This is a genomic window from Citrobacter sp. (assembly GCF_050252275.1).
Taxonomy (GTDB): domain Bacteria; phylum Pseudomonadota; class Gammaproteobacteria; order Enterobacterales; family Enterobacteriaceae; genus Citrobacter_A; species Citrobacter_A amalonaticus.
In genome coordinates, this window is sequence record NZ_JBFWLF010000002.1 from 1 (window position 1) to 45,082 (window position 45,082).

At 54.8% G+C, this 45,082-nt stretch carries 40 protein-coding genes; 22 read left to right on the top strand and 18 right to left on the bottom strand.

Going from position 1 to position 45,082, the window contains the following annotated elements; all coding sequences use genetic code 11:
* Nucleotides 1-56 precede the first annotated feature (56 nt).
* The 11 genes from cpxP to AB7E14_RS00310 all read left to right on the top strand — a co-directional run bounded on the left by cpxP (nucleotide 57) and on the right by AB7E14_RS00310 (nucleotide 12,185).
* Nucleotides 57-557 (top strand): cell-envelope stress modulator CpxP, encoded by a 501-nt coding sequence (gene cpxP, locus AB7E14_RS00260; RefSeq protein WP_043001792.1) that lies wholly within the window; start codon nucleotides 57-59, stop codon nucleotides 555-557.
* Nucleotides 558-705: 148 nt separating this feature from the next.
* On the top strand, nucleotides 706-1,608 hold the full coding sequence (gene fieF / locus AB7E14_RS00265; RefSeq protein WP_042998907.1) for a CDF family cation-efflux transporter FieF: 903 nt from the start codon (nucleotides 706-708) through the stop codon (nucleotides 1,606-1,608).
* Between the two features lie 184 nt (nucleotides 1,609-1,792).
* On the top strand, nucleotides 1,793-2,755 hold the full coding sequence (gene pfkA, locus AB7E14_RS00270; RefSeq protein WP_042998908.1) for a 6-phosphofructokinase: 963 nt from the start codon (nucleotides 1,793-1,795) through the stop codon (nucleotides 2,753-2,755).
* Between the two features lie 202 nt (nucleotides 2,756-2,957).
* A complete protein-coding gene (sbp, locus tag AB7E14_RS00275) occupies nucleotides 2,958-3,947 on the top strand; it encodes a sulfate/thiosulfate ABC transporter substrate-binding protein Sbp (protein WP_316962766.1) in 990 nt (329 codons plus the stop codon).
* Nucleotides 3,948-4,049: 102 nt separating this feature from the next.
* Nucleotides 4,050-4,805 (top strand): CDP-diacylglycerol diphosphatase, encoded by a 756-nt coding sequence (locus tag AB7E14_RS00280; protein WP_044328953.1) that lies wholly within the window; start codon nucleotides 4,050-4,052, stop codon nucleotides 4,803-4,805.
* 265 nt (nucleotides 4,806-5,070) lie between these two features.
* Entirely contained in the window at nucleotides 5,071-6,405 is a 1,335-nt protein-coding gene (locus AB7E14_RS00285) for an MFS transporter (RefSeq protein ID WP_316962765.1), read from the top strand.
* A 10-nt stretch (nucleotides 6,406-6,415) separates the two neighbouring features.
* Complete coding sequence (locus tag AB7E14_RS00290; protein ID WP_046401643.1) at nucleotides 6,416-7,366, top strand: aminoimidazole riboside kinase; 951 nt, start codon at nucleotides 6,416-6,418, stop codon at nucleotides 7,364-7,366.
* Nucleotides 7,367-7,384: 18 nt separating this feature from the next.
* A complete protein-coding gene (locus AB7E14_RS00295; RefSeq protein ID WP_316962764.1) occupies nucleotides 7,385-8,425 on the top strand; it encodes an ADP-ribosylglycohydrolase family protein in 1,041 nt (346 codons plus the stop codon).
* A 62-nt stretch (nucleotides 8,426-8,487) separates the two neighbouring features.
* Entirely contained in the window at nucleotides 8,488-9,210 is a 723-nt protein-coding gene (locus AB7E14_RS00300; protein WP_043001793.1) for a GntR family transcriptional regulator, read from the top strand.
* An 85-nt stretch (nucleotides 9,211-9,295) separates the two neighbouring features.
* Nucleotides 9,296-10,600 carry an SLC13 family permease gene (locus AB7E14_RS00305; RefSeq protein WP_216082038.1) on the top strand — a complete coding sequence of 435 codons (1,305 nt, stop codon included), beginning with the start codon at nucleotides 9,296-9,298 and terminating at the stop codon, nucleotides 10,598-10,600.
* Between the two features lie 112 nt (nucleotides 10,601-10,712).
* Entirely contained in the window at nucleotides 10,713-12,185 is a 1,473-nt protein-coding gene (locus AB7E14_RS00310; RefSeq protein WP_090050662.1) for a DASS family sodium-coupled anion symporter, read from the top strand.
* Nucleotides 12,186-12,228: 43 nt separating this feature from the next.
* On the opposite strand, the gene tpiA is transcribed toward AB7E14_RS00310, so the two are convergent.
* Together tpiA and AB7E14_RS00320 are read right to left on the bottom strand one after the other, a co-directional pair.
* Entirely contained in the window at nucleotides 12,229-12,996 is a 768-nt protein-coding gene (tpiA, locus tag AB7E14_RS00315; protein WP_042325562.1) for a triose-phosphate isomerase, read from the bottom strand.
* A 112-nt stretch (nucleotides 12,997-13,108) separates the two neighbouring features.
* Nucleotides 13,109-13,705, bottom strand: coding sequence for a YiiQ family protein (locus AB7E14_RS00320; RefSeq protein WP_316962763.1), 597 nt, complete (start codon nucleotides 13,703-13,705; stop codon nucleotides 13,109-13,111).
* A 100-nt stretch (nucleotides 13,706-13,805) separates the two neighbouring features.
* On the opposite strand from AB7E14_RS00320, the gene AB7E14_RS00325 reads away from it, so the two are divergent.
* Nucleotides 13,806-14,234: a DUF805 domain-containing protein gene (locus AB7E14_RS00325; protein ID WP_042998919.1), complete on the top strand. Its 429-nt coding sequence runs from the start codon at nucleotides 13,806-13,808 to the stop codon at nucleotides 14,232-14,234.
* A 6-nt stretch (nucleotides 14,235-14,240) separates the two neighbouring features.
* On the opposite strand, the gene fpr is transcribed toward AB7E14_RS00325, so the two are convergent.
* The 4 genes from fpr to glpF form a co-directional block, all read right to left on the bottom strand.
* Nucleotides 14,241-14,987 (bottom strand): ferredoxin--NADP(+) reductase, encoded by a 747-nt coding sequence (gene fpr / locus AB7E14_RS00330; protein WP_044257466.1) that lies wholly within the window; start codon nucleotides 14,985-14,987, stop codon nucleotides 14,241-14,243.
* A 96-nt stretch (nucleotides 14,988-15,083) separates the two neighbouring features.
* Nucleotides 15,084-16,094 (bottom strand): class II fructose-bisphosphatase, encoded by a 1,011-nt coding sequence (gene glpX, locus AB7E14_RS00335; protein ID WP_042998921.1) that lies wholly within the window; start codon nucleotides 16,092-16,094, stop codon nucleotides 15,084-15,086.
* Between the two features lie 158 nt (nucleotides 16,095-16,252).
* A complete protein-coding gene (gene glpK / locus AB7E14_RS00340; protein ID WP_044257467.1) occupies nucleotides 16,253-17,761 on the bottom strand; it encodes a glycerol kinase GlpK in 1,509 nt (502 codons plus the stop codon).
* A 22-nt stretch (nucleotides 17,762-17,783) separates the two neighbouring features.
* The gene (gene glpF, locus AB7E14_RS00345) at nucleotides 17,784-18,629 is read right to left on the bottom strand and encodes a glycerol uptake facilitator protein GlpF (RefSeq protein WP_042998923.1); all 846 of its coding nucleotides are present in this window, start codon (nucleotides 18,627-18,629) and stop codon (nucleotides 17,784-17,786) included.
* 388 nt (nucleotides 18,630-19,017) lie between these two features.
* Here glpF and zapB point away from each other — a divergent pair, with 388 nt between their 5' ends.
* Nucleotides 19,018-19,263 carry a septal ring assembly protein ZapB gene (gene zapB, locus AB7E14_RS00350; protein ID WP_090050665.1) on the top strand — a complete coding sequence of 82 codons (246 nt, stop codon included), beginning with the start codon at nucleotides 19,018-19,020 and terminating at the stop codon, nucleotides 19,261-19,263.
* Between the two features lie 221 nt (nucleotides 19,264-19,484).
* On the opposite strand, the gene rraA is transcribed toward zapB, so the two are convergent.
* The 7 genes from rraA to priA form a co-directional block, all read right to left on the bottom strand.
* Nucleotides 19,485-19,970 carry a ribonuclease E activity regulator RraA gene (rraA, locus tag AB7E14_RS00355; protein ID WP_042998924.1) on the bottom strand — a complete coding sequence of 162 codons (486 nt, stop codon included), beginning with the start codon at nucleotides 19,968-19,970 and terminating at the stop codon, nucleotides 19,485-19,487.
* A gap of 92 nt (nucleotides 19,971-20,062) precedes the next feature.
* Nucleotides 20,063-20,992 (bottom strand): 1,4-dihydroxy-2-naphthoate polyprenyltransferase, encoded by a 930-nt coding sequence (gene menA, locus AB7E14_RS00360; protein ID WP_042998925.1) that lies wholly within the window; start codon nucleotides 20,990-20,992, stop codon nucleotides 20,063-20,065.
* 66 nt (nucleotides 20,993-21,058) lie between these two features.
* A complete protein-coding gene (gene hslU, locus AB7E14_RS00365; RefSeq protein ID WP_044257468.1) occupies nucleotides 21,059-22,390 on the bottom strand; it encodes an HslU--HslV peptidase ATPase subunit in 1,332 nt (443 codons plus the stop codon).
* A 9-nt stretch (nucleotides 22,391-22,399) separates the two neighbouring features.
* The gene (hslV, locus tag AB7E14_RS00370) at nucleotides 22,400-22,930 is read right to left on the bottom strand and encodes an ATP-dependent protease subunit HslV (RefSeq protein WP_044257469.1); all 531 of its coding nucleotides are present in this window, start codon (nucleotides 22,928-22,930) and stop codon (nucleotides 22,400-22,402) included.
* Between the two features lie 91 nt (nucleotides 22,931-23,021).
* Nucleotides 23,022-24,002, bottom strand: a complete 981-nt coding sequence (gene ftsN / locus AB7E14_RS00375) for a cell division protein FtsN (RefSeq protein WP_042998927.1) — start codon at nucleotides 24,000-24,002, stop codon at nucleotides 23,022-23,024.
* 85 nt (nucleotides 24,003-24,087) lie between these two features.
* Complete coding sequence (gene cytR, locus AB7E14_RS00380) at nucleotides 24,088-25,113, bottom strand: DNA-binding transcriptional regulator CytR (protein ID WP_428169281.1); 1,026 nt, start codon at nucleotides 25,111-25,113, stop codon at nucleotides 24,088-24,090.
* 157 nt (nucleotides 25,114-25,270) lie between these two features.
* Nucleotides 25,271-27,472, bottom strand: coding sequence for a primosomal protein N' (gene priA, locus AB7E14_RS00385; protein ID WP_316962762.1), 2,202 nt, complete (start codon nucleotides 27,470-27,472; stop codon nucleotides 25,271-25,273).
* Between the two features lie 202 nt (nucleotides 27,473-27,674).
* On the opposite strand from priA, the gene rpmE reads away from it, so the two are divergent.
* From rpmE to AB7E14_RS00400, 3 genes are all read left to right on the top strand, one after another.
* Nucleotides 27,675-27,887, top strand: a complete 213-nt coding sequence (rpmE, locus tag AB7E14_RS00390) for a 50S ribosomal protein L31 (RefSeq protein ID WP_042325590.1) — start codon at nucleotides 27,675-27,677, stop codon at nucleotides 27,885-27,887.
* 346 nt (nucleotides 27,888-28,233) lie between these two features.
* Nucleotides 28,234-28,914: an oligogalacturonate-specific porin KdgM family protein gene (locus AB7E14_RS00395; protein WP_042998930.1), complete on the top strand. Its 681-nt coding sequence runs from the start codon at nucleotides 28,234-28,236 to the stop codon at nucleotides 28,912-28,914.
* A gap of 89 nt (nucleotides 28,915-29,003) precedes the next feature.
* On the top strand, nucleotides 29,004-30,536 hold the full coding sequence (locus AB7E14_RS00400; protein WP_316962761.1) for an MFS transporter: 1,533 nt from the start codon (nucleotides 29,004-29,006) through the stop codon (nucleotides 30,534-30,536).
* Nucleotides 30,537-30,603: 67 nt separating this feature from the next.
* Here AB7E14_RS00400 and metJ read toward each other — a convergent pair whose 3' ends face one another.
* Nucleotides 30,604-30,921 (bottom strand): met regulon transcriptional regulator MetJ, encoded by a 318-nt coding sequence (metJ, locus tag AB7E14_RS00405; protein WP_042325599.1) that lies wholly within the window; start codon nucleotides 30,919-30,921, stop codon nucleotides 30,604-30,606.
* Between the two features lie 277 nt (nucleotides 30,922-31,198).
* On the opposite strand from metJ, the gene metB reads away from it, so the two are divergent.
* Together metB and metL are read left to right on the top strand one after the other, a co-directional pair.
* Nucleotides 31,199-32,359, top strand: coding sequence for a cystathionine gamma-synthase (metB, locus tag AB7E14_RS00410; protein ID WP_316962760.1), 1,161 nt, complete (start codon nucleotides 31,199-31,201; stop codon nucleotides 32,357-32,359).
* Between the two features lie 2 nt (nucleotides 32,360-32,361).
* Nucleotides 32,362-34,794 (top strand): bifunctional aspartate kinase/homoserine dehydrogenase II, encoded by a 2,433-nt coding sequence (gene metL / locus AB7E14_RS00415; RefSeq protein WP_042998933.1) that lies wholly within the window; start codon nucleotides 32,362-32,364, stop codon nucleotides 34,792-34,794.
* Nucleotides 34,795-34,885: 91 nt separating this feature from the next.
* Here metL and AB7E14_RS00420 read toward each other — a convergent pair whose 3' ends face one another.
* On the bottom strand, nucleotides 34,886-35,257 hold the full coding sequence (locus AB7E14_RS00420; RefSeq protein ID WP_316962759.1) for a carboxymuconolactone decarboxylase family protein: 372 nt from the start codon (nucleotides 35,255-35,257) through the stop codon (nucleotides 34,886-34,888).
* A gap of 87 nt (nucleotides 35,258-35,344) precedes the next feature.
* Here AB7E14_RS00420 and AB7E14_RS00425 point away from each other — a divergent pair, with 87 nt between their 5' ends.
* The 4 genes from AB7E14_RS00425 (at nucleotide 35,345) to AB7E14_RS00440 (ending at nucleotide 40,658) form a co-directional block, all read left to right on the top strand.
* The gene (locus tag AB7E14_RS00425) at nucleotides 35,345-36,250 is read left to right on the top strand and encodes a LysR family transcriptional regulator (protein ID WP_316962758.1); all 906 of its coding nucleotides are present in this window, start codon (nucleotides 35,345-35,347) and stop codon (nucleotides 36,248-36,250) included.
* Between the two features lie 157 nt (nucleotides 36,251-36,407).
* Nucleotides 36,408-37,298, top strand: a complete 891-nt coding sequence (gene metF / locus AB7E14_RS00430; RefSeq protein ID WP_042998936.1) for a methylenetetrahydrofolate reductase — start codon at nucleotides 36,408-36,410, stop codon at nucleotides 37,296-37,298.
* A 165-nt stretch (nucleotides 37,299-37,463) separates the two neighbouring features.
* Nucleotides 37,464-39,644 (top strand): catalase/peroxidase HPI, encoded by a 2,181-nt coding sequence (katG, locus tag AB7E14_RS00435; protein ID WP_042998937.1) that lies wholly within the window; start codon nucleotides 37,464-37,466, stop codon nucleotides 39,642-39,644.
* 108 nt (nucleotides 39,645-39,752) lie between these two features.
* Nucleotides 39,753-40,658 carry a DMT family transporter gene (locus AB7E14_RS00440; protein ID WP_042998938.1) on the top strand — a complete coding sequence of 302 codons (906 nt, stop codon included), beginning with the start codon at nucleotides 39,753-39,755 and terminating at the stop codon, nucleotides 40,656-40,658.
* Nucleotides 40,659-40,702: 44 nt separating this feature from the next.
* On the opposite strand, the gene gldA is transcribed toward AB7E14_RS00440, so the two are convergent.
* From gldA to ptsP, 3 genes are read right to left on the bottom strand one after another with little or no spacing between them, the layout of a single operon-like run.
* A complete protein-coding gene (gene gldA / locus AB7E14_RS00445; protein WP_054176975.1) occupies nucleotides 40,703-41,806 on the bottom strand; it encodes a bifunctional L-1,2-propanediol dehydrogenase/glycerol dehydrogenase in 1,104 nt (367 codons plus the stop codon).
* Nucleotides 41,807-41,818: 12 nt separating this feature from the next.
* The gene (gene fsa, locus AB7E14_RS00450; RefSeq protein WP_042998940.1) at nucleotides 41,819-42,481 is read right to left on the bottom strand and encodes a fructose-6-phosphate aldolase; all 663 of its coding nucleotides are present in this window, start codon (nucleotides 42,479-42,481) and stop codon (nucleotides 41,819-41,821) included.
* Nucleotides 42,482-42,492: 11 nt separating this feature from the next.
* Complete coding sequence (gene ptsP, locus AB7E14_RS00455) at nucleotides 42,493-44,994, bottom strand: phosphoenolpyruvate--protein phosphotransferase (RefSeq protein ID WP_316962756.1); 2,502 nt, start codon at nucleotides 44,992-44,994, stop codon at nucleotides 42,493-42,495.
* Nucleotides 44,995-45,082: the final 88 nt, after the last annotated feature.

Sequence of the window (45,082 nt, forward strand, 5' to 3'; positions counted from 1 at the left end):
CGAATCGTAAACTGTCTCTCGTTGAATCGCGACAGAAAAGATTTTGGGAGCAAATGATGCGCAAAGTTACCGCTGCCGTCATGGCCTCAACGCTGGCACTCAGTACGGTTAGCCATGCAGCTGAAGTCGTTACAGGCGATAACTGGCACCCGGGAGAATCCTCTGCGCCGCGCACTGTACAGAGCCATATGTTTGACGGCATAAGTTTAACCGAACATCAACGTCAACAGATGAGAGATCTGATGCAACAGGCCCGCCATGAGCAGCCGCCTGTTAATGTTAGCGAAATGGAGACGATGCATCGTCTTATTACTGCAGAAAATTTTGATGAAACCGCTGTGCGCGCTCAGGCAGAAAAAATGGCGCAGGCACAGGTTGCCAGACAGGTCGAAATGGCCCGCGTTCGCAACCAGATGTATCGCCTGCTTACCCCCGAGCAGCAAGCGGTTTTAAACGAGAAGCACCAACAAAGAATGGAGCAATTGCGCGACGTGACGCACTGGCAAAAAAGTTCTTCGTTGAAGTTATTGAGTAGTAGCAACTCACGTTCCCAGTAGTAAACCCTGTTTTCCTTGCCATAGACACCATCCCTGTCTTCCCCCACATGATGTGGGGGTTTTTTTTGCCTGTAAATTGTCATCGTCATAATCACTGATTGTCTTACACCATCCGTTATACTACCGGCATGAAATGGCAGGAGTGTTTATGAATCAATCCTATGGGCGGTTAGTCAGTCGGGCGGCCATTGCCGCGACAGTGATGGCATCGCTGTTACTTTTGATCAAAATTTTTGCGTGGTGGTACACCGGGTCGGTGAGTATTCTGGCGGCACTGGTCGACTCGCTGGTGGATATTGCCGCGTCGCTCACTAACCTGTTAGTGGTGCGCTATTCGCTGCAGCCCGCGGATGATGAACATACCTTTGGTCATGGCAAAGCGGAATCACTGGCTGCGCTGGCGCAAAGCATGTTTATTTCCGGTTCGGCGTTGTTTTTATTTTTAACGGGTATCCAGCATCTGATTACCCCCACGCCGATGAACGAACCCGGCGTGGGGGTTGTGGTTACCATTATCGCCCTGATATGTACTGTGGTGCTGGTCTCGTTTCAGCGCTGGGTGGTGAAGCGGACGCAAAGCCAGGCAGTACGGGCGGATATGCTTCATTATCAGTCTGATGTTATGATGAACGGCGCGATTCTCGTGGCGCTCGGTCTGGCCTGGTACGGCTGGCATCGTGCAGACGCGTTGTTTGCTTTGGGGATTGGCATCTATATTTTATATAGCGCGTTACGCATGGGTTATGATGCCGTGCAGTCGTTACTGGATCGCGCATTACCCGATGAAGAACGTCAGGAAATTTTTGACATCGTGACATCATGGCCGGGCGTCAGTGGTGCTCACGATCTCCGTACGCGGCAGTCAGGGCCGACCCGCTTTATTCAGATTCATTTGGAAATGGAAGATAATCTGCCGCTCGTTCAGGCGCATGTTGTGGCTGAACAGGTAGAGCAGGCGATTTTACGGCGTTTTCCGGGCTCCGATGTCATTATCCATCAGGACCCGTGTTCCGTCGTTCCCAGGGAAGGCAAAAGGTTTGAGCTTTCGTAAGTGAGCGTAAAAAAGAGAGCCAGGCCCGCATTTTGTGTATAAATTACCGCCATTTGGCCTGACCTGAATCAATTCAGCAGGACGTGATTGTTATACTATTTGCATATTCGTTGGATCGTCTCGCTATGCAGGATCGACTTCCGGCAACAGACTTCATTTTGCATTCCAAAGTTCAGAGGTAGTCATGATTAAGAAAATCGGTGTGTTGACAAGCGGCGGTGATGCGCCGGGCATGAACGCAGCAATCCGTGGTGTGGTGCGCGCAGCACTGACGGAAGGACTGGAAGTCATGGGGATTTATGATGGCTACCTGGGTCTGTATGAAGACCGTATGGTGCAGCTTGACCGTTATAGCGTGTCCGACATGATTAACCGCGGTGGTACCTTCCTGGGTTCCGCTCGTTTCCCGGAGTTCCGTGACGAAAACGTCCGCGCTGTGGCTATCGAAAACCTGAAAAAACGTGGGATCGACGCGCTGGTGGTGATCGGCGGTGACGGTTCTTACATGGGTGCGAAACGCCTGACTGAAATGGGCTTCCCGTGCATCGGCTTGCCTGGCACTATCGATAACGATATCAAAGGCACTGACTACACCATCGGTTACTTTACGGCGCTGGGCACCGTGGTTGAAGCGATTGACCGTCTGCGCGACACCTCGTCTTCTCACCAGCGTATCTCTATCGTTGAAGTGATGGGGCGTTACTGTGGCGACCTGACGCTGGCGGCAGCGATTGCCGGTGGCTGTGAGTTCGTTGTGGTACCGGAAGTGGAATTCAGCCGTGACGATCTGGTTGCTGAAATCAAAGCGGGTATTGCGAAGGGTAAGAAACACGCTATCGTGGCAATCACTGAGCACATGTGCGATGTCGACGAACTGGCGCATTACATTGAGAAAGAGACGGGCCGTGAAACCCGCTCGACCGTACTGGGTCACATCCAGCGCGGCGGTTCTCCAGTGCCTTATGACCGCATCCTGGCTTCCCGTATGGGTTCTTACGCCATTGAACTGCTGCTGGAAGGTCACGGTGGTCGTTGCGTCGGTATTCAGAACGAAAAACTGGTTCACCATGACATCATCGATGCTATCGAAAACATGAAGCGTCCGTTCAAAGGTGACTGGCTGGATTGCGCGAAGAAACTGTACTGATTCTTCTCTGCGCCTGATGGCGCTACGCTTACCCGGCCTACAGATCGCAAGACTTGTAGGCCGGATAAGGCGTCAGCCGCCATCCGGTATACACCCTCCATATATTCCCTCACGTTATAGCCAATCTTTTTTTATTCTTTAATGTTTGGATACCTTTCTGGCACGCTTTGCTCATCACAACACAACATAAGAGAGTTGGGCGATGAACAAATGGGGCGTGGGGTTAACTTTGCTGCTGGCATCCAGCGGCGTTCTGGCAAAGGATATTCAATTACTGAACGTGTCTTACGATCCAACGCGTGAGCTGTACGAGCAGTACAACAAAGCGTTTAGCGCACACTGGAAGCAAGAAACGGGCGATAACGTGGTGATTCGTCAGTCACACGGCGGGTCAGGCAAACAGGCGACCTCGGTGATTAACGGCATTGAGGCGGATGTGGTGACGCTGGCACTGGCCTATGATGTGGATGCGATTGCCGAGCGTGGTCGTATTGATAAAAACTGGATCAAACGCCTGCCGGACAACTCTGCGCCTTACACCTCCACCATTGTGTTCCTGGTGCGTAAAGGCAACCCGAAGCAAATTCATGACTGGAACGATCTGGTTAAGCCTGGCATTTCGGTGATCACGCCTAACCCGAAAAGCTCCGGCGGCGCACGCTGGAACTATCTGGCTGCCTGGGGTTATGCGCTGCACCACAACAATAACGATCAGGCAAAAGCGCAGGACTTTGTGAAGGCGCTGTTTAAGAATGTCGAAGTGCTGGACTCTGGCGCACGCGGTGCGACCAATACCTTTGTCGAACGCGGCATCGGCGACGTGCTGATCGCCTGGGAGAACGAAGCGCTGCTGGCGACCAATGAGCTGGGCAAAGATAAATTTGAAATCGTGACGCCGAGCGAATCCATTCTGGCTGAACCGACGGTCTCCGTTGTGGATAAAGTGACCGAGAAGAAAGGCACTCAGGCCGTGGCGGAAGCCTATCTGAAGTATCTCTACTCACCGGAAGGTCAGGAGATTGCGGCGAAAAACTACTACCGTCCGCGTGATGCAGAGGTGGCGAAGAAATACGAAAATGTGTTTCCGAAGCTGAAACTCTTTACCATTGATGAAACGTTCGGCGGCTGGACGAAAGCGCAGAAAGAACACTTCTCGAATGGCGGAACGTTCGATCAAATCAGCAAGCGTTAAGAGCTGGCAGGAGAAGAAGCCCGGGGTATTTGCCGCCGGGCTTTTTTATTTGTCATCATTTTGCGTTACTCTTGCAGGCCGTTGAGATACAGGGAACGCGTTATGAAAAAAACAGGCTATGGACTACTGGCCGTTGTCGTTATTGCCGCTGCGGCAGGTTTTGGCTACTGGACGCTGGCCGGAAACCCGGATGCGTTGCGTAAGATTGTGCTTGAGCAATGCCTGCCCAACCAGTTGCAGCATCAAAACCCTGCGCCATGTGTCGAAGTGAAGCCCGATGCCGGATATGTGGTCTTTAAAGATCGCAATGGTCCGCTGCAATATCTGCTGATGCCGACTTATCGCATTAATGGCACCGAGAGTCCGTTGCTGGTGGAACAATACACGCCGAATTTCTTCTGGCTGGCCTGGCAGGCGCGCGATTTCATGAGCCAAAAGTATGGCAAGGATATTCCGGACAGCGTCGTGTCGCTGGCAATCAATTCGCGCAGCGGACGGACGCAAAACCATTTCCACATCCATATCTCCTGCCTTCGTCCTGATGTCAGAGCGCAACTGGACGCTAACCAGACCAAAATCAGCACCCGCTGGTTACCGCTGCCGGGCGGACTGCGCGGGCATGAGTATCTCGCCCGTCGCGTGACAGAAAGCGAACTGGCGCAGCGCAGCCCGTTTATGATGCTGGCCGAAGAGGTGCCGGAAGCGCGTGAGCGCATGGGCAGCTATGCGCTGGCGCTGGCGCGTCAAAGCGATGACGCTTTTGTTCTGTTGGCCACGCAGCGCAACATGCTGGCGTTTAACCGGGCGTCGGCGGAAGAAATTCAGGATCACGACTGTAAGCTCCTGACTCAGCCCTGATCGCCACGCCGACGGTTGTCGGCGTTTTTTTGCACAATCTCCCACTTCAGCCCAGCGAAGATGTATCGTTGGTTAAAATAATGTGAATTCGATCAAAAGATATAAAGGTATACCTTTATATCTTTTATGGTTCCATTACACTCCCTCATAACGCCTGATCCTGGTTTTCTGGGTCATGCGTTAATCATAAAAGCTTTTATTTCACGTAGTTACGTCATCCTTTTTTCGACATTCTTGCGCTGAACGGCGCAAAAGGAATACCGATATGAAATTGTCTATCGTGGAAAAAATAGGTTTCGGCGCCGGGGATATGGCGATCAACGTAGTGATTATTGCCATGCAGCTTCTGCTGGCATATTTCTACACGGATATTTACGGTTTACGGGCAGCGGATGTGGGTGTGCTGCTGGTGGTGGTGCGGATGATCGATGCCATTATCGATCCGGCAATGGGAATGCTGACCGACAAAGTGTCGACCCGCTGGGGACGCTATCGTCCATGGTTGTTATGGTTTGCCATTCCATTTGGTTTTGCCGTCTATCTGATGTTTATCACGCCGGATATGGCGTATATGGCGAAGCTGGCATGGGCCTATTTCACTTACATTCTGATGACGCTGGTTTATACGGCGATCACTATCCCTTATATCTCTCTGATTGGTGTCATCACGAACGATCCGGGCGAGCGTCTGAGCGCCAACGGGTATCGTTTTGTGATGACCAAAATCGCCGCGTTTCTGGTGACGATTGTGGTTCCCATGCTGGCGGTCTGGCTGGGACAGGGCAATAAAGCGCTGGGTTATCAGCTCTCTATGGGCCTGATGGGGGCGATGGGCGCCGTGCTGTTTATCTTCTGCTTTATGACCACCCGTGAACGCAGCGAGCCTGAATTGCCGTCACTGTCCGTCAAGCAGCAGTTCGCGAATCTGCTGCGTAACGACCAGTGGCTGATTCTGGGCGTGGTGATTATGTTGCTGATGTGCGGCTACGTGATCCGCGGTTCGGTCGCGGCCTATTACGCCAAATATTATCTGAATGGCGGTGACAGCCTGATTTCACCGTTCCTGACCGTCGGCGTGGTGGCGTCTATTCTGGCGATGATTGCGACCACGTGGGTGACTAAGTTCTGGGACAAAATAAAAATGTTCCGCTACACCCAACTGATGACCTTCGCGCTGAGTATCGGCATGTATCTTTGCGTCGGGCAGCAGAACCTGATCCTCGCCTTTGTCTTTTACTTTCTCATCAACTTCTTCTGCGACATGCAAATGCCGGTGTTCTGGTCTTCCATCGCGGAGGCCGTCGATTACGGCGAGAAGAAAACCGGGCTGCGCGTTTCCGGACTGGCTTTCGGCGGCATTTTGTTTTTTCAGAAATTCGGGATGGGGATTGCCGGCGGCGTCCTTGGCTTCCTGCTGAGCCACTTCGGCTATCAGGCGGATGTCCAGCAGAGTGCAAGCTCGCTGACCGGGATTGCGCTGATGATGACGCTCATCCCCGCCGTCTTCCATCTGGTGGTTGGCGTGGTGATGAAAAAGTATCTGATCAACAACGATTATTACCGCGATATCCAGAGTGAACTGGCGCAGCGTCAGGCGTGAGGAGGAGCAGATGAGTCATCTCAAAAAAGTCTGGGTGATTGGCGACGCATCCGTGGATCTGGTGCCGGAAGGCGCGGACACCTACCTGAAATGTCCGGGTGGTGCATCGGCTAACGTCGCCGTTTGCATCGCGCGACTGGGTGGCGACTGTGAATTTATCGGCTGTCTTGGGGAGGATGACGCCGGACGTTTTCTCCGCCAGACGCTGGCAGAAAACGGGGTAGGTGTGGGGTCATTGCGCCTCGACCCACAGCAAACCAGCGCGGTACTGATCGTCAATCTGACGCCAGAAGGCGAGCGCAGTTTTACCTATCTGGTACATCCCGGCGCGGACACTTTTGTCTCGGTGCAGGATTTACCGACTTTCAGCGCCAACGAGTGGTTTTACTTCAGCTCGATTGGCCTGACCGACAGTCCGGCGCGTGAGGCGTGTCTGGAAGGCGCCAGACGCATGAAGACGGCGGGAGGGCACGTCATGTTCGACGTTAACCTGCGCGTCAGCATGTGGCGGGATACCCAGGAAATCGTCCCCTTACTCGCACAATCTATTGCGCTGGCCTCCATCTGCAAGGTCTCTGCGGATGAGCTGTGTTGGCTGGGTAAGGTCGAACGCTGGCAGGACGCACGCTATCTGATGCGTGAACTTGGCTGTGAAACCACCGTTATCTCATTGGGCGATGCAGGGGCGTACCTGGTGACGCCAGAGGGCGAATGCGCGTTCCCGGCCGCGAAAATTTCCGTGGTGGACACCACCGGAGCGGGCGATGCCTTTGTCGGCGGGCTGCTTTATACCCTTTCACAGGCCGCTTCCTGGGACAGTCACTTGCTTGCACAGGCGATCGGTACAGCCAATGCCTGCGGCGCGATGGTGGTCACGGCAAAAGGGGCGATGACCGCGCTGCCTTATCCTGAACAGCTCGCGGCTTTTCGCGCCAGTCATCCACTGGAAAAAATATGCTAAACCGTTAAGGAGTCATTCATGCACGTTGAAATTAACAAAATACTGGGCTGCCTGATTGGTGCCGCTGCGGCGGACGCGATGGGCGCAGCGACCGAAGTGCGTACTCAGCAACAAATTCGCGAATACTTTGGTGGCTGGGTGACCGGTTTTGAGAAACCGCCCGCCGATACGTTTGGTCGCTGTAACGAAGCCGGAATGTGTACCGATGACTTTATTCAGGCGAAGTACATCATGGACGCCCTGCTACAGCACCATCGTCAGGTGAGCGATGAAGCAATGCGTGAAGCCTTCCAGCGCTGGCTGGCCTATCCGCACTACGCCAATTTTACCGGGCCAACCACCCGAGCCGCGATGAAAGCCATCTTTAACGATAATCGCGTGTCCCTGCAGGGGGAACTGGAAGGTGAGAAACAGTCGGTACAGATTATCAATAAGGGGAATGCGGAAGCCACCAACGGCGCGGCAATGAAGATTTGGCCTGCCGCTGTACTGCATCCTGGCGACATAGAAAAAGCGATTCAGACTGCGCTGGATATCTGCCGCTTTACCCACAATAACGTACTGGCGATGTCTGGCGCAGCGGCGATGGCGGCAGCAACCAGCGAGGCGTTACAGTCCGTGGCGAGTGCGGAAAGCATCATTGCGGCCGGGATTTACGGCGCTGACAGAGGTTATGCGCTGGCGGCAGAACAGGGTGCGATGATGGTTGCCGGGCCGTCGGTGGCGCGTCGTATTGAACTGGCGGTAGCGATCGGTAAGCGGCACGCCCATTGGGAGACGGCGATTGTTGAGATTGCCGATATCATCGGGTCCGGGTTGCACGTCAGCGAGGCGGTTCCGGCCGCGTTTGGTCTGTTCGCGTGTTGTCCGGATTCGGCCGTTGATGCTATTATTTCCGCCGTTAATATCGGCAATGACACCGATACCGTCGCCACCATGGTTGGGGCACTCTCCGGCGCCTGGCACGGTGCTGATGCTTTTCCTGCCGACTATTTAACTACCGTTAATCGTATGAATCATTTCGATTTGGCTGAACTCGCCAGACAGATTAAAGGGTAGTGCGCTGCCCTGCGGGGGCGGCGACAACCGTCCCCGACTGGCAGACTTTCGAGGTAAATGGCTTGCAGGTTGATAAAACGAGTTTCACTCCGCTGTATAAGCAGTTGTTTTATATCATCTGCCAGCAGATCCAGAACGGCACCCTGCCGCTGGGGAGTCAGTTGCCAACGCAAAAAGCGATCGCCCAAACCTATAATGTGTCGCTGATCGTCGTGAAGCAGGCGTGGAGTGAGTTGATCAACGCCGGTGTGATCACCTCTCAACGCGGAAGTGGTTCCGTGGTGAGCGCGGTGCCGGAAGGCGTCAGCTATGGTCATACCTTTCGCGGGATCACCAGCGACCTGCGTGATGCCAGCGTGGCGGTTGAGAACCGCATTCTGGAAATCGCCACACGCCGGGCGCGCGACGCGCAGGAAGATGGTTTAAGCCTGCCGGCCCATCATCACTATCTCTATATTTCTCGGGTGCGATACCTGAACGATCGCCCGTTTAACCACGAGAAAATTTATCTCGATCTCTCCTTCTTTCCGGGATTAACCCTGACAGCGGATGAACTGGCCCATACCTCGCTTTATCACCTGTTGAATGTGAAAAGCGACTCAGCGATCGAAAAGGTCGATGCCATTCTGCCCAGTCCTGATTTATGCGAGAAGCTGCAGATTGCTGAGAACAAACCACTCCTTTCCGTGGCGCGCCAGACGTTTATGGCGGGGGAAGCGCATCCCTTTGAGTATTGCCGCTACTATGTGCTGTCTGACTACTTCGGCGAAATCCATTATCACTGACCCTCTGCTTTTTTAGGGGGAGACGCGCGTTTACAGAAGGGGGATGCCCCCGTATTCTTGTTGAAAAAAACAACAGGAGACAGGCATGTCGCTCTGGTTTTCACACCCTCTGTTTCTGCCCTCGTTGGTGGTGATTGTCACCATCCTGCTCTGGGCAACCTCGCTATTACCGGAATTTATCACCGCGCTGCTGTTCTTCACGGTGGCGATGGTGGCAAAAATCGCCCCACCGGACGTCATCTTTGGCGGCTTTGCCTCCTCGGCGTTCTGGCTGGTATTCAGCGGCTTTGTGCTGGGCGTGGCGATCCGCAAAACTGGACTGGCGGACAGGGCGGCAAGAGCGTTGTCATCACGGCTGACGGAATCCTGGCCGCTGATGGTCTCAAGCGTGGTGCTGCTGAGCTATGCGCTGGCGTTTGTAATGCCCTCTAATATGGGACGTATTGCGCTGCTGATGCCCGTTGTTGCAGCGATGGCGAAGCGTGCCGGGATCCTTGATGGCACCCGTGCGTGGTATGGCCTGGCGCTTGCTGTGGGTTTCGGCACTTTTCAGCTTTCCGCCACCATTTTGCCTGCTAACGTGCCGAATCTCGTGATGAGCGGGGCGGCAGAAGGATCGTACGGTATCCACCTGAACTATCTGCCTTATCTGCTGCTGCATACGCCGGTATTAGGCTGGCTGAAAGGTGGACTGTTGATTGCGCTGATCTGCTGGCTGTTTCCCGGAAAACCCCATTCGCCACGTGAATTCTCACCACCGGAGCCAATGAGCCGCGACGAAAAGCGACTGGCCTGGATGCTGGCAGTCGTGCTGGTGATGTGGGTCAGCGAAAGCTGGCATGGCATTGGCCCGGCGTGGACCGGGCTGGCGGCAGCGGTCATCACTCTGTTACCGCGTGTCGGGTTCATCAATGGAGAGGAGTTTTCCACGGGGGTTAACATCCGTACCTGCATTTATGTTGCCGGTATTCTTGGACTGGCGAGCGTTGTGACGCAAACCGGTATTGGCGATGCGGTCGGTGAAGCGTTGCTGCATGTGATGCCGCTGGATCCGGAGAAACCGTTCACCAGTTTTCTCGCCCTGACCGGCATCACCACTGCGCTTAACTTCATTATGACCGCCAACGGCGTTCCGGCGCTGTATACCACTCTGGCGCAGAGCTTTTCTGAGGCAACGCAATTCCCACTGCTGTCGGTGATTATGATTCAGGTGCTGGGCTATTCAACGCCGCTACTGCCGTATCAGGCATCACCTATTGTGGTGGCGATGGCGTTAGGCAGGGTGCCAGCGAGAGCCGGGCTGCTCCTGTGTCTGGTGCTGGCGCTGACGACTTATCTGATCCTGCTGCCACTGGACTATGCATGGTTTAATCTATTAGGAAAATTGTAGTGTTAATTGCCTGATTATTTTAGTTTTGTGAGAGGGTGGTGAGTTTTACCTGCACGAATGACGGTTAATACTGAAACGCATACTTATGCGCAGGATACTCAAGGATTGAACCATGGATAGATTGACTCCCATTCGCGGTTGGCCCGCCATCATCTCGATGGTTATCACACTGACCATCTGGTTTATCATCCCTTGTCCTGCGGACGTGACGCCACAGGCATGGCATCTGCTGGCGCTGTTTATCGGTACGATTGCGGCCATTATCGGCAAAGCGATGCCTATCGGGGCGATTGCTGTTGTGGCGATCATGCTGGTGGCGATGACCGGTGTGACGAATCCCGGTAAGCCTGCGGCAGCGCTTAACGATGCGCTGAGTGGCTTTTCCAACCAACTGATTTGGCTGATTGGTTTATCGATCATGCTGTCGCAAAGCCTGCTGAAAACAGGACTTGGGGCGCGTATCGGCTACGGATTTATTGCGTTGTTTGGTAAGCGAACCTTAGGTATCGCGTGGGCATTAACCCTCGCGGAAACGCTGATTGCCCCCGTCACCCCAAGTAACACGGCACGCGGCGGCGGCATTATTCACCCGGTGATGCGCGCCATTGCCGACAGCCTTGGATCGCAGCCCGGCAATAGCGAAAATGGCTCAACGGGGCGCTATCTGGCGCTGGTGAATTACAACATTAACCCGATCAGTTCAGCGATGTTCATCACCGCAACCGCCCCTAACCCCCTCATTGTCACCTTTTTGTCCCAGGGAACGGATGGGGTACTGAATATGACCTGGGGGATGTGGGCCATTGCGGCGCTTCTTCCGGCGGTCGTTTCGCTGATTGTGATGCCCATCGTCATCTGGTGGCTCTATCCACCCGCCATTACCCGCACACCCAATGCGCCGCAGTTCGCCCGGCAAAAGCTGGATCTTCTCGGCCCACTGTCGCTGGCGGAAAAAATCACGCTGGCGGTGTTCATTTTGCTGCTCTGCCTGTGGGCTGGCGTTCCCGCGATGATCATGGGCAGCGGCTGGACCGTTAACCCCACCAGTGCGGCGCTGATCGGTTTATCGATTCTGTTGCTGACGGGGGTATTACACTGGGAGGACATCCTTAAGTGCCGCGGTGCCTGGGATACCATTGTCTGGTTTGCCGCGCTGGTGATGATGGCGGATTTCCTCAGCAAACTGGGACTGGTCGGCTGGCTTGCGACCAGTGTGGGGACGGCAATCAATCATCTTGGCGTCCACTGGAGTATTGCGACACTGCTGTTGATCCTGCTTTACGTCTACTCTCATTACTTTTTCGCCAGCACCACGGCGCATATCACGGCCATGTTCTCCGCCTTCTTCATCGCGGGGTTAGGTCTGGGCGCGCCACCGGCCCTGCTGGGGCTGATGCTCGGTTTCTCCTCTTCGCTGATGATGTCGCTCACCCACTACGGTACGGGCACTGCGCCGATTATTTTTGGCTCTGGCTATGCCACTCTGGCGGAATGGTGGAAGACGGGGCTGGTGATGAGTGTGGTAAACCTGACTATCTGGGCGGTGACAGGGGCTTTCTGGTGGCACTGGTTGGGATACTGGTAATACGGGGATAAGTCGGGGGAGAGGTCCCCCCCGACTACACAACTTAAGCTTGTTTTGCTGCTTCAGCTGCTTTTACGATCACGGCGAAAGCGTCAGCTTTCAGAGAAGCACCGCCAACCAGCGCGCCGTCGATATCCGGCTGAGTGAACAGTTCTGCCGCGTTAGCTGCGTTTACGGAACCGCCGTACTGGATGATGACCTGCTCAGCAATTTTCGCGTCTGCTTTGGCAATATGATCACGGATAAATTTGTGAACAGCCTGTGCCTGCGCTGGCGTTGCGGATTTGCCGGTGCCGATTGCCCAAACCGGTTCGTAAGCGATAACTACGCCTTCGAATGCCGCAGCACCCTGTGTTTTCAGAACGGCGTCGATCTGACGTGCGCACACTTCTTCTGTTTTGCCCGCTTCGTTTTCAGCTTCGGTTTCACCGATGCACAGAACGGGAGTCAGACCCTGCTCTTTCAGCACAGCGAATTTTTTCGCGATCAGTTCGTCAGACTCTTTGTGGTAAGTACGACGCTCAGAGTGGCCGATGATGATGTACTGTGCGCCGATGTCTTTCAGCATTTCAGCACTTGTTTCACCGGTAAATGCGCCGGACAGGTTCAGGTCAACGTTCTGTGCGCCCAGGAGGATGTGGCTACCGGCCGCAGCATGTTTTGCCAGATCGATATACATTTCTGGCGGTGCGATCGCTACCGCACAGCCAGCGACGCCAGCCAGCTCTTTACGCAGGTTAGCAATCAGTTCGTTTACCATGTGGCGGCTGCCGTTCAGTTTCCAGTTACCCATCACTAAAGGATGTCGCATTTCTATTCTCCACGCTTTGTCAGCGAATTAAGGAAGATGGCCGCCCCGCAGGGCAGCATGGTCTGTGAAACAGTATAGAGATCACTCCCCGGAAAGGCTTTGCTTTTTATCATCAATTGGGCCCGTCCAGATTTTCAGATAACGCCAGCTTAATCGGTTCAACCGCGAAGGTCAGCCCCTTTTCGCCGTTATCTGCGACAACATAGCGAATTGCGCCTTCGGTCTCCGCGTAATAGCGCTTATTTTTCCCCGACGTAAGCAGCTTTTGCAGCTTTTTCTGGCTCTGCTCTTTGGTCAATAAGGGGGCGACTGTGCGGATCACTGCCGCCATATATTCCTGCGCTTTGGCTTTCGCCGCTTTCTGTTCCGGCCCCTGAATCGGCAGCCAGGTTATCTGCATGCTCTTAATCTTCAGCGTTCCGCGCTCAAGAGCGGTCGAGGCGTACAGGTTTTCATTTATTATGCTGGCCGCACGGGTGAGGTTGGCTTTGTCGCGACTACTGTCGATGGCGCGGAATTCATTTAAGGTAAGCTTCGGATTTTGCGTATTAAAGTTTTCGCGAAACTGGCTGATCGAAAGGTCAAACGTGGGGGCACCGGCGAGTAAATACGGTGCGGTGGTGGCCGCCAATGGCTCAGCCGCCAGCGCCGGAGGGCTGGAGAGCATCGCAGAAAACAATAATAAAAACAGTGAACATCCTGGCTTCATCAATCTTACCTTTCGTTATGACTGTCCACGATTAAAACGATAACCGTCTGGCTTGTCAAAAGGGTAAACTGTCGAAGATAGTCATTTTAAAGGAACAGACATGACCCTACAGCAGTGGTTATTCTCATTTAAAGGGCGTATTGGACGCCGTGATTTCTGGATCTGGATTGCGCTGTGGATTGTCAGCATGGTGGTTCTGTTTTCACTCGAGAGTCAAAAATTACTTCCCGATCAGATTGCTCCCTTTGCCCTGGTGTGTCTGCTCTGGCCGACGGCAGCGGTTACGGTGAAACGTCTGCACGATCGTGGGCGTTCGGGGCTGTGGGCGTTATTGATTATTCTTGCCTGGATGCTGTTAGCCGGTAACTGGGCTATTCTGCCGGGGATGTGGCAATGGGTGGTCGGACGGTTTGCGCCGACGCTTATCCTCATCATGACTCTTATCGACCTGGGGGCGTTTGTTGGCACCCAGGGCGAAAATAAATACGGTAAAGACACGCAGGATGTCGCGTTTAAATCAGCGCCCTGAACCGTATTACCAGTAATGCTCGGCGGTCATATGGCCTGGCCGGCGACGAAGGTGTTTCGTCATCTGCCGGGTCTCTTTCAGCAACTGCTGTGTGTCGCGAACCATTTGCGGATTTCCACACAGCATCACATGGCTGGTCTCTTTATCCATCGGTAAGCCTACCGCTTTTTCCAGTTCGCCACTTTCAATCAATGCCGGAATGCGGCCGGTCAGTGAACCCGCGACGGTCTCCCGGCTCACCACCGTCTGGATCCGCAGTTTGCCTTCGTAGCGCTTTTGCAGCGCCTGCATCAGCGGCAGGTAGCTTAAATCGGCGGCGTATCGTGCGGCGTGGACCAGTACCAGATTTTTGAAACGTTCGAGATCGTTACCCAGTTGCAGAATCGATAAATAGGGACCAATGGCGGTGCCGGTTGCCAGCATCCATAACGTGTCGCAGTCCGGTACTTCGTCAAGCACAAAGAAACCGGCGGCTTCGCTCACTACCTGTACTTCATCGCCGGGCTTGAGTGCCGCCAGACGTGGGCTTAGCTTACCGTCAGGCACGGTGACCAGGTAAAACTCCAGATCGGGATTGTCAGGGGCATTCACATACGAGTAGGCACGCTGGACGCGCTCGCCGTCAATTTCAAGACCGAGTTTGGTAAATTGACCTGCGGTGAAGGGATGAACGGGGGCGTGAACGGTCAGACTAAACAGAGCATCAGTCCAGTTCTGTACCTTTGTGACTTTGCCTGTTACCCAATCTGCCATGGTTTTCTCCTGTACGGGTCTCGTTCCCTTATCTTCGTTCGTTGGCGGAAAGATTTCCAGCCCGGAGGGGCTGGAAGGCTCGAACGAACAAATCAGTTACAGGATGTGCGCCTGCACGTCCGGGTCTTTACGGTCGAGATAGTGGATCGACTGAATACGGCGGATGGTGCGTGACTTACCGCGGATCAGCAGCGTTTCGGTGGTCGCGATATTACCTTTACGGCTGATCCCTTCCAGCAGATCGCCTTTGGTGATGCCGGTTGCGGAGAAAATAACATTATCGCTGCGCGCCATTTCATCCAGACGCAGCGCTTTACCCGCCTCGATGCCCATTGCCTGGCAGCGTGCCAGCTCTTGTTCGCCAATGCGACGGTTCTCTTCGCTGTCGCCTTTGACATCATGACGAGCCAGCAGACGGCCCTGCATGTCACCATCCAGTGCGCGGATCACCGCGGCGGACACCACGCCTTCCGGCGCACCGCCAATCCCGTACAGCACATCCACTTCGCTGTCCGGCATGCAGGTCAGAATGGACGCGGCAACATCGCCATCAGGAATCGCGAATACGCGCACGCCAAGCTTCGCCATCTCTGCGATCACGTCATCATGACGCGGTTTCGCCAGAATCGTCACCGTCAGTTCGCTCAGCGGTTTGCCCAGCGCGTTGGCGACATTACGCAGGTTCTCTTCCAGCGGCAGATTGAGATCGATGCTGCCTTTTGCGCCCGGTCCGACAATCAGCTTTTCCATATACATGTCAGGTGCGTTCAGGAAGCAACCCTTGTCACCCACGGCCAGAACGGCCAACGCGTTGGCCTGGCCCATCGCCGTCATTCGTGTGCCTTCAATGGGGTCGACGGCAATATCCACCGCGTCGCCGCGACCGGTACCGACTTTCTCACCGATGTAGAGCATCGGCGCCTCGTCGATCTCGCCTTCCCCGATCACGATGGTCCCGTCAATGTTGACCTGGTTTAGCATTATGCGCATGGCGTTAACCGCCGCGCCGTCGGCGGTGTTTTTGTCACCGCGTCCTAACCATTTGTAGCCAGCCAGCGCCGCCGCTTCGGTTACGCGGGAAAATTCGATGGCAAGTTCTCGTCTCATAGCAAACTCGTAGCAGAAAGGAATGGCGCGAAGTGTAGCACAGGGGAGAGGGGGAAATTATTGATATCAGAGGGTGAGTGTGCGGGGTTGTCCCCGCACCGTAATCTCATCCGTAGGCCGGATAAGACGCTTTCGCATCGTTATCCGGCAATTCGCGATTACTCTTCGTGGTCTTCCCACGCCAGCGCGCGTTTGACCGCTTTCTTCCAGCCGCTGTAACGGTAGTTACGCTCGGTGGTTTCGATGCCAGGGCGGAATTCACGTTCGATGACCGCTTTTTCCTGCAGTTCATCAAGGTTCTGCCAGAAACCGACTGCCAGACCGGCCAGGTAGGCCGCACCCAACGCCGTGACTTCACGCACTTCCGGACGCTCAACGCGCGTGCCAAGAATGTCAGACTGGAACTGCATCAGGAAGTTGTTGGCGACCGCACCACCGTCCACGCGCAGGGCGTGCAGGCGAATGCCTGAGTCTGCCTGCATCGCTTCCAGTACGTCGCGGGTCTGGTAGGCAATAGATTCCAGCGTTGCACGGATGATGTGGTTGGCGTTCACACCACGGGTCAAGCCGAAGATCGCGCCACGCGCATACGGGTCCCAGTACGGCGCGCCCAGGCCGGTGAAGGCGGGGACGACGTACACGCCGTTGGTGTCCTTCACTTTGGTCGCGAAATACTCGGAATCGAAGGCGTCGCTGATGAGCTTCATTTCATCACGCAGCCACTGAATAGAAGCGCCCGCCATAAACACAGCGCCTTCCAGCGCATAGTTCACTTCCCCGGTCGGGCCGCAGGCGATGGTGGTCAACAGGCCGTTTTCGGATTTCACCGCTTTTTCGCCGGTGTTCATCAGCATAAAGCAGCCGGTGCCGTAGGTGTTTTTCGCCATCCCTTCCTTCACGCACAGCTGGCCGAACAGTGCAGCCTGCTGGTCACCGGCGATACCGGAGATCGGAATACGCGTGCCGCCTTTACCGCCGATGTTGGTCTGACCGTAGACCTCGGAAGAACGGCGCACTTCCGGCAGCATGGCGCGTGGAATATCCAGCGCATCCAGCATCTTGTCGTCCCAGTCCAGCGTGTGGATGTTGAACAGCATGGTACGCGAGGCGTTGGTGTAATCCGTTACGTGTACGCGTCCCTGGGTCATTTTCCAGATAAGCCAGGTATCAACGGTACCGAACAGCAGTTCGCCGCGACGTGCGCGCTCACGAGAGCCTTCGACGTGGTCGAGGATCCACTTCACTTTGGTGCCGGAAAAATACGGGTCAATGACCAGACCCGTGTTATTGCGGATGTACTCTTCCATGCCATCGCGCTTCAGGTGTTCGCAGATATCCGCGGTACGACGGCACTGCCAGACAATCGCGTTATAGATAGGTTTACCGGTCTCACGTTCCCAGACGATGGTCGTTTCACGCTGGTTAGTAATCCCGATAGCTGCAATCTGATCGGAACTGATGTCCGCTTTCGCCAGGACTTCCACCAGGGTAGAGCTCTGCGTTGCCCAGATTTCCATCGGGTCGTGTTCTACCCAGCCTGCTTTCGGGTAGATCTGCTCAAATTCGCGCTGTGAGACGCTTACGATATTGGCATCATGATCCATCACGACGGCGCGGGAGCTGGTGGTTCCCTGGTCGAGCGCAACGATATATTTTTTCTCAGTCATAATTATTTGTCCCGTAGTCACATTACAGCGAAGCTTTTTGTTGTGAAGTGGTCGTGGTTTCCTTCTCTTCCACGGCACAGATATCGCACGGCAAATGGCGACCGATCAGCTTGCGATAGGCAAAAGCGCCCAAAATAGCACCAACGATGGGGCCAAACAGCGGCACCAGGAAGTAAGGAATATCTTTGCCACCGGTGAAGGCGACATTACCCCAGCCTGCAAGCCAGGCGAACGCTTTCGGACCGATGTCACGTGCCGGGTTCATCGCAAACCCGGTCAGTGGGCCCATGGATGCGCCGATAACCGCAATCAGTAAACCAATCAACAAAGGAGCCAGCGGGCCACGCGGTACACCGTTACCGTCATCAGTCAGCGCCAGAATAAGCCCCATCAGGATAGCGGTAATCACCATTTCAACCGCGAAGGCCTGCACAAAATTGATATGTGGGTTGGGATACGTTGAGAAAGTGCCGGCCAGATCAACACTCTCAATGCTGCCACGTACAATGTGGTGCGTTTGTTCGAAGTCGGCGAAAAGATTGTAGTAAAGCCCGTAAACTAACGCCGCTGCGCAAAAGGCACCGGCAAATTGAGAAAGGATAAAAGGAACAACTTTGCGCTTGTCGAAACACGCAAACAGCCACAACGCGATAGTGACTGCCGGGTTGAGATGTGCGCCAGACACCCCTGCGGTCAGGTAGATAGCCATGGCTACCCCCAATCCCCAGATGACGCTGATTTCCCACTGTCCAAAAGACGCACCCGCGACTTTAAGCGCAGCGACACACCCCACACCGAAGAAAATCAACAACCCGGTACCGAGGAATTCAGCAATGCACTGGCCTTTTAAGGTTGATGTTTGACTCATAATCGGATCCTGAAGAGTTTAATGTTTATTGTATGCGAGGAGGTCACTGACGTCCGCGATGCCCTGTAGGCACACTGTTAATTTATCGTTAACGAGCACAAACGAGAAATATCGAACTTAAAATGTGTGTACTCCGTCAATAAAATGAGCGTTTTCGCGCCATGAGGCGCGTTTTGTTATACAAAAATAGTGTGAGCTGAATCATTTCATTAACCAAAGCGTTAACACTTAAGGGTTAGGCCGTCAATGTCTGTAAGAGTCGACTGAAAAGTGTTGCAAACCGCAATCAGCGCGGGATGCCGCTGGACAGGGAGAGCGGGGCTTCATACAATCGGCACTATATATTGTGCGCGTTCACGTGAAGCGTCGCCTTGCAATTCAGGAGAGTATGACCATGTCTTTAGAAGTGTTTGAGAAACTGGAAGCAAAAGTACAGCAGGCGATTGATACCATCACCTTGTTGCAGATGGAAATTGAAGAGCTGAAAGAGAAGAACAGCTCGCTGGCGCAGGAAGTGCAATCTGCACAGCACAGCCGTGAAGAGCTCGAGCGCGAAAATCAGTCTCTGAAAGAACAGCAGAATGGCTGGCAGGATCGTTTGCAGGCATTGCTGGGCCGCATGGAAGAAGTCTAATCCTCGTCATCTTTCACGTTATGGCGGCGTTGGCTGCGCGTATTCACCCCGGTCACGTAGTTTACTACGCTCCTGGGGATTCATTCGCTTGCCGCCTTGCCCTAACGCGAAATCTTTAGAGGATTCCTGAGCAAGTAGCTTGTAGGCCGGATAAGGCGCAAGCCGCCATCCAGTAGCCCGCGATAACCAATAAAAAAGGCACCTTACGGTGCCTTTTTCGATCACTCGATATCGAGCGGGTCTTCGGAGAGGATGATTCCGGTGTTATCGGCGTACAGATGGTCGCCGGAGAAGAAGGTCACGCCGCCGAAATTGACGCGGACATCGCTTTCCCCAATCCCTTCGCCTGCTGCACCTACCGGAATCGCGGCAATCGCCTGAATGCCGATGTCCAGCTCTTCCAGATCGTCTACCTGACGCACCGCGCCGTAGATGACCAGGCCTTCCCATTCATTTTGTACAGCCAGACGCGCCAGTTCGGCGTCGACCAACGCACGACGGACAGAACCGCCGCCATCGACCAGCAGAATGCGACCACGGCCATTTTGTTCGAGCAGATCGTACAGCAACCCGTTGTCCTCGAAACATTTCACCGTGACGATTTGTCCGCCAAACGACGACCGTCCTCCAAAGTTAGAGAACAGTGGTTCCACGACGTTGACATCTTCTTGATAGATGTCACAAAGCTCGGAAGTATCGTATTTCATAGGCTTAACGTTCAGTTGCTGCGAGAATTTTTAGTATATCGCGCTATGCGTACTGTTGGCAAAATCATCAATTGTTAATTGATATTTGTCAGTTATCTTGCCCACTGACTTAAGAAAATCCCGACAACAAACAGCAGGTTAGTCAGCAACGCGGCTTTTACCGTACGTTCAAGCATTGGGCGCATCGCTGCTGGTTCCATCTGGCGCATCACGTAACGCGCCTGTTTTACCAGTACCGGTGCGGCCAGCAGGAACAACCAACCCCACGGACTTTGCAGCGAAAGCAGGTTAAACAGCGCCAGGCAGATCAGCGTGCCTATCAGCAAGCAAGCGTGGTAACGACGGGCATTTACGGCGCCGAGGCGGACAACCAGCGTGTTCTTGCCGTTTTCCCGGTCACTGTTGATATCGCGCAGGTTATTGATGTTAAGCACGGCGGTGGCCAGCAGACCGCAGGCGGTAGCTGGAAGGATTAACGCCGGGATCAGTGTATGCGCCTGCAGATACCAACTCCCCATCACGCTCAGCCAGCCAAAGAAGACCAGCACGGAAATATCGCCCAGACCGATGTAGCCATAAGGACGATTGCCCACGGTATAGGTGATGGCGGCAATGATCGACAGTACGCCAAGCACCAGGAAGCCGACAAAATCCGCCGGCGTGCGGCACGCCACCGCAACCAGCGACAGACCGGACACGCAAATGAGTACCACGGTGATGATCAGCGCGCGCTTCATCTCCTGTTGGGTGATCACCCCTTTTTGCATCCCACGCAGCGGCCCAATGCGATCCGGCTTATCGCTGCCTTTAACGGCATCACCATAGTCGTTGGCGAGATTTGACAGGATTTGCAGAAGCCCTGCCGTAATGAGCGCCAGCAAGGCGACCAGCGGATCAAAATATCCCTGCCACCATGCCAGGGCCGTACCGACGATGATCGCCGCGAAGGCGAGCGGTAGAGTCTTGGGTCGTAAACTTTCCAGCCAGGCCTGGGAGCGGCTAATTTGTTGTTGTTCAGTCATATTTAGCGCCAATAAAAATGGGGCCTTTCAGCCCCATCAACAATGATGAAAATGCAGTGAACGCGATTATAGGATAAAACGGCTCAGATCTTCATCTGCGACCAGCGCATCCAGATGTTTGCTCACATAATCCGCATCAATTGTTATGCTTTGACCGTTCAAATCGCTCGCATCATAGGAAATATCTTCCATCAGACGCTCCAGAACGGTGTGCAGACGACGGGCACCGATGTTTTCGGTGGTCTCGTTAACCTGCCATGCTGCTTCAGCAATACGCTTGATACCGGATTCCGTAAACTCAATGTTGACGCCTTCGGTCGCCATCAGCGCTTTGTACTGCACGGTAACAGAAGCGTTAGGTTCCGTCAGAATACGTTCGAAGTCGCTGGTAGTTAGCGCCTGCAGCTCTACGCGAATCGGCAGACGACCCTGCAGTTCCGGGATCAGATCGGACGGTTTTGCCACCTGGAATGCGCCAGAGGCGATAAACAAAATGTGGTCGGTTTTGACCATACCGTGTTTGGTCGAGACGGTGCAGCCTTCAACCAGCGGCAGCAGGTCGCGCTGTACGCCTTCACGGGACACGTCCGGACCCGAGGATTCGCCGCGCTTACAGATTTTGTCGATTTCGTCGATAAACACGATCCCATGCTGCTCAACGGCGTCGATAGCTTCCTGTTTCAGCTCTTCCGGGTTCACCAGTTTGGCCGCTTCTTCTTCAATCAGCAGCTTCATCGCGTCTTTGATTTTCAGCTTACGCGCTTTCTGCTTCTGTCCACCCAGGTTCTGGAACATGGACTGCAGTTGGCTGGTCATCTCTTCCATTCCCGGAGGTGCCATGATTTCCACGCCCATCGGTGCGGCGGCAAGATCGATCTCGATTTCTTTATCGTCGAGCTGGCCTTCACGCAGTTTTTTACGGAACGCCTGACGCGCAGCGGACGGTTCAGACTGTTGCTCTGCCTGGCCCCAGTTATTTTTCGCCGGTGGGATCAGCACATCAAGAATGCGCTCTTCTGCCATCTCTTCCGCACGATAGCGGTTCTTTTCGATCGCCTGGACGCGAACCATTTTAATGGCGGCATCGGTCAGATCGCGGATGATAGAGTCGACTTCTTTACCGACATAACCCACTTCGGTGAATTTTGTTGCTTCCACTTTAATGAACGGCGCGTTGGCAAGCTTTGCCAGACGACGGGCGATTTCGGTTTTACCGACACCGGTTGGGCCGATCATCAGAATGTTTTTCGGTGTAACTTCATGGCGCAGCTCTTCGTCGAGCTGCATGCGGCGCCAGCGGTTACGCAGTGCAATCGCCACGGAACGCTTGGCGTTATCCTGGCCGATGATGTGCTTGTTCAGTTCGCTGACGATTTCGCGTGGGGTCATTTCAGACATGGGAGATCCTTACGCTTTAGACGGTAATTCTTCAATGGTATGGAAATGGTTGGTGTAAATGCAGATATCACCTGCAATATCCAACGCTTTTTCAGCAATGTCGCGAGCGCCGAGCTCGGTGTTTTCCAGCAGAGCACGTGCCGCAGCCTGGGCGTAGGGACCGCCGGAGCCGATGGCAATCAGATCGTTTTCCGGCTGCACGACGTCACCGTTACCGGTGATGATGAGGGAGGCGGTTTCATCCGCGACCGCCAACAGCGCTTCAAGTTTGCGCAGCATGCGATCGGTACGCCAGTCTTTCGCCAGCTCAACGGCGGCTTTAACCAGATGTCCCTGATGCATTTCCAGCTTGCGCTCAAACAGTTCGAACAGCGTGAACGCATCCGCCGTACCGCCCGCAAAGCCAGCAATGACTTTGTCGTTGTACAGACGACGCACTTTCTTCACGTTGCCTTTCATGACGGTGTTACCCAGTGTGGCCTGACCATCACCGGCGATAACCACCTGGCCGTTACGGCGTACGCTTACTATTGTTGTCACGAGCAGACCCCTTGGTTACAAATGCAGAATACAAGCCCCGCATGGTGTGCGGGGCGTAATGCAAGTATAGATGGGGGGGATTTTGGGGGTTTCAACCCCCGGAGGCGAGTCGAATACAGTTTGTGTGACCTGCCATCTTCAGACGGCTAATGGTGCTGTCGGCATTCTCTTTGCCTTTCACCGGCCCGATGACCACGCGGTTCCAGCCATTATTGGTGGTAATTTTGGAGTCAAAGCCTTCGAAAGCTAACTGTGCACGCACGGTTTCTGCCTGCTCAGCGCCTTTAAACGAACCACATTGTACCATCCAGCGACGTTCGTCTTTCTTCTCTGTCGTCGGCTTCGGTGCCTCTGGCACGCGCTCAACCGGTGCGGCTGGCTGTGTTTTTGGCTGCGACGCCGTGGTGTGCGCCGGGGTCTGCAGCAGATCCTGGTACGGTTGCGACGTCGCAGCGGGTTTCTGCGTCTGCGTGGCAGGCTTCGACGGCTGCTGCACTGGCGCCGTTTGCGCAGTACGCGTTTGCGTCTGTGGCTGCGTACGCGGCTGTTGAACCGGCGGCGTGCTGTTCCACTGCTGCTGTTGCTCAACCTGACGTTGCTGAGCCTGGCGCTGCAACGTTTGCTGACGTTGTGCCGGTGTCTGCTCGTTCCACGGCACTTCGTTGAGCTGCGTCGGTTGCTGGCGCATGTCTGCCTGCATTTGCGCAAGTAACTGGCGCTGTTCTTCAGTCAGTTGATCCGGCTTCATGACTTCACCACCGGCTGACGGTTCTGTGGGCGCACGTACGCCTGGCTGACGGCTTTCCAGCTCTTTAATATAGCGCCAGCGCTCTTCCGGCTTTGGCGGCAGCCCGTTGCCGGTCACTTTCTGACCCTGCAACGTTTCGGATTCTTCTTTTTTATGATGCGTAATGAAGTACAGACCACCGATAAAGGCCACAAGCACGGCGGCGGCAATGGCGACCATTGCGGGCGATACCGCAGACGTGTTGCGTTGCTTTTTCCGTGAGGTGCTCTTTTTGCGCCGCGAAGGTGCCGGTTGGCCGCGACGTACATAATCTCGTTGTGCCACTATCGTTTCGCTGTATTGATTCGTTCGTCAGCCCGCCATGTTACTTAAGCGGCGGGCCTTTGACCAGACACGGTGTCTGAAAGGTTTATGTTAAGGCGCGCGTCGTACCCCGAAGGATTAACTCACAATCCATTAAACGCGAGCCGCTGTTGACATTTTGCCCCTGAATTTGGTCAAGCAGCAACAGCATCGCTTCGCGACCAATTTCGAAACGCGGTTGCGCAACGGTGGTCAGCGGCGGATCGCAAAACTCCGCCAGGGCGATGTTGTCGAAACCAATAATCGACAGGTCATCCGGGACGTTGATGCCCTGGCGTTTGGCCCATGAGAGGGCGCCAAGCGCCATGACATCGCTATGACAGAATACCGCTGTCGGTGGTTGCGGCAAGTCGAACAGTTGTTTAAGCGCATTGCCGCCAGCTTCGTAGGTAAAATCCCCACGGGCGATATAGTGCGGATCAACGGTAATACCGCAACGACGCAGCGCCTGCACGTAGCCCTGCAAGCGGTAATGACACAGCGGCATTTCTTCCGGCCCGGCAATACAGCCAATGCGCTGATGTCCCAGCTCATGCAGGTAGTTCACGGCATTGAATGCGGCGGTCAGGTTATCGATATGGACGGTGGGCAGTTCCAGTTCCGGCGCAAACTCGTTCGCCATCACCATCGGCGGCAGATTGCGCTGCTCTTCAATACTGGCGTCAAACGGCAGACGAGAGCCCAGCAGCAGCATGCCATCAATTTGCTTGGTGATGATCAAATTGACGAAGGTTTTTTCCTGCTGGTTCTGATGCGCACAATCGCCGATCAGCACCAGATAGCCATGACTGGCGGCGGTGACCTCGATCCCACGGATCAGTTCGCTAAAGAAGGGATCGCAAATATCCGGAACAATCACCAGGATGGTTCGCAATTCATTACGTTTAACGTTGCGTCCCGCCGCCTGCGGTAAATACCCGACCTCTACAGCTGCCTGTTCAACCCGGTTTCGGGTGGACTGAGAGACTTTATCCGGGTTCATTAGCGCGCGAGACACGGTTGCCGTTGAGACTTTCGCCTTCATGGCAACATCTTTCATTGTAGCGGCAGCAACCTGCTTATTCGGTTTCACTCTTTCTCCTCGCCTGGGAAATCCGGCGCAGCACAATCCCTGTTTAAATTCACATCGGAAACATTTTTATCAGATAGCGAATGGAAACGGTTACAGAATTTTCATAAAAAGTGTGATGGGTGTTAAATTTTACGATCCGCCTCGCATCGTGAGGGGGTTATCCCTCAATAGGATCGACATCCAGTACCCATTTCACCTTGCGTGAATCCGGTAAGGTATTGATGAGCGCGAGCGTTCCGCTGACGATATGTTGCAAACGAATTCGTGATGGATGTTGCAATAAAATCTGCCAGCGATAGCGTCCGCCGCGCTTCGGCGCCAGCGCCGGAACGGGGCCTAACACCCAGAGCTTGTCATCTGCCAGCGGGCTGGCCTGGATCAGATTACGCAGCTGCTGCAAAAACAGTGGAGCCTGCTGATTATTATGATCTTCAGCACGTACGATAACGTGGCTGGTCCACGGCGGCAGTTGCATCGTTTGGCGTTCGGCCAGCGCCTGTTCGGCAAATGCATCATAGCCTTTATGCAACAGAGTTTGCAGCAGCGGATGTTCCGGATGGTGAGTCTGCAAAACCACTTCCCCCTGTTTGCCTGCGCGTCCTGCGCGTCCGGACACCTGAGTATAAAGTTGGGCAAAGCGCTCCGCCGAGCGGAAGTCTGCGGAGAACAACGCGCCATCCACATCCAGCAGCGCAACCAGCGTCACATCAGGGAAGTGGTGACCTTTTGCCAGCATCTGGGTGCCGATCAGGATCCTTGCGCCGCCGCGATGGACTTCCGCCAGATGTTGCTCAAGCGATCCTTTTCGGCTGGTGGTGTCGCGGTCAATGCGGGAAATCGGCACGCCGGGAAAGAAGGGGGCTAAGGCTTGTTCAAGCTGCTCGGTGCCTAACCCGACCGGCACCATATGCGTGGAGCCGCAGGAGGGGCACTGACGCGGCACCGGGCGCTGACTGTCGCAGTGGTGGCAGCGCAAGTGGTGCTGCGCCTGGTGCAGGGTGTAGTAGTGATCGCAACGCGGACACTCTGCAATCCAGCCGCAGTCGTGGCAAAGCAACGCAGGCGCAAAACCCCGGCGGTTGAGGAATAAAATCACCTGGTTATCGGCCTGTAAATGCTGGCGCATACGGGCGATTAACGCCGGTGCCAGGCCTGCCTGCACCTGTTGACCTTTTAAATCGAGTACATGCTGAGTGGCGGGGCGTGCGTTTCCGGCCCGGCGCGTCAGGCGCAGCATGCGGTATTTTTTCTGCCTGACATTGCAAAGCGTCTCAAGCGCCGGCGTTGCCGAACCGAGGATAATCGGGATGCGTTCACTATGGGCGCGCCAGACCGCCAGATCGCGGGCATGGTAGCGCCAGCCTTCCTGCTGTTTATAGGAACTGTCGTGTTCTTCATCGATCACGATCACGCCAAGATTTTTAAACGGTGTAAATAAGGAGGAACGGGTGCCAATGACGATCGCAGCTTCGCCGTTTTTCGCCTTCAGCCAGGCAGAGAGGCGTTCGCTGTCGTTGAGAGCGGAGTGCAGCACTTCCACCGGCGCGTTGAAACGTTCGCGAAAGCGGGCGATGGTTTGCGGCGTCAGGCCAATTTCCGGCACCATTACCAGCGCCTGTTTACCCTGCGCGAGGACGTTTTCCAGTACGCTCAGGTAAACTTCGGTTTTACCTGACCCTGTCACCCCGGCCAGCAGCCAGGCGGAGAAACTGTCTGACGCACTGTGAATGGCGCCAACGGCGGTGGCCTGTTCGGTGTTCAGGCGCAGACGTTCGCCGCAGACCGCGTAATTTGTACGCCAGTCGCTAAAACCAGGCGTTTCGCTCGCCAGTTCGCACAAGCCTTTTTTACGCAGCGCCTGAAGCGCGGCATCGTTGAATTCGAGAGCAGCCACCTGATCGCGCCAGATTTTCCCCTGCCGTAACGCAGCCAGCGCCTGCTGCTGTTTGGGGGAACGCTTCAGGCTATTGAGATCAATGGCCTGACCCTCTTCGGTGGCAAACCAGTACCACATTGGCGCGTTGGTAGCAGGTTTCCCCTGACGCAACAGGATGGGCAGAGCGTGGAACAGCACATCGCCGATGGGATGATGATAATAATCCGCCGCCCAGATCAGCAGACGCCAGACAGAGGTCGAAAAGAGCGGTTCATCATCCAGCACGTCAACGATCGCTTTTAGTTCATTCAGCGGCAGCTCGCTTTTGTCGCTGACCGAAACCACGATCCCGACGCGCTCTTGCTGTTTGCCAAACGGCACGCGCACGCGACATCCTGCCTTGACGCTGCTCATGCCTTCCGGCAGAAGATAGTCAAAGGTGCGGGGAAGCGGAACGGGTAAGGCAACGCGCGCTACGGGCATAAATCGTCCTGACTTGAAATCTGGCGGGTTAGTATACACATTAGTCGTGGGTGACGAGCGAATCAGTTTGCATGAGTGGGCTAATTTCTGTATGATTCGCCGCCTTTGATGCAAATTGATTGTGTCAAACTATACTATCAACATCGCGTGGTGTCTGGCGTTAGGGCTGGAAGAGCGACGCGGCCTTAAACTGAGGTTTCCCATGAAAAAAGATATTCACCCGAAATACGAAGAAATTACTGCTACCTGTTCTTGCGGTAACGTCATGAAAATCCGCTCTACCGTTGGTCACGATCTGAACCTGGACGTGTGCGGTAAATGCCACCCGTTCTACACTGGCAAACAGCGTGACGTTGCAACCGGTGGCCGTGTTGACCGCTTCAACAAGCGTTTCAACATCCCGGGCAGCAAATAAGTTTCAGCTGTCAAAAAAAAGCGCCGTCTGGCGCTTTTTTTGTCTCTGAAATTTATCTGTTCCATATATATCATTAATGTCTTGAATAAATAACGCCATAGCAAATTGAAATGGTGTTTTTAATTTATCGATAAATTGTTTCTGTTGGTGATGTCTGTCTCTCTTATCTTCCTTTTTTTGCCATGATTTTTATTTGCTGGCAAAATTTAAAAGGTTTTAACTTTCCCACTTAAATAAACTTCACTTCGTAATATAAAATTATCCTTGTTTTCATCATTGCATTTTTATCGTTGTGATGTTGATAAGGTCAGATTGTTTTTGATGTATTCTATTGAGAGGGATTGCTATGAAGCGTGGATATGCGTTATTACTTATTCCAATATTATCTGGAGCCGCTCATGCTGGCTACGTAGATTATCGTCATGAATATTATGACGACGGACGTAATTATGACCGTGTTTATATGTCCCATCGTTTTGCCAGTGGATTTGGCGTTGCGGTAGAAGCGATTTCGCGCTCTGATGATTCGGATCCAAAACATCCGGTTAATAACATGGAGACGAACGGTAACGAGTACACGGCCAGTTACCAGTTCACCTGGCAAGACCTTGTCTGGCAACCGGGACTGGCGATAGAAACAGATGAAGGTCAGGCAATCTATAAGCCGTACTTGCGTGTGCAATATAATATCAATGATAGCTGGTGGACGGCATTCCGCTATCGTTTTGAGTATACTCGTCGCAATTCAGAAGGCAGAGATGATCGAATGGTTTATCGCCCGGAGGCCTGGTTGGGCTATAACCTTCATGACTGGATGTTTGAACTGAACGGTATTTATAAAATCGCAGACAGTGAAGATTTATATAATAATAAAAAAGAAGACTATGAACTTAACTTTCGCGTTGCCTATAAAATAGGTTCCTGGATTCCTTTTGCTGAAGTGGGTAACGTCTCTTCCGGCTATAATACAGCGACAACCGACGATCGTCAGACACGTTATCGTATTGGTATTGGTTATACTTTCTGATTAATAAATTCTTCTCTATGACATATTCCTGTGCGGTAAGCGTATTTTTTTGCCGCGCGTACTTCATGCTTAATAATCAGGGAATCCAGATGAATAAGCGAAAAATAGGTCTTGTGAATTACCTTGCCTATGGCTCAGGTGATTGTCTTGGCGCAGGGACAACCGCGCTGACTGCGGCATGGTTATTATATTTTTTCACCACCTTTTGCGGATTAACACCAATAGAGGCGACGTTTATTTTTGCGATGGCGAGAATTTTGGATGCGGTGGTCAGTCCGCTGATGGGATATCTGACGGATAGCTTTGGCAATACGTGGTTGGGAAAACGATTTGGTCGACGGAAGTTCTTTATTTTACTGGGTATTCCCTGCGTTTTCTCCTATAGCCTGATGTGGATGGAGGGAATGAGCTACTGGTATTATCTGGCCGCCTATCTGTTGTTCGACGTGGTCTACACCATGATTTTGGTGCCTTATGAAACACTGGTTCCGGAAATGACCGACGACTTCAGGCAGAAAACGAAGTTTTCCGGGGCGCGTATCGCGATGGCGCAACTGTCAGCGATCCTGGCGGCTTTTTTACCCGGTATTTTGCTGAACCATTTTGGTAAGGACAATGCCATCTCCTTCTTTTACGCCAGCCTGGTGTTCGCCATTATGTGTGCCGTGGTGCTGACTTTCGTCTGGATCTTTACCTGGGAACGTGAACGTAGTGCGGAAGCGCTGGCGGTGCAGGCGCAAAAGCTGACTCTGGGGCAGAGTCTGCATCGCCTGGTGATTGAGCTGAGCTCAACGTTTCGCATTCGAATTTTTCGTCTGCATCTCGGGATGTATCTCGGCGGCTATATTGCGCAGGACGTTTTCAACGCCGTGTTTACCTATTACGTGGTGTTCGTGCTGATGCAAAGCCCAACGCTGGCGTCCAATCTCATGGGGACGATGGCGATCCTGCAGTTTATCGCCGTGATGGCGATGATCCCGCTGTGTATCCGTTTTGGCCCAGCGCCGTCGTATCGTGTGGTGGTGCTGCTGTTTGGTCTGGGCGCGCTGTCATACTCCGCACTGTACTATAGCGGGATGAGCGACAATTCGGCGCTGTTGCTGCTGATTTCCGCGGTGGCCGGTCTGGGGCGCGGCGGCATCAATTATATCCCGTGGAACATTTATACCTATATTGCGGATGTGGATGAGGTCATCACCGGACAGCGTCGCGAGGGGATATTTGCGGGCATCATGACCCTGACTCGCAAAGCGTCTCAGGCCGGTGCCGTAATGTTGGTCGGCATTGTGATGCAGTATTCCGGTTTTGTCTCAGGACAGGCCACTCAGGTGCCGGGTGTCAGCCATACCATCATGCTGATTCTGAGTTTCGGTACGGTGGCGGTGCTCTGCATGGGATTCCTGGTTTCACTGCGTTTTCGATTAAACCTGAAAACGCACAAAGTACTGCGCGAAGAGACACTGAAAATGCGTCAGGCCGGAGGGATTACCCCGGACGCGATCACACCTCAGGCGCGCCAGACCGTGGAGATGCTGGCTGGTATGCCGTACGAACAGCTGTGGGGAAACAATACGATTGGTTATGTAAACCGGCAGAAGGCGCAGTACCATCAGCCAGCCTGATCCGAGAGAGCCAAACCGATAATCACCATGAAAAAAAGCAGAAGCGTGGCTTCTGCTCTTTTCTGCATCAATATTCCCACGTCTCCGGGTCGATGCCGAGTTCACGCATAATCTCTTTTGCCGCTTCCGGGATTTCGTCGCTGCGCTCTTTGCGCAGGTCGGCATCGTTTGGCAGGGGTTGTCCGGTAAAAGCATGCAGAAACGCTTCACACAGCAGCTCGCTGTTGGTGGCGTGACGCAGGTTGTTCACCTGACGACGCGTGCGTTCATCGGTGAGGATTTTTAACACCTTCAGAGGAATGGAAACCGTAATTTTCTTTACTTGTTCACTCTTCTTACCGTGCTCAGCGTATGGGCTGATATATTCGCCGCTCCATTCAGCCATGAGATACCTTAATCCTCTTCGTCATTAATATGGGGTAAGACCGCACTTCTCGTATGGTTACTCACCGTAATTCCGCATAGTTTACCGTACAGGCGATACCGTGACACGGATTAAGCACCTGTAGTTGTGCGCTAATGCAGATAATTTTAACGGCTATTTCCAGTTTGCTCAATCTATACGCAAAGAAGTTTAGATGTCCAGATGTATTGACGTCTATTGTGAACCTGTTTACTCTGGGACCTGACATTTCATCGACTCAGCTCAGGAACACCCTAACATGACGCGTAAACAGGCCACCATCGCAGTGCGTAGCGGGTTAAATGACGACGAACAGTACGGTTGCGTCGTTCCGCCGATTCACCTTTCCAGTACCTATAATTTTACCGGTTTTAATGAGCCGCGCGCCCATGACTACTCCCGCCGCGGCAACCCGACGCGCGATGTGGTTCAGCGTGCGCTGGCCGAACTGGAAGGCGGTGCGGGTGCGGTACTGACCAATACCGGTATGTCGGCGATTCATCTGGTGACGACCGTGTTCCTGAAGCCCGGAGATCTGCTGGTTGCGCCACATGACTGCTACGGCGGCAGCTACCGCCTGTTTGACAGCCTGGCGAAGCGCGGATGCTATCGCGTGCGCTTTGTCGATCAGGGAGATGAGCAGGCGTTGCAGGCCGCGCTGGCAGAAAAACCTAAACTGGTGCTGGTAGAAAGTCCGAGTAATCCGCTGTTACGCGTGGTGGATATTGCGAAAATCTGTCAACTGGCACGTGAAGCCGGGGCCGTCAGCGTTGTCGATAACACTTTTTTAAGCCCGGCGCTGCAAAATCCGCTGGCATTGGGCGCCGATCTGGTGTTGCATTCATGCACGAAATATCTGAATGGTCACTCTGACGTCGTGGCGGGCGTGGTGATAGCCAAAGATCCGGAGATCGTCACTGAACTGGCCTGGTGGGCGAATAATATCGGTGTGACCGGCAGCGCGTTTGACAGCTACCTGCTGCTGCGCGGGCTGCGTACGCTGTCGCCGCGCATGGAAGTGGCGCAGCGTAATGCACAGGCGATCGTCGATTACCTGCAAACCCAGCCGCTGGTGAAAAAGCTGTATCACCCGTCGCTGCCAGAAAATCAGGGGCATGACATTGCCGCGCGTCAGCAGAAAGGCTTTGGCGCAATGTTGAGTTTTGAACTGGATGGCGATGAGCAGACGCTGTGTCGTTTCCTGAGTGGGCTGTCGTTGTTTACGCTGGCGGAATCTTTAGGGGGAGTGGAAAGCTTAATCTCTCACGCCGCAACGATGACGCATGCTGGCATGGCGCCAGAAGCGCGTGCGGCCGCCGGGATCTCCGAGACGCTGCTGCGCATCTCCACGGGTATTGAAGATGGCGAAGATTTAATTGCCGACCTGGAAAATGGCTTCCGGGCTGCAAACAAGGGGTAAACATGAGTGTGATTGCGCAGGCAGGGGCGAAGGGTCGTCAACTGCACAAATTTGGTGGTAGTAGTCTGGCTGACGTGAAGTGTTATCTGCGCGTCGCGGGCATCATGGCGGAATACTCACAGCCTGACGACATGATGGTGGTTTCCGCTGCGGGCAGTACGACCAACCAACTGATCAGTTGGCTGAAATTAAGTCAGACCGATCGCCTCTCTGCGCATCAGGTACAACAGACCCTGCGACGCTATCAGTGTGAACTGATTAGCGGCTTGCTTCCCGCCGACGTGGCGGAGGCATTAACCAGCCTGTTTATCAGCGATCTGGAACGTCTGGCCAATCTGTTGGACAGCGGCGTGAATGACGCCGTTTATGCGGAAGTCGTGGGCCACGGTGAAGTATGGTCAGCGCGTCTGATGTCGGCTGTGCTCAATCAGCAGGGCATGGAGTCGGCCTGGCTGGATGCGCGTGAATTCTTACGCGCTGAGCGCGCTGCGCAACCGCAGGTGGATGAAGGGCTTTCTTACCCGTTATTACAGCAACTGCTGATCCAGCATCCGCAGAAACGTCTGGTCGTGACCGGTTTTATCAGTCGTAGTAATGCGGGTGAAACGGTGCTACTGGGCCGTAATGGTTCTGACTACTCCGCCACGCAGATCGGTGCGCTGGCAGGAGTGTCTCGCGTCACCATCTGGAGTGATGTGGCCGGGGTTTACAGCGCAGACCCGCGTAAAGTCAAAGATGCCTGCCTGCTGCCGCTGCTGCGTCTGGATGAAGCCAGCGAGCTGGCGCGTCTGGCGGCACCGGTTCTGCACGCCCGTACGCTGCAGCCGGTTTCTGGCAGCGATATCGATCTTCAGTTGCGCTGTAGTTATACGCCAGATCAAGGCTCCACGCGCATTGAGCGTGTATTAGCTTCCGGGACCGGTGCGCGTATCGTGACCAGCCATGATGACGTCTGCCTGATTGAATTTCAGGTGCCCGCCAGCCATGACTTTAAGCAGGCGCATAAAGATATCGATCAGGTCCTCAAGCGTGCACAGGTGCGTCCGCTGGCCGTTGGCGTCCATACCGATCGTCATCTGCTGCAGTTTTGCTATACCTCGGAAGTGGCCGACAGTGCCCTGCGAATCCTCGATGAAGCCGGTCTGCCGGGTGAACTGCGATTGCGTCAGGGGCTGGCGCTGGTGGCGATGGTGGGCGCAGGCGTCACCCGTAACCCGCTGCACTGCCATCGTTTCTGGCAACAGTTGAAAGGACAGCCGGTAGAATTTACCTGGCAGTCGGAAGAGGGCATCAGCCTGGTGGCCGTACTGCGTACCGGCCCAACGGAGAGCCTGATTCAGGGTCTGCATCAGTCCATATTCCGCGCTGAAAAACGCATCGGCCTTGTGCTTTTCGGCAAGGGCAACATCGGCTCCCGCTGGCTTGAGCTGTTTGCCCGCGAGCAGAGCACGCTCTCGGCGCGTACCGGATTTGAATTTGTGCTGGCCGGGGTGGTGGATAGCCGTCGCAGCCTGCTGAACTACGAAGGGCTGGACGCCAGCCGGGCGCTGGCGTTCTTCAATGATGAAGCCATTGAACAGGATGAAGAGTCGCTGTTCCTGTGGATGCGCGCGCATCCGTATGACGATCTGGTGGTGCTGGATGTGACCGCCAGCGAACAGCTCGCCGATCAGTATCTCGACTTTGCCAGCCACGGTTTTCACGTGATTAGTGCGAACAAACTGGCCGGTGCAAGCACCAGCAATAAGTATCGCCAGATCCACGACGCGTTTGATAAGACCGGGCGCCACTGGCTGTATAACGCGACCGTGGGTGCGGGGTTGCCGATCAACCACACCGTACGCGATCTGATCGACAGCGGCGACACCATCCTGTCGATCAGCGGGATCTTCTCCGGCACGCTGTCCTGGCTGTTCCTGCAGTTTGATGGCTCTGTGCCGTTTACCGATCTGGTGGATCAGGCCTGGCAACAGGGACTGACGGAGCCGGATCCGCGCGTTGACCTGTCGGGTAAAGATGTGATGCGCAAGCTGGTGATTCTGGCACGCGAAGCAGGCTACGACATCGAGCCGGATCAGGTCCGCGTTGAGTCGCTGGTTCCCGCGCATTGTGAAGAAGGCTCAATCGACCACTTCTTTGAGAATGGCGATGAGCTGAACGATCAGATGGTGCAGCGTCTGGAAGCGGCCCGTGAAATGGGGCTGGTACTGCGCTATGTGGCGCGTTTCGACGCCAATGGCAAAGCGCGTGTTGGCGTGGAAGCGGTTCGCCCGGAGCATCCGCTGGCAGCGCTGCTGCCGTGCGATAACGTCTTTGCTATCGAAAGCCGCTGGTATCGCGATAACCCGTTAGTGATCCGCGGGCCCGGTGCCGGGCGTGACGTCACTGCCGGGGCGATTCAGTCGGATATTAACCGTCTGGCGCAGCTGCTGTAGTTTTTTGCCGGATGGCGCTGTGCGCTTATCCGGCCGATGGTTCGGGCGTAATTCAGGCCGGATAAGATGCTTCAGCATCCTGTCCGGCGTGTTACCGACCAGCAAACACCTCTTTTGCGGCGAACAGACCGTTCAGCGCCGCCGGGAAACCGGCATACACTGCCATCTGCATCATGACCTCAATAATCTCCTCCTGCGTTAACCCGACATGCAGCGCGGCAGCAATGTGAACCTTCAACTGCGGTGCGGCGTTGCCCAGTGCGGTTAAGGCGGCGAGGGTGGCGATTTCCCGACTGCGTAAATCCAGTCCGGGGCGGGAATAAATGTCGCCAAAAGGAAACTCAATCAGATAGCGAGCGAAGTCGGGAGCGATGTCCTTCAGGCTCTCGACGACGGCATCGCCTCCTTTGCCATCAACCTGCTGTAGCATGTTCTGACCGGTGATAAAGCGTTCTGATTGCATAGTGTCTTCCTCATCTGTTAGTGATGACGTGAGGATAGGGTGGGTGGAATGATTTGGATAATACCGTTTCCGTGATACCTTTTCGGTATGACAACACCGCTTCTGCACTCTCTGGATATTCGCCTGCTGCGTTACTTTGCCGTGGTGGCGGAAGAGAACAACATGAGCCGGGCAGCCCTGCGACTGTTTATGTCGCAACCGCCGCTTAGCCGCCATATACGCCAGCTTGAAGAACGTCTGGGGGTGACGCTGTTTGTCCGTCATACCAAAGGGTTGACGCTGACGAATGAGGGGCTGCGCGTGCTGGAGATCGTGCGTCCGCTGCTGGAACAGCAGGATAAAACCTATGCGGCCCTGAATCAGCTTGCGCCAGACGGCGTGCAGTCGTTGCGTCTGGGGCTGACGACGGCATTTGAGCAGGGCGTTTTCGCCGCGCTAGAAACGCAACTGAATACCCGTGTTGATACCCTGCGTCTTGTGCGCCAGGGCTCGCCCGATCTCATACGTCAGGTGCGACGCGGAAAACTGGATGCTGCCGTGGTGGCGTTGCCGCTGGAGACCGCAGGACTTGCCGTCACGCCGCTCGACTGGCGTGAGCCGCTCATCGCAGCGCTACCTGCCATTTGGTCAGAGGCTGGCAGTGACACCCTCTCCCTGAAAGCACTTAATCACCGGCCGCTGTTCTGGTTTAGCCGGGAACGAAATCCGGCCTTCTTTGACGCTACGCGGGCACGCTTTAAGCGTGTGGGTTACGCTCCTGCCTGTCTTGAAGAGCCGCTGGAGCATGACGTTCTGCTGGCGCGAATAGCCCATGGCGATGGTCTGAGCTTATTCCCTGCTTCCTTTGCCGCTATTCAGCGTCAGGGCGTGGTTTTTCGTCCACTGAGCGAGGGTGAACTCAGCATTCAGGCGGGGCTGGCGATGTTGCCGGAGAACGCTGCCCGCTTACAATGGCTGAAAAGCATGATGCTGTCCGCCGGTATAGCCGACTAACGTGAATTTTTTTCATCTTCCCTGACTTTTCCTCACCATCAACGATGATTTTTCAGTTGACGTCATCGTGCTTTTCCGTCATTTTTACATCTGGACGTCTAAACGGATAGATGTTCACAACACAACATATAATGACAAGCGATTGATGAGGTAAGGTATGAGCTTTTTTCACGCCAACCAGCGGGAAGCCCTGAATCAGAGCCTGGCGGAAGTCCAGGGTCAGATTAACGTTTCGTTCGAGTTTTTCCCGCCGCGCACCAGTGAAATGGAGCAAACCCTGTGGAATTCCATCGATCGCCTGAGCAGCCTGAAGCCGAAGTTTGTTTCGGTAACCTACGGCGCCAACTCTGGCGAACGCGATCGCACGCACAGCATCATCAAAGGGATTAAAGATCGCACCGGTCTGGAAGCCGCACCGCACCTGACCTGTATTGATGCGACCCGCGATGAACTGCGTACTATTGCACAGGACTACTGGAACAACGGAATCCGACACATTGTTGCGCTGCGTGGCGATTTGCCGGCAGGCAGCGGTAAGCCCGATATGTATGCTGCCGACCTGGTGAGCCTGCTGAAAGAGGTGGCCGACTTTGATATCTCCGTCGCTGCTTACCCGGAAGTGCATCCGGAAGCGAAAAGCGCGCAGGCGGATCTGCTCAACCTGAAACGTAAAGTGGATGCCGGGGCGAACCGCGCCATTACCCAATTTTTCTTTGACGTCGAAAGCTACCTGCGTTTTCGTGACCGCTGCGTCTCTGCGGGTATCGACGTGGAAATCATCCCTGGCATTCTGCCGGTCTCGAACTTTAAGCAGGCGAAGAAGTTTGCCGATATGACCAATGTGCGCATTCCGGCGTGGATGTCACAGATGTTTAATGGCCTCGATGACGATGCGGAAACCCGTAAGCTGGTGGGAGCAAATATCGCCATGGACATGGTGAAAATTTTAAGCCGAGAAGGCGTAAAAGACTTTCATTTCTATACACTTAACCGCGCTGAAATGAGTTATGCCATTTGCCACACCCTGGGTGTCAGACCCGGTATCTAAATGCCTCGGCCCTCCCCGGAGGGCTTTATTACACCTCATTTTGATCTACATCTCTGTAACTAAAAATATAAAAGGTATCGGCTATCGAATCTGTGGATTTTTTCGACTATATCTTATCTCTGTAGGTGTATATCGTAATGTAAACACTGTAAAGGGAGCATATAGATGAGCACGCCAGACGATATCCATAACCCGACGTCCGCCGGAAAATGTCCTTTTCATCAGGGCGGCCATGACCAGAGCGCTGGAGCAGGAACAACCAGCCGTGACTGGTGGCCTAACCAGCTCCGCGTCGACTTGTTAAACCAACATTCCAATCGCTCAAACCCGCTGGGTGAAGATTTCGATTACCGCAAAGAATTCAGCAAATTAGATTATTCCGCGCTGAAAGGCGATCTCAGAGCGCTTCTCACCGAATCTCAACCGTGGTGGCCTGCTGACTGGGGAACGTATGCCGGTCTGTTTATCCGCATGGCCTGGCACGGGGCTGGTACCTATCGTTCCGTTGACGGACGCGGCGGCGCAGGTCGCGGACAGCAGCGTTTTGCTCCCCTGAACTCCTGGCCGGATAACGTGAGTCTGGACAAGGCGCGTCGTCTGCTGTGGCCAATCAAGCAAAAGTACGGACAAAAAATTTCCTGGGCCGACCTGTTTATTCTGGCGGGTAACGTTGCGCTGGAAAACTCCGGCTTCCGTACCTTTGGTTTCGGTGCGGGTCGTGAGGACGTCTGGGAACCGGATCTGGATGTAAACTGGGGCGATGAGAAAACGTGGCTTGCCCACCGTGACCCGGAAGAACTGGCTAAACGTCCTTTAGCCGCCACCGAGATGGGGCTGATCTATGTTAACCCGGAAGGTCCTAACGCCAGCGGTGAACCGCTTTCGGCGGCTTCAGCGATTCGTGCAACCTTTGGCAACATGGGGATGAACGACGAAGAGACCGTTGCGTTGATTGCCGGCGGTCACACATTAGGGAAAACCCACGGCGCAGGCCCGGCGACGCACGTCGGCCCGGACCCGGAAGTGGCACCGATCGAAAACCAGGGTTTAGGCTGGAAAAGTGATTTTGGTAGCGGTGTGGGCGCGGATGCGATTACATCCGGACTGGAAGTGGTCTGGACGCAAACCCCAACCCAGTGGAGCAACTACTTCTTCGAGAACCTGTTCAAATATGAGTGGGTACAGACGCGCAGTCCGGCTGGCGCCATCCAGTTTGAAGCAGTCGATGCGCCAGAAATCATTCCTGATCCATTCGACCCGTCGAAAAAACGTAAGCCGACGATGCTGGTCACCGACCTGACGCTGCGTTTTGATCCGGAATTCGAAAAAATTTCCCGCCGTTTCCTGAACGATCCGCAGGCGTTTAACGAAGCCTTCGCCCGTGCGTGGTTCAAACTGACCCACCGTGATATGGGGCCGAAAGCGCGTTACATCGGTCCGGAAGTGCCAAAAGAAGATCTGATTTGGCAGGACCCGCTGCCGCAACCCACCTTCAATCCAACGGAAGAAGATATCCTGAGCCTGAAGTCTGCCATTGCTGATTCCGGTCTTTCTGTCGGTGAACTGGTGTCCGTTGCGTGGGCGTCTGCGTCGACCTTCCGCGGGGGAGATAAACGTGGTGGGGCGAACGGTGCGCGTCTGGCATTAGCGCCGCAGCGCGGCTGGGATGTCAATGCGATTGCTACGCGTGCGCTGCCGGTTCTGGAGAAAATCCAGCGTGATTCCGCTAAAGCGTCGCTGGCCGATATCATTGTTCTTGCCGGTGTCGTGGGGGTTGAAAAAGCCGCCAGCGCTGCAGGTGTCAGCATTCATGTGCCGTTTACGCCTGGTCGTGTGGATGCGCGTCAGGATCAGACAGATATTGAGATGTTTGAGCTCCTCAAACCGATCGCCGATGGGTTCCGTAACTATCGCGGTGAACCTGGCGTGGCAACAACAGAGTCTCTGCTGATCGATAAAGCGCAGCAGTTGACTCTGACCGCACCAGAAATGACCGTGCTGGTGGGTGGTCTGCGCGTGCTTGGCGCGAACTACGACGGCAGTAAACATGGTGTCTTTACCGATCGTCCGGGTGTACTCAGCAATGACTTCTTCGTCAACCTGCTGGATATGCGTCACGAATGGAAACCGGTTGATGAGTCAAACGAACAGTTTGAAGGTCGCGATCGTCAGACAGGTGAAGTGAAATACACCGCTTCTCGTGCGGACCTGGTTTTTGGCTCTCATGCGGTGCTGCGTGCTCTGGCGGAAGTGTATGCCGGTAGCGATGCGCACGTGAAGTTCGTGAAGGACTTTGTCGCGGCATGGGTGAAAGTGATGAACCTGGACCGTTTCGACCTGCAGTAAGCCCATCCCTGACGTAATCTGACCCCACTTCAGCGACGGCTTGCAGTCGCTGAAGTGTATTTGTAGGGGTATAGTGTCCGCAGGAAACGTCAATCTACTGGATCTATCATGTCTGTCTCAGGAAAGGGCAATCCACTGGCAATCGGTGGTCTTATCTTGCTTACCCTTATCTGGAGCTATAGCTGGATTTTTATGAAGCAGGTCACGAGCTATATCGGCGCGTTCGACTTCACTGCATTACGCTGTATCTTCGGAGCCTTCATATTATTCCTCGTCCTCCTTTTGCGCGGCCGTGGCCTGCGCCCGACGCCGTTTCGGTTTACGCTGGCGATTGCGCTGTTGCAGACCTGCGGGATGATTGGCTTCGGTCAGTGGGCGCTGGTCAGCGGCGGGGCGGGGAAAGTCGCTATCCTGACCTATACTATGCCGTTTTGGGTCGTCATTCTGGCGGCGCTGTTTCTGGGTGAGCGACTGCGACGCCTGCAATACGCCGCGATTGCTATTGCCGCAATAGGGTTACTGCTGGTGCTGCAACCGTGGCAACTGAATTTATCAACGTTGAAAAGCGCTCTGCTGGCGATTCTCTCCGGAGTCAGCTGGGGAGCGAGCGCCATTGTCGCTAAACGTCTTTATACCCGCCATCCACGCGTCGATTTGCTGTCGTTAACGGCCTGGCAGATGTTGTATGCCGCGCTGGTGATGAGTGCGGTGGCCTGGCTGGTGCCGCAGCGGGAAGTTGACTGGCAGCCGGTGGTCCTCTGGGCGCTGGGATATAGCGCGATTCTGGCGACGGCGCTGGCCTGGAGTTTGTGGCTGTTTGTCCTGAAGAATTTGCCTGCCAGTATCGCCAGCTTAAGCACCCTGGCGGTGCCGGTCTGTAGCGTGCTGTTTTCCTGGTGGCTGCTTGGTGAAAACCCCGGTCCCGTTGAGGGTGGGGGAATTGTGCTGATCGTTATGGCGCTGGCAATTGTCAGCCGGAAAAAGCGTGAGGTGCAGGTGGTCGAACAGGCCTGATGAGATAAGAAACACTCCCGGCGAGGCCGGGAGTGTAGAGCGCGTTATTCCCACTCTTGCAGATAGCGCTGACCGTACTGGTCGGCAACCAACAGTGCGGCATAAACCTGATCCGGCGTAGCGCCGCCAGGCATGTTGTGAATGGTTTCGCCTTTCGCGCAGGAGGCTTCTGCCACAATACGCATCTTCGCCGGGATATCCTGTTTGATATCCAGTTGCGCCAGCGTAATCGGCAGACCGACGGAATGGCACAGTGCGGCAACGGTCTCAATCTCTTCAACCGGCGCGTTTTCCAGAATCAGCTGCGTCAGCGTACCAAAGGCCACTTTTTCACCGTGATAATAGTGATGCGCATCCGGGATCGCCGTCAGACCGTTGTGAACCGCGTGCGCGGCAGCCAGACCGCCGCTTTCAAAACCGACGCCACTCAGATAGGTGTTGGCCTCAATCACGCGCTCAAGCGCCGGGGTCACGACATGCTGCTCGGCGGCGAGCATTGCTTTTTCACCCTCTTCGAGCAGCGTGTTGTAGCACAGTTCAGCCAGCGCCAGCGCCGCCTGAGTGCATTTGCCGCCCGCCATGGTGATCGCGCCGCTGCGTGAACACGCGCGTGCTTCAAACCACGTGGCCAGCGCATCACCAATCCCTGCGGCTAACAGACGCGCCGGGGCGCCGGCAACGATTTTGGTGTCGACGATAACCATATGCGGGTTGTGCGGTAGCAGCAGATAACGGTCAAATTCACCAGCATCGGTGTAGATAACGGAAAGCGCGCTGCAGGGCGCATCCGTTGAGGCGATGGTCGGGGCGATCGCCACAGGCAGGTTCATAAAGTGGGCAAGGGCTTTGGCGGTATCCAGCGTTTTACCGCCGCCGATGCCGAGCACCGCGCTACACTGCGCATTTTCCGCCACGCTGCGCAAACGGTCGATCTCGTTTTGCGAGCATTCACCGCCAAACGGCGCGACTTCCAGCGCCAGTCCTGCGTTTTTAAAGCTTTTTTCCAGTTCGCCCTGAGCGAAACCGAGAACAAATTTGTCGCCAACAACCAGCCAACGTTCAGCCAACGGCTTGAGGTATTCGCCAAGACGAGTGATGACATCTGCACCCTGGATGTACTTACCAGGGGATTGAATAATGCGATCCATACCTTATTTCCCTCACAGGTTGATGTTACCGAATGCGTTTTTCCAGTCTTGCTCAAACTTCTCAACAGCTGACTCTACCGCAGGGGTATCGAGCATTTGTTGCGCTACATCTAAAGGAAGGGTGATTGCTTCACAGCCCACCAGCAGACAGTCCAGCGCCTGGCGCGGGGTCTTGAAACTGGCGGCCAGCACTTTGCTTTTCGGGGCATGACGTTCCAGTAGCGTCTGTAATTCCTGAACGGTGCGAATACCGTCTCCGCCCTGGGCATCTACGCGGTTGACGTAAGGCGCGACATATTTTGCCCCCGCCAGCGCGGCAAGTAGTCCCTGAGAGGCGCTGTACACGGCGGTTCCCAGGGTGACTATGCCCTCTTTTTTCAACTGCTTGATGGCGACCAGTCCTTCAGAGGTTACCGGGATTTTCACCACAATTCCCGGAACGGCATTGTTCAGACGTTTAGCTTCGTTCACCATTCCCTGCGCATCGCGACTCATGGTCTGGGCAAACAGAACGCCGTTTTCGCCAATCACCTTTTGCAGACGCGGCAGAACATCCCAGATGGATTCTTTGCTTGCCGCGATAATACTCGGGTTGGTCGTCACCCCGGCGATAGGGAAGATGCGGGCCAGACGTTCGACTTCCGCCACATTGGCGCTATCCAGATACAGTTCCATTTTGCTTCCTCTTAAAGTTCAAGCTCATGTTGCAGCAGGCTGGCAATCGCGTCGGCAGACGCGGCATTCACCAGCGCATTGCGAAATTCTTCGTGCATAATGCGACGGGCCAGGCGTGAGAAAATACGCATGTGCTGGTCCCCCGCCGCGTGTTTGTTGAGCGTTAGCATGATGATGAACTGCGCCTCGTCATCTCCCCAGCGGACAGGCGCTTTCAGGCGTGCCACGCTGATAGTGGACTGCTCAATGTGTTCAGATTTGCTGTGCGGAATGGCGAAGCTGAAGCCCAGCCCGGTAGAGAATACTGCCTCACGAGCCCACAGATCGGCTTCCAGTTTGCGGGGGTAGCGGCAGCGGCTGGCGAGCAGCAGGTTGTCGGTCATCCCTTTGATTACCTCTTCTTTGCTACGCCAGTCGCTGTCGAGGGTGATGCACTGGGCGGTGACCAGTGGGGCATCCTGCTGTGACATGCGGAACTGCGCCAGCAGATGCTCCACTTCCAGCGACGTGCGACAGGCCATCGCCTGATTCAGCAATTGGCGGCAGGCGCGACTGTCGAGCTGCGCCATTCGCGCTTTAGCGGCAGGAATGGAGGGGGCGCTCATGCTGATTTCATCCAGCCCCAACCCGACCAGCAATGGCAGAACGGAACCTTTTGCCCCGAGCTCGCCACACAGGCCGATCCATTTCCCCTGACGGTGCACCGCCTGCACCGCGAAATCCAGCGCGCGCAGAAAGGCCGGGTTCAGGCTGTTGTAGTGGCGGGTCACTTTGGCGTTATCGCGGTCAACGGCCAACAGGTATTGCGTCAGGTCATTGCTGCCAATACTAAAGAAATCAATCTCTTCACAGCACTGGTCGATGATGAACATCACTGATGGGACTTCCAGCATAATGCCGAGCGGGATCTTCTCATCAAATGGGATCTGTTCATTGCGAAGCTGCTGTTTGGCTTCCGCCAGTTTCTCTTTCACCCACAGGATCTCTTCCATTGAGGAGATCATCGGGATCATAATTTTCAGGCTTCCGTGCGCCGATGCGCGCAGGATCGACCGGAGCTGAGTGGTAAACAGCGCGGCGTACTCTTCATAGATACGCACGGCGCGATAGCCGAGGAACGGGTTGGCTTCAGCAGGAATATTCAGATAATCAACGGGCTTATCGCCGCCGATATCCATCGTACGCACAATAATGCTGCGCCCCTGTGCGGATTCCAGCGCCTGGCAAAAAATGTTGTACAGCTCGTTCTCGTCCGGAGCGCTGAGCCGATCCATATACAGCATTTCGGTGCGGAACAGGCCAACCGCCTCCGCGCCGTTGCCAAATGCCGCCTGCGCTTCCACGGAGTGAGCAATGTTGGCGGCAACTTCCATACGAATGCCGTCGGCCGTGCGCGCTTCCTGGGTCAGCCAGACGCGCTGTTGCTCGCGCAGCGCCTCGTGTACACGGGCTTCCTGCTGATAGTAGCGGCTGACTGGTTCATCAGGCGCGACCACCAACGCTCCTGCATTGCCATCGATATAAACTTCTTGCTGCAGCCACGGGGTTAAAGCGTCAATCGCGACACCGACCAGAGTGGGGATGTTGAATGAACGAGCAAGAATCACCGTGTGCGAAGTGGTGCCGCCGCTTTTCAACAGCAGTCCTTTGAGGAACGTTTTGTCCAGTTCCAGGAACTGGCTGGGCGTCAACTCATCCGCCATACAAATGGTGGGTTGGGTCAGCTTTCCCGGTGCCGGAAAGCGCTTTTCGCCGTAGATGTGTTGCAGCAACTGGAAACAGACGTCGCGCACGTCCAGCGCGCGTTCCTGCAAATAGCGACTGCTGGAATGGGCAAACTCATCGCAGAAATGGTTGGCGCTGTCGACAATCGCCTGCGCGCAGCTTAAGCCGCGAGAAACGCCTGCCAGCAAATGCTGACGCAAGGAGGTATCGCCCGCCAGCGAACGGTGGGCTTCCAGAATCGCACTGGTGGTGCCGTCGCTGTCGAGCAAACGAAACGCAATGTTTTTTACCAGCAGCGTTAAGCCGCGATCCAGCGCCGACTGCTCGCTTTCCACATCGCCTGCCACAGGGAGTTCGCCGAGCGCGTTGAGATCCAGCGAAGAGAGAAGCGTCAGGATACCGCCCGCGCTACCACTGCAAACGCTACGGGCGCGGAAAAGCTGCGGGTTCAGGTGAGTCAGTGAAACCGGTAGTGGTTCTAATTCGCTGTTACTGGCTTCTGCCAGCGGGGCATCGCAGTGGGGGAACTCGTCGCGCAGCCACAGGCTCAGGCGCTGATGGGCATCGGCTTCATCTGCTCCCGTAATCAGCAACTGGCAGGGGTCGCCAGCCAGCGTATCCGTGCCAATCAACGCCAGCGCGCTCTTGGCGTTGCCCTTACGATCGGTTCGCAGGTTGTGCCACTCAATGTGTGAAGTAAAGGTGTTACACAGGGTCTCAACATGGCTTGCCGGGCGTGCATGGACGCCATTGGGCAGCTCACAGGTAAATTCCACAATCAGGGCCATTGCCTTTCTCCCATAACGGTTTTCTGCCTACAGCATAAAAGGCCTTGCTTGTTCGCTGCCATGTGACAATTCTGCCAAAAACTGGACA

Coding starts and splice junctions, on each gene's coding strand:
- AB7E14_RS00285 (WP_316962765.1), top strand. CDS start 5,071: ATGAAATTGTCTATCGTGGAAAAAATAGGTTTCGGCGCCGGGGATATG.
- gldA (WP_054176975.1), bottom strand. CDS start 41,806: ATGGATCGCATTATTCAATCCCCTGGTAAGTACATCCAGGGTGCAGAT.
- rraA (WP_042998924.1), bottom strand. CDS start 19,970: ATGAAATACGATACTTCCGAGCTTTGTGACATCTATCAAGAAGATGTC.
- metL (WP_042998933.1), top strand. CDS start 32,362: ATGAGTGTGATTGCGCAGGCAGGGGCGAAGGGTCGTCAACTGCACAAA.
- cpxP (WP_043001792.1), top strand. CDS start 57: ATGCGCAAAGTTACCGCTGCCGTCATGGCCTCAACGCTGGCACTCAGT.
- priA (WP_316962762.1), bottom strand. CDS start 27,472: ATGCCCGTAGCGCGCGTTGCCTTACCCGTTCCGCTTCCCCGCACCTTT.
- katG (WP_042998937.1), top strand. CDS start 37,464: ATGAGCACGCCAGACGATATCCATAACCCGACGTCCGCCGGAAAATGT.
- pfkA (WP_042998908.1), top strand. CDS start 1,793: ATGATTAAGAAAATCGGTGTGTTGACAAGCGGCGGTGATGCGCCGGGC.
- AB7E14_RS00290 (WP_046401643.1), top strand. CDS start 6,416: ATGAGTCATCTCAAAAAAGTCTGGGTGATTGGCGACGCATCCGTGGAT.
- AB7E14_RS00305 (WP_216082038.1), top strand. CDS start 9,296: ATGTCGCTCTGGTTTTCACACCCTCTGTTTCTGCCCTCGTTGGTGGTG.
- ptsP (WP_316962756.1), bottom strand. CDS start 44,994: ATGGCCCTGATTGTGGAATTTACCTGTGAGCTGCCCAATGGCGTCCAT.
- fieF (WP_042998907.1), top strand. CDS start 706: ATGAATCAATCCTATGGGCGGTTAGTCAGTCGGGCGGCCATTGCCGCG.
- fsa (WP_042998940.1), bottom strand. CDS start 42,481: ATGGAACTGTATCTGGATAGCGCCAATGTGGCGGAAGTCGAACGTCTG.
- AB7E14_RS00310 (WP_090050662.1), top strand. CDS start 10,713: ATGGATAGATTGACTCCCATTCGCGGTTGGCCCGCCATCATCTCGATG.
- menA (WP_042998925.1), bottom strand. CDS start 20,992: ATGACTGAACAACAACAAATTAGCCGCTCCCAGGCCTGGCTGGAAAGT.
- AB7E14_RS00320 (WP_316962763.1), bottom strand. CDS start 13,705: ATGAAGCCAGGATGTTCACTGTTTTTATTATTGTTTTCTGCGATGCTC.
- glpF (WP_042998923.1), bottom strand. CDS start 18,629: ATGAGTCAAACATCAACCTTAAAAGGCCAGTGCATTGCTGAATTCCTC.
- AB7E14_RS00395 (WP_042998930.1), top strand. CDS start 28,234: ATGAAGCGTGGATATGCGTTATTACTTATTCCAATATTATCTGGAGCC.
- rpmE (WP_042325590.1), top strand. CDS start 27,675: ATGAAAAAAGATATTCACCCGAAATACGAAGAAATTACTGCTACCTGT.
- glpK (WP_044257467.1), bottom strand. CDS start 17,761: ATGACTGAGAAAAAATATATCGTTGCGCTCGACCAGGGAACCACCAGC.
- metJ (WP_042325599.1), bottom strand. CDS start 30,921: ATGGCTGAATGGAGCGGCGAATATATCAGCCCATACGCTGAGCACGGT.
- AB7E14_RS00440 (WP_042998938.1), top strand. CDS start 39,753: ATGTCTGTCTCAGGAAAGGGCAATCCACTGGCAATCGGTGGTCTTATC.
- tpiA (WP_042325562.1), bottom strand. CDS start 12,996: ATGCGACATCCTTTAGTGATGGGTAACTGGAAACTGAACGGCAGCCGC.
- zapB (WP_090050665.1), top strand. CDS start 19,018: ATGACCATGTCTTTAGAAGTGTTTGAGAAACTGGAAGCAAAAGTACAG.
- glpX (WP_042998921.1), bottom strand. CDS start 16,094: ATGAGACGAGAACTTGCCATCGAATTTTCCCGCGTAACCGAAGCGGCG.
- sbp (WP_316962766.1), top strand. CDS start 2,958: ATGAACAAATGGGGCGTGGGGTTAACTTTGCTGCTGGCATCCAGCGGC.
- AB7E14_RS00425 (WP_316962758.1), top strand. CDS start 35,345: ATGACAACACCGCTTCTGCACTCTCTGGATATTCGCCTGCTGCGTTAC.
- AB7E14_RS00295 (WP_316962764.1), top strand. CDS start 7,385: ATGCACGTTGAAATTAACAAAATACTGGGCTGCCTGATTGGTGCCGCT.
- AB7E14_RS00280 (WP_044328953.1), top strand. CDS start 4,050: ATGAAAAAAACAGGCTATGGACTACTGGCCGTTGTCGTTATTGCCGCT.
- AB7E14_RS00325 (WP_042998919.1), top strand. CDS start 13,806: ATGACCCTACAGCAGTGGTTATTCTCATTTAAAGGGCGTATTGGACGC.
- hslU (WP_044257468.1), bottom strand. CDS start 22,390: ATGTCTGAAATGACCCCACGCGAAATCGTCAGCGAACTGAACAAGCAC.
- fpr (WP_044257466.1), bottom strand. CDS start 14,987: ATGGCAGATTGGGTAACAGGCAAAGTCACAAAGGTACAGAACTGGACT.
- AB7E14_RS00420 (WP_316962759.1), bottom strand. CDS start 35,257: ATGCAATCAGAACGCTTTATCACCGGTCAGAACATGCTACAGCAGGTT.
- AB7E14_RS00400 (WP_316962761.1), top strand. CDS start 29,004: ATGAATAAGCGAAAAATAGGTCTTGTGAATTACCTTGCCTATGGCTCA.
- metB (WP_316962760.1), top strand. CDS start 31,199: ATGACGCGTAAACAGGCCACCATCGCAGTGCGTAGCGGGTTAAATGAC.
- metF (WP_042998936.1), top strand. CDS start 36,408: ATGAGCTTTTTTCACGCCAACCAGCGGGAAGCCCTGAATCAGAGCCTG.